The organism is Streptomyces sp. NPDC003034 (assembly GCF_053591375.1).
Window position 1 is genome coordinate 1 of the sequence record NZ_JBSFTS010000035.1, and the last position, 50,235, is coordinate 50,235.

The 50,235-nt window shown below is 69.8% G+C and carries 39 protein-coding genes and 1 pseudogene; 20 read left to right on the forward strand and 20 right to left on the reverse strand.

Features of this window, described 5'->3' with window-relative positions:
* Positions 1-839: 839 nt before the first annotated feature.
* On the forward strand, positions 840-1,145 hold the full coding sequence (locus ACWDX7_RS25900) for a hypothetical protein (RefSeq protein WP_451492791.1): 306 nt from the start codon (positions 840-842) through the stop codon (positions 1,143-1,145).
* A gap of 161 nt (positions 1,146-1,306) precedes the next feature.
* On the opposite strand, the gene ACWDX7_RS25905 is transcribed toward ACWDX7_RS25900, so the two are convergent.
* Positions 1,307-1,549, reverse strand: a complete 243-nt coding sequence (locus tag ACWDX7_RS25905) for an integrase core domain-containing protein (protein WP_451492792.1) — start codon at positions 1,547-1,549, stop codon at positions 1,307-1,309.
* A gap of 1,020 nt (positions 1,550-2,569) precedes the next feature.
* Between ACWDX7_RS25905 and ACWDX7_RS25910 the strand changes: the two genes are divergently transcribed.
* On the forward strand, positions 2,570-2,797 hold the full coding sequence (locus ACWDX7_RS25910; protein WP_451492793.1) for a hypothetical protein: 228 nt from the start codon (positions 2,570-2,572) through the stop codon (positions 2,795-2,797).
* Positions 2,798-3,056: 259 nt separating this feature from the next.
* Here the strand turns inward: ACWDX7_RS25910 and ACWDX7_RS25915 are convergent, their stop codons facing one another.
* The 8 genes from ACWDX7_RS25915 to ACWDX7_RS25950 all read right to left on the reverse strand — a co-directional run bounded on the left by ACWDX7_RS25915 (position 3,057) and on the right by ACWDX7_RS25950 (position 10,762).
* Positions 3,057-3,506 (reverse strand): hypothetical protein, encoded by a 450-nt coding sequence (locus ACWDX7_RS25915; protein WP_451492794.1) that lies wholly within the window; start codon positions 3,504-3,506, stop codon positions 3,057-3,059.
* A 274-nt stretch (positions 3,507-3,780) separates the two neighbouring features.
* Complete coding sequence (locus ACWDX7_RS25920) at positions 3,781-4,404, reverse strand: hypothetical protein (protein ID WP_451492795.1); 624 nt, start codon at positions 4,402-4,404, stop codon at positions 3,781-3,783.
* Positions 4,405-4,425: 21 nt separating this feature from the next.
* The gene (locus ACWDX7_RS25925) at positions 4,426-4,632 is read right to left on the reverse strand and encodes a hypothetical protein (RefSeq protein WP_451492827.1); all 207 of its coding nucleotides are present in this window, start codon (positions 4,630-4,632) and stop codon (positions 4,426-4,428) included.
* A gap of 315 nt (positions 4,633-4,947) precedes the next feature.
* Positions 4,948-5,754, reverse strand: coding sequence for a hypothetical protein (locus tag ACWDX7_RS25930; RefSeq protein ID WP_451492796.1), 807 nt, complete (start codon positions 5,752-5,754; stop codon positions 4,948-4,950).
* 1,999 nt (positions 5,755-7,753) lie between these two features.
* Positions 7,754-8,641 (reverse strand): IS3 family transposase, encoded by an 888-nt coding sequence (locus tag ACWDX7_RS25935; RefSeq protein ID WP_451492797.1) that lies wholly within the window; start codon positions 8,639-8,641, stop codon positions 7,754-7,756.
* Positions 8,638-8,937: a transposase gene (locus ACWDX7_RS25940; RefSeq protein ID WP_451492798.1), complete on the reverse strand. Its 300-nt coding sequence runs from the start codon at positions 8,935-8,937 to the stop codon at positions 8,638-8,640. Before ACWDX7_RS25940 ends, ACWDX7_RS25935 begins: the two co-directional genes overlap by 4 nt.
* A gap of 394 nt (positions 8,938-9,331) precedes the next feature.
* Positions 9,332-10,585, reverse strand: a complete 1,254-nt coding sequence (locus tag ACWDX7_RS25945) for a PucR family transcriptional regulator (RefSeq protein WP_451492799.1) — start codon at positions 10,583-10,585, stop codon at positions 9,332-9,334.
* Positions 10,586-10,615: 30 nt separating this feature from the next.
* Positions 10,616-10,762, reverse strand: a complete 147-nt coding sequence (locus ACWDX7_RS25950) for a hypothetical protein (RefSeq protein WP_361767590.1) — start codon at positions 10,760-10,762, stop codon at positions 10,616-10,618.
* Between the two features lie 260 nt (positions 10,763-11,022).
* Between ACWDX7_RS25950 and ACWDX7_RS25955 the strand changes: the two genes are divergently transcribed.
* From ACWDX7_RS25955 to ACWDX7_RS26000, 10 genes are all read left to right on the forward strand, one after another.
* A complete protein-coding gene (locus ACWDX7_RS25955) occupies positions 11,023-12,018 on the forward strand; it encodes a DUF3068 domain-containing protein (RefSeq protein WP_451492800.1) in 996 nt (331 codons plus the stop codon).
* Between the two features lie 255 nt (positions 12,019-12,273).
* On the forward strand, positions 12,274-13,476 hold the full coding sequence (locus ACWDX7_RS25960; RefSeq protein ID WP_451492801.1) for a glycosyltransferase family 4 protein: 1,203 nt from the start codon (positions 12,274-12,276) through the stop codon (positions 13,474-13,476).
* The gene (locus ACWDX7_RS25965) at positions 13,473-14,204 is read left to right on the forward strand and encodes a class I SAM-dependent methyltransferase (protein ID WP_361767581.1); all 732 of its coding nucleotides are present in this window, start codon (positions 13,473-13,475) and stop codon (positions 14,202-14,204) included. Before ACWDX7_RS25960 ends, ACWDX7_RS25965 begins: the two co-directional genes overlap by 4 nt.
* Positions 14,201-18,328: an alpha-(1->3)-arabinofuranosyltransferase domain-containing protein gene (locus tag ACWDX7_RS25970; RefSeq protein ID WP_451492802.1), complete on the forward strand. Its 4,128-nt coding sequence runs from the start codon at positions 14,201-14,203 to the stop codon at positions 18,326-18,328. Before ACWDX7_RS25965 ends, ACWDX7_RS25970 begins: the two co-directional genes overlap by 4 nt.
* 71 nt (positions 18,329-18,399) lie before the next feature.
* Positions 18,400-19,638: a condensation protein gene (locus ACWDX7_RS25975; protein WP_451492803.1), complete on the forward strand. Its 1,239-nt coding sequence runs from the start codon at positions 18,400-18,402 to the stop codon at positions 19,636-19,638.
* Complete coding sequence (locus ACWDX7_RS25980; protein ID WP_451492804.1) at positions 19,635-20,570, forward strand: hypothetical protein; 936 nt, start codon at positions 19,635-19,637, stop codon at positions 20,568-20,570. The genes ACWDX7_RS25975 and ACWDX7_RS25980 overlap by 4 nt, the downstream gene beginning before the upstream one ends.
* Positions 20,554-20,793 (forward strand): Trm112 family protein, encoded by a 240-nt coding sequence (locus tag ACWDX7_RS25985; protein WP_451492805.1) that lies wholly within the window; start codon positions 20,554-20,556, stop codon positions 20,791-20,793. The genes ACWDX7_RS25980 and ACWDX7_RS25985 overlap by 17 nt, the downstream gene beginning before the upstream one ends.
* Before the next feature lie 183 nt (positions 20,794-20,976).
* Positions 20,977-21,204: a helix-turn-helix domain-containing protein gene (locus ACWDX7_RS25990; protein ID WP_451492825.1), complete on the forward strand. Its 228-nt coding sequence runs from the start codon at positions 20,977-20,979 to the stop codon at positions 21,202-21,204.
* Between the two features lie 256 nt (positions 21,205-21,460).
* Positions 21,461-22,318 carry a MazG nucleotide pyrophosphohydrolase domain-containing protein gene (locus tag ACWDX7_RS25995; protein WP_451492806.1) on the forward strand — a complete coding sequence of 286 codons (858 nt, stop codon included), beginning with the start codon at positions 21,461-21,463 and terminating at the stop codon, positions 22,316-22,318.
* Between the two features lie 204 nt (positions 22,319-22,522).
* Positions 22,523-22,720, forward strand: coding sequence for a hypothetical protein (locus tag ACWDX7_RS26000; RefSeq protein WP_451492807.1), 198 nt, complete (start codon positions 22,523-22,525; stop codon positions 22,718-22,720).
* 262 nt (positions 22,721-22,982) lie between these two features.
* Here ACWDX7_RS26000 and ACWDX7_RS26005 read toward each other — a convergent pair whose 3' ends face one another.
* On the reverse strand, positions 22,983-23,165 hold the full coding sequence (locus tag ACWDX7_RS26005) for a hypothetical protein (protein ID WP_451492808.1): 183 nt from the start codon (positions 23,163-23,165) through the stop codon (positions 22,983-22,985).
* Positions 23,162-23,632: a hypothetical protein gene (locus ACWDX7_RS26010; RefSeq protein WP_451492809.1), complete on the reverse strand. Its 471-nt coding sequence runs from the start codon at positions 23,630-23,632 to the stop codon at positions 23,162-23,164. Before ACWDX7_RS26010 ends, ACWDX7_RS26005 begins: the two co-directional genes overlap by 4 nt.
* A 66-nt stretch (positions 23,633-23,698) precedes the next feature.
* Here ACWDX7_RS26010 and ACWDX7_RS26015 point away from each other — a divergent pair, with 66 nt between their 5' ends.
* The gene (locus tag ACWDX7_RS26015) at positions 23,699-24,310 is read left to right on the forward strand and encodes a hypothetical protein (protein ID WP_451492810.1); all 612 of its coding nucleotides are present in this window, start codon (positions 23,699-23,701) and stop codon (positions 24,308-24,310) included.
* 245 nt (positions 24,311-24,555) lie between these two features.
* Entirely contained in the window at positions 24,556-24,714 is a 159-nt protein-coding gene (locus ACWDX7_RS26020) for a hypothetical protein (RefSeq protein WP_451492811.1), read from the forward strand.
* 242 nt (positions 24,715-24,956) lie between these two features.
* Here the strand turns inward: ACWDX7_RS26020 and ACWDX7_RS26025 are convergent, their stop codons facing one another.
* A complete protein-coding gene (locus tag ACWDX7_RS26025) occupies positions 24,957-25,538 on the reverse strand; it encodes a hypothetical protein (RefSeq protein WP_451492812.1) in 582 nt (193 codons plus the stop codon).
* Here ACWDX7_RS26025 and ACWDX7_RS26030 point away from each other — a divergent pair.
* On the forward strand, positions 25,538-26,068 hold the full coding sequence (locus ACWDX7_RS26030) for a hypothetical protein (RefSeq protein WP_451492813.1): 531 nt from the start codon (positions 25,538-25,540) through the stop codon (positions 26,066-26,068). The genes ACWDX7_RS26025 and ACWDX7_RS26030 overlap by 1 nt on opposite strands.
* A gap of 88 nt (positions 26,069-26,156) precedes the next feature.
* Here ACWDX7_RS26030 and ACWDX7_RS26035 read toward each other — a convergent pair whose 3' ends face one another.
* From ACWDX7_RS26035 to ACWDX7_RS26050, 4 genes are all read right to left on the reverse strand, one after another.
* Positions 26,157-26,312 (reverse strand): hypothetical protein, encoded by a 156-nt coding sequence (locus tag ACWDX7_RS26035; protein ID WP_451492814.1) that lies wholly within the window; start codon positions 26,310-26,312, stop codon positions 26,157-26,159.
* Between the two features lie 130 nt (positions 26,313-26,442).
* Positions 26,443-27,342, reverse strand: a complete 900-nt coding sequence (locus ACWDX7_RS26040; protein WP_451492815.1) for an SDR family NAD(P)-dependent oxidoreductase — start codon at positions 27,340-27,342, stop codon at positions 26,443-26,445.
* A gap of 60 nt (positions 27,343-27,402) precedes the next feature.
* The gene (locus tag ACWDX7_RS26045; RefSeq protein ID WP_451492816.1) at positions 27,403-29,694 is read right to left on the reverse strand and encodes an MMPL family transporter; all 2,292 of its coding nucleotides are present in this window, start codon (positions 29,692-29,694) and stop codon (positions 27,403-27,405) included.
* A 113-nt stretch (positions 29,695-29,807) separates the two neighbouring features.
* A complete protein-coding gene (locus ACWDX7_RS26050; RefSeq protein WP_451492817.1) occupies positions 29,808-37,364 on the reverse strand; it encodes an SDR family NAD(P)-dependent oxidoreductase in 7,557 nt (2,518 codons plus the stop codon).
* A gap of 479 nt (positions 37,365-37,843) precedes the next feature.
* On the opposite strand from ACWDX7_RS26050, the gene ACWDX7_RS26055 reads away from it, so the two are divergent.
* From ACWDX7_RS26055 to ACWDX7_RS26065, 3 genes are all read left to right on the forward strand, one after another.
* On the forward strand, positions 37,844-39,244 hold the full coding sequence (locus ACWDX7_RS26055; protein WP_451492818.1) for a hypothetical protein: 1,401 nt from the start codon (positions 37,844-37,846) through the stop codon (positions 39,242-39,244).
* 222 nt (positions 39,245-39,466) lie between these two features.
* On the forward strand, positions 39,467-41,395 hold the full coding sequence (locus ACWDX7_RS26060) for an ABC transporter ATP-binding protein (protein WP_451492819.1): 1,929 nt from the start codon (positions 39,467-39,469) through the stop codon (positions 41,393-41,395).
* Positions 41,374-42,285 (forward strand): short-chain dehydrogenase/reductase, encoded by a 912-nt coding sequence (locus tag ACWDX7_RS26065; protein ID WP_451492820.1) that lies wholly within the window; start codon positions 41,374-41,376, stop codon positions 42,283-42,285. Before ACWDX7_RS26060 ends, ACWDX7_RS26065 begins: the two co-directional genes overlap by 22 nt.
* Positions 42,286-42,616: 331 nt before the next feature.
* Here ACWDX7_RS26065 and ACWDX7_RS26070 read toward each other — a convergent pair whose 3' ends face one another.
* Positions 42,617-43,030 carry a hypothetical protein gene (locus ACWDX7_RS26070; protein WP_451492821.1) on the reverse strand — a complete coding sequence of 138 codons (414 nt, stop codon included), beginning with the start codon at positions 43,028-43,030 and terminating at the stop codon, positions 42,617-42,619.
* Positions 43,031-43,064: 34 nt separating this feature from the next.
* Between ACWDX7_RS26070 and ACWDX7_RS26075 the strand changes: the two genes are divergently transcribed.
* The gene (locus ACWDX7_RS26075) at positions 43,065-43,196 is read left to right on the forward strand and encodes a hypothetical protein (protein WP_451492822.1); all 132 of its coding nucleotides are present in this window, start codon (positions 43,065-43,067) and stop codon (positions 43,194-43,196) included.
* Positions 43,197-43,423: 227 nt separating this feature from the next.
* On the opposite strand, the gene ACWDX7_RS26080 is transcribed toward ACWDX7_RS26075, so the two are convergent.
* The 3 genes and pseudogenes from ACWDX7_RS26080 to ACWDX7_RS26090 form a co-directional block, all read right to left on the reverse strand.
* Complete coding sequence (locus ACWDX7_RS26080) at positions 43,424-44,230, reverse strand: AbiTii domain-containing protein (RefSeq protein ID WP_451492823.1); 807 nt, start codon at positions 44,228-44,230, stop codon at positions 43,424-43,426.
* Positions 44,231-44,383: 153 nt separating this feature from the next.
* Positions 44,384-45,055: pseudogene (locus ACWDX7_RS26085) on the reverse strand (helicase associated domain-containing protein); the annotation flags it as partial.
* Between the two features lie 227 nt (positions 45,056-45,282).
* Positions 45,283-48,042 carry a Helicase associated domain protein gene (locus tag ACWDX7_RS26090; protein ID WP_451492824.1) on the reverse strand — a complete coding sequence of 920 codons (2,760 nt, stop codon included), beginning with the start codon at positions 48,040-48,042 and terminating at the stop codon, positions 45,283-45,285.
* A 531-nt stretch (positions 48,043-48,573) separates the two neighbouring features.
* On the opposite strand from ACWDX7_RS26090, the gene ACWDX7_RS26095 reads away from it, so the two are divergent.
* A complete protein-coding gene (locus ACWDX7_RS26095; RefSeq protein ID WP_451492826.1) occupies positions 48,574-48,984 on the forward strand; it encodes a hypothetical protein in 411 nt (136 codons plus the stop codon).
* Positions 48,985-50,235: the final 1,251 nt, after the last annotated feature.

Here is a 50,235-nt window from a genome sequence, read left to right on the forward strand (position 1 = left end):
CGGCAGCCTCACCAGGACGCAATAGCCGACCGAGCACCGTGACAGCCTGCCCCAGCCTCACCCGGAAATGGACATCAACTCACGAACCGCCCTCTGAATGTCCTACGGGCCGGGCTGGCCCGTCGCGAAGCCCAACCGGCATAGCGAGAAGCCCCCTCCTTCATGAGGGGGAGGAGTCACTGGGGTGCAACGGGCCGTCCGGGGCGGCGTCCCCACCGTGCGGTGCCCGGCTGCGGGTGCCTGACAGCCGAGTACCGCCGCTGGTGCGCTGGGGTTGGCTCGGTCGGTTTCCCCTACGGCGTGTCCCCGGTCGGTGCGCCGCACGGGTGCGGCGACGGGCACACGCTCGGGCCTGGGCCAGCATCCCGTCCCACCAGTCGTACCCGTCCTGAGCGGCCCCGGAGCCGGGTGCATCGCCATCTGTCTAGGACGGGGCGGATGGCCGCATCGTCTATCAGGTGGTGGACTTGGACGGCTCGACGTCGGGGGGTGCCCGCCTGTAAGCGTGGCCGCAGCCCGGGCTCCGTGTCGCGTGCCTGTCCGCCGGTCCTGGCGGGTGGTCGGGGCGGGGCGATCGAACAGAAGTAAGCCCTGGTCGGATCCAGGGTCAGAGGCCCGCGGCTGCTGTACGAGGCACACAGCGCTGCAAAAGTGCCTACCCCAGGGCCATGGGTTCTTCGTGCAGTACGGCGACGCGGTTGATGCGGCATGGCATCCCGTTCTCCCGACGTGGTGCCGTTCGCAGCCCGGCGTGTTGCCGCACAAAAGGTGTGTTTCATCCGATAGCGTGCAGCTACGCGTTTCGGTCAACGTGCAAATAAGACGAAAACGGAGATGCAATGCGCAAGCTTCGCAAGGCTGCTTTTGTGGTTGCCATGATCGGGAGCCTTAGCATGGCAGGGGCGGGAGTTGCCTCCGCCGACGACTCCAACAAGGGCAAGGAGGGCGACACCACGGTCTGCGTTATCGAGGCCAACGACAACTCCTTTAGCCTCATCACTATCCCGGATCTCACCCTTCCGATCCTCAGCAGCTCGTCGCGAACGCAACAGCTTCAGAACGTCTGCGGCGAGGGCAACACTGGGGTGCAGGTCAACGAGACGACGCAGGACACCGACATCGCGATCGACCTGGGCCTGCTCTGAGCGCTGCGACCGGGGCAGCTCCGGGGTCCGAAGCTTGGGACCCCGGAGCTGCCCTTTCGTCATGACCAGCACCAACTGGCAAGAGAACATCCGGCAGTGAACCGCGCCGGGTTTCGTAGAGACTTCAGCTCTTGGCTGGGTCCCCGGCCGTGGGGTGTGGTTCAGCGTAGTGGTTGGCTGCGTGTTCGCGGGTAGGACGTCTCCCATCCGAGTGTGGAGGCGGCGGTTGTTTTGTTGTACCAGTCGACCCACTCGGCGGTGGCGAACTTGACGTCCGTGAGGGTGCGCCACGGGCCGTCCCGCTCGGTGAGCTCGGTCTTGTACCTGCCGATCATGGATACCATGAGGGCGTTGTCATACACGTCACCGATAGCGCCGATGGAGGCGTCCAGGCCGGCCGCCATTCAGGTGGGCGGCGAAGGTGAAAGCCGTGTATTGCGAACCGCGTCCGAGTGATGGATCAAGCCCGGCTCGATCGGATGGCCCGCGCGGTCACGGCGCCACAGGGCCATTTCCGATGATCAACAGGCGGCCTTTTGTCTCCTGCGGGAATTCCGAACCCCGGCACAGCCCTTGGAGCAGGTGGAACGCATGCCGCTGCCCACGGCACAGCTTGTGGATTTTGGAAAACAGATTCTACACAAGTGCCACCTTTAGTGTACGCATATTGTCTTGCCGACTCTGCAGTTCGAATCCAGGCGGCGACAGAATGAGTATCAAGGGAGGTGAATGTACCGTTCACCTGCCAGTCTGCCCCATGTCGAGAAAAACATCTTTTGAGTCTCAGAGTGCGGCTCGCGCGTGGCTGGTGGCGCAGCCACTGGACAGGCCGGGCCCCGCTGTCGACCGCATCCACAGGTGCCCGCACTGCAGGTACTGGCATTTCACCAGCTCGCACCACTGGACCAGTACCGCCATTCGCATGCGGCGCAACTACGGGCGGCGCCTACCAGCCAGGAGCCGGAAACAAGGACGCCGCGGGGATTGACACCTGCCACCGGTGGGCGGGCTGCTGCTCCCCGCACAGCCACTGCCCACACCCAAGGCTTCGGCGTAGTCGCGGGAACCCCTTGCGTAGGGCATGCAGAGACCGCCTGCGGGAGACGCACAGAGCCAGTCCCACTCCTGACCCCGGGCGGAGTCCGAGTCTTCTCGAAGGCGCCTGCCGGGCTTGGGCGTGCGCCTGGCTGCGCCTGTGCGGTCACGTTGGCCATGCCGGAAGCGAGCTCGTGAAGGAGGTGCCGGGGCGACGCTGCGACCGCTGGTCGAGCCGATGCCCGCGCAGGCCGCGGAGTCGGTTCCCAGCCCTGGTGGCCTGGTGGCGGTCTCGCCTTTGGGCGGCGTCGAGGTGGTGGCGCCATGCACGGTCTGATCGCGGGTGTCCTGACGTGCAAAATAATTCGAACAAATGCTCTAATCGAAGGGTGAAGCGAGATTCCGACCCCGACGCCCTGGTGCAACTGCAGATCGCGTGGGACCAGACGTACGAAGCCTTGGCCCAGCTGCGACCTGACGCCGGCGCAACGGCGCACCGCCGCAGGCTGATCAGGCTCTCGTGCGTGCTCGCCCGCGCCGGTGTGACTGGCGCCGACCTGGCCGCGCTGCGCCGTGAGGCCAAGGCCCACCGCTGGCGGAGGCGACGTGAGAAGTGACGGGCAAGGGCGGCGGCCGGGGAGTCCCGGCGGCGGGACAGCGTGAAGAGGTGACCGGTCCAGGCGTGGCCGCGTCGGTGCCCTACGTCCCGATCGGACTCGTCACTCCCGAGGGTCAACATCTGCAGGTACAGCTTTCGAGCTGCAACAGATCGAACTCGACGGTGGCCGCCAGCTCTGGAAGTTCCACATCGCGGCCCCCATGTGCGGGTGTGAGTAGTTGCGGTCAGAAAATGCCGTTGAAATTGATCACGGTCGGCTAGTGCCTCCCGGCCTTGGCCACGTCGCGTTCCTGCGGCGTGACGCACAGGGTGTCGCCCTCATGACTTTCGCGCCAGACGTAGCCCTGGCTGCACGTGTATGGACCGTAGACGCCACCGCCGGGCTGACGGTGGGGGTTCAGGTCGTGGACGTACTGGCGGTATTCCGGTGTCACACACACCGTGTCGCCTTCGAAACTGTCCCGCCAGACGTAGCCCTGCAGGCACGTGTCCGGCCCGTAGGCGCCACCGTTGGGGTCACGATAGGGATTGTTACCGCCGCTGCCGCCCTCACCGCCGACGAGCGGGTCACTGTTGCCGTCCTCGGAGAGGTGGCCCACGACCGAGGGCTGGTGTGGGGCCGCGGTCGCCGCGGACGCCGGCAGCGCGATGGCTCCGGAGATGAAGACGACCGAGGCGAAGGCCATCGTGTAACGGGAGATCGACATGGGCGCTCCTTGAGAGTTGGCCGGCACAGCATGCCTGGATCACCGGGCGCAACGTGAACTTCGGCAGCAGAAACGGACAGCCCTTAGCGATCTCCGGGGCGTCTTTGTGGAGGCGGCGCGCACAGAGCTGGACGCGCTCGGCAGGTAGCGGCTGAGCCTGGGTTGCCGAGCGGTCAGGACTGCGTCGCTCCGGGGCACCGAGCGGGAGAACATCCGGGAGCCGACCCCCGAAGGACTCGACACGGCGGCCCGCAAGGGTAAGCACGGCGGTCGGTCACCCGTCATCACCGAGGACATGCTGCACACCGTGCTCCGCCGCCGCGCGAAGGGCGAGTCGGCCGAGCAGGTCCAGCCCGACCTGATCATCCCCACCGGCAAGCGCAAGCGGCAGGCCCCCAGCGTCGCGAGCATCTACCGGGCGCTCGCCCAGCACGCGAAGAAGGAGGCGTACCCCGAAGCCGTCGCCCAGGCGCACGCCGACTTCGGCCACCTCCAGGACGCCGACGACATCCCACGCCCCCGCCGAGTCCGTATCGGGCGGCCGGACGACCCACTCACCCCGACGCCTACCGGACCAGGAGCCGTCCGGCGCGCGGACCTCCAGTTCGGCGTGGGCGCCCGCGTCCCGCGCGGCACTGGCCAGCTCCAGCTTCAGCAGGTGGTGGGCCTCGGACTCGCCCTGGCGGGCGATCTCACAGTCCGGGGCGTGCGGAGCATGGGCGAAGAACCGCAGCCCCCGCTCGGAGGTCTTCGCGTGCATCGGGTGCCGGCACTCCGCGCAGACGATCGGCGCGGGCGGCCGAACCTTCCACACCGCCTCCCACGCCTGCCCGCACCCGAGATCGGGCAGGTGAGTGAAGACGGCTCCCCACTCGGCGTGCACGGCGCGGAACGCCATCGGCCCCCCTCTGAACGACCATCAGCTCACATTGCGTTCGGCCTTCGACGGCTTGCCACGGAGTGCGACGGCGCGAGACAAGGCTGCCGGCGGCCAGGGCTGGTCAAAGACGCCCTCGATGGCCGCCATCCCATTCGGGTCGCTGACCAGCTTGAGGTCCGGGTGAAGGGGTGCGACGCATTCACGCAAACCCCCGAACACGACCGTGGTCATGGCGATGTGTGTCATGCCCATCTCATTGCACGCGTTGAACATGTCCTTCAGCCGCGCGGCACCCGGAGGACGTGGACCTGACCGACCCCGGCTTCGTGGAGTGCCGGGGCGCCGGCCCCGAGGAGTGGGAACCGGCGCCGTAGGCCATGGAAGCGAGATCGGGTTTGTGCCGGCGCTACGGCACGGTGTGGTCGGCTGCGTTGCCGCGCCTGCGGGCCGTGAGGGCCGCGCGGCCACGCCGGAACGCCCCGAGTCCTACGGCGAAAACCGCGGCGGCCGCGAGGCCGCCGAGGAACTCGGGAACCGCGGCTTGGATAAGGGCGGTGACAGTCATTCGGCCACCGCCGCAGTGCTGCAGTCCGGGAGGCTGACAGTGGCGCGGCGCTGCTCGCCCAGGCGTCGGAGTTTGCGCATCACCCGTGTACCGATCTCCTTAGGCAGGTACGCGTAGTCGGCAGCCTCCGCCCATGAGCCGCCGGCGAGCGCGTAGGCGCGGGCGACGAGCTGCTCGTCCGCTTTGAGTCGCTGGAACACGGCGCGGGCATCCTTGCGTTCCGGTTCCCAGAGCAGTGCTTCGTCCTCGATCCGGTATGAGACCGCGACGACCTCGTGAAGGTCCCCGCCCGAGGGCAGGAGGAAGTCGAGCATCCACACCCGCCCGGGGCCACTCTTCCGCTCCCACAGTGGCATCAATTGCCGGTGCACGGTGAGCGCCTCCTGCCGGAGACGGTCGAGCGCGTCGACGCCATCGGGAGCCGGAACGCTGACAGTTTCGGTCCACTCCCCGAGCAGCGCCATCGACGCCGCCTCCAGCCACGCCGCATCGAGCTTGCTGACCCCGAGGTGGCGCTGTGCGAAGCGGGCGACTTCCGGCTGCCAGTCCTCCAGCCCCGAGCTGCGCAGGATCGCCTCCCGCGCACTGAGCGCCTCGGCCACCACCAGGCGTGCCTGCGCGCGGACCTGGGGGTCCGGGTGTTCCTTAGCCACCTGTCGGAGGAGTATGAAGAGCTTGACCAAGAGCGCGCTCGCCCCCACAACCAGGATGGTACGGCCGAGCTTTTCCGCGACGACGCGAGCGCGGCGCCGTTCTCGCGGCTCGCTGCAGGACGGTTCAGGGCTCATCGAGCGGCGCAGCATGTGGGCTACTCCTTGGTTCGGTTCGAGCTTCCATTCCTCGGGCCCGGCGTGATGGCTATGTGTCAAAGAATTTCAGAAAGCTTCCTGTGACGTGCATCACTCCAGATAGTGCTCGGATACCCGATACGAGATGGGCGGCTGACGCTACGGGGCGGCGGGGTCTGGGGCGATCCGCCTTCCGCCGGCGGCACGGAGGCGACACCTTCTGGTGCGGGCTGCTGCTCGGCGGCTGCGGGGGCCAGCTGACGACGAAGCTGTAAGCGGTGCAGCAGCTGCCCCACCGGCCCGCCATCCAGGGGCGACCCTGGTCCACGTCATCGGATGCCAGCCCGGCGGAACACCTCTCGACCTCGACCAGACCCTCGACGCTCTCAAACAGCCGCGCGCCGTCACCTGCCGCGAATGCAACGCCGCATCATCCCTTCCCTGACGCCCGATCCGACAGACGCCACCGGCGGATAGGGAGTGCGGGCCTCGGCATCCCAACGGATGCCGAGGCCCGGAGGCGGTCCGGCTGTACCCAGAGCGCGGGAAACCGGTCCTGGCCCACGTACCCATACCGGCGCGGACTGATCATGAACCTAGCCGGGCCGGCACCACGCTGTACTCCGGAAGGGAAAAGGCGGGACCCCGCGGCTATCGGGGGCCGGCCTCGGGGGACGGTGCGGGCAGGGGGCAGGTGAGGGGGAGGCGGCGGCCCGGGTCGCCGCCCGCGCCGACCAGCTCCAGGCGCTGCGCGAGCGGGGCACCCTGGAGCTGTGACGGGCCAGTGATCTTCAGGGAGCTGGGGTGTTCTGGTCTGGTGTCCCGTCTTTTTGGCTGGGATTCGGAGCAGCTGGGAGCGGTCGCGTCTGGTGTATTCGTGCGGCCTGTTGGGCTGTTCGGTTCGTTGTTCGAGTGATTGGCCTGGGGTCTTGTAGTTGTGTGGGAATGATTTTGGCTTTCCCGCGGGTGTGGTGGTACGTCTATAGGCGGCCGCACGTATTCGCTGGGCTGGGTGGGGACTTGTGCTGGTCAGCGGCGTGTGTGGGTGAGTAAGGCGCGGAGCGGGTCGTGGTTGGCGAGGGCGAGGCGGGCCAAGCCGAGGCGCCGGGTGCTGAAGGCGATGGCGTCGTCGGTGTCGTGGTGTCGGCGGCTCGGCAGGGTGGCGAGGGTGCGGGCGAGGTCAACGGTTTCGGGGTAGGTGATCAGGTCGCGTGCCAGGAGTGCGGGGGAGGCGCTGCCCGTGGTGGTGAGGTGGGGGTTGGTCGCGTAGAGCTGGTTGAGGCGGGTGTGCCAGCGGTGGGTGAGGTGTTGCTGGTGGTCGTACCAGCGTGTGGTGATGGCGCGCGCGGTGGTCCAGGCGGTGGCGGCGCGGGGGTGTCGCAGCCGACAAACTCGCTCTGTCCGTCGTCTGCCTGCGCATCGGCAGCTTCGAGCAACTGCCCGCCGAATCCCGGCACCTGGCGACCTGGCTGAGCCCCCGCGACGCCGTCGGCTACATTCGGGCCGCCCTGACCGCGCCGCTCCCCGCCCGCTTCGTCACCGCGTACGCCGTCTCCGCCAACACCCGCCGCTTCTGGGAACTCCCCGACCCCGCGGAACTGATCTACACCCCGACCGACAATGCCGAACTTCACGCCACTGACATCCCCGCAGCAGACCTCCCGATCGACCCGGCCGCGCCCCAGGCCGGCCCCTACGCCCTGCCCGAGTTCACCCTCAAGCACCTGCGGCCTTGACGCTCACAGCCATGCCGACGTACATGCTGGCAGCACGTTCGACTCAGGAATGACGAGCAAGGCTCTGGTGCCTACTGCCCCAGGCTTCGGCATCAGCGGAAGCTACCGGGCCAGCGGTCCAACTTCGGTGGCAAACGGTCCAACTTCAGTGTCAGAGGACACCCAGTCCTGGTTGGCCAGCCAGCGCGGCTACGTATCAGCTTGCGGCAGAGTCGGGCTGGACCCAGAGCTTGGGACAGCGGCCTGCTGAAGTTCCCGTGATCCTGGACACTTGATGTTTACGCCGCGAGGGTGTGCTGATGCCGCTGCCTGGTCTCGGCCGGGGTGAGGTAGCCGAAGATCTTGTGCTTGCGCAGACGGCGGCGGTTGTAGAAGGTCTCGATGAAGTCGAAGACCTCCGCGCGGGCGGTCGCCCGGTCGGGCCAGAGGCGGGTGGCGATCTCTTCCTTGAGGAGGGCCCAGAAGCTCTCCGCGGCGGCGTTGTCGAAGCAGGACCCGGTACGTCCACAGCTCTGCCGCAGGTCCAACTTCACTATTGCACTGCGGAGTTCGGCTGAGGTGTACTCGCTTCCGCGGTCGCTGTGTATGACGCATCCGGCGCGGAGTTCGGCCCGGCCGTGGGCCATCTTCAGGGCGTCCACGACGAGGGAGGCACGGTGGTGGTCGGCCATGGCGTAGCCGACGACCTCGCGGGTGGCCAGGTCCAACCAGCAGGCGAGGTAGAGCCAGCCCTCGGCGGTGGGCAGGTAGGTGATGTCGCCGACCAACTTGGTGCCGGGGATCTCGGCGTGGAAGTCACGGCCAATCAGGTCCGGGGCCGGGCAGGCCTTCTTGTACGCCCGGGTCAGTGAACGCCGCTTGCGGCGGGTGACGCCTTGGATGCCGGCCTCCCTCATGATCCGGGCGACACGCTTGTGGTTCACAGGCCGGCCCAGACGCCGCAGCTCGGCGTGGATCCGCGGGACACCGTAGGTCTCGCGGGAGGCGATATGCAGCACGGTGATCTCGTGGGCGAGCGCGTCGTCGGCTGCCCGGCGGGCCTGACGGGCGGCTTCGCCGTCGCACCAGGCGTAGTAGGAGGAGCGGGCGACCTTCATCGCCCGGCACAGCAGGGTGACCGGATAGCATGCCTTCTCCGCATGGATGAACCGGTACAACTCGCTCACCGGTCGCTCTCCTTCAAGAAGAAGGCCGTCGCTTTTTTCAGGATCTCGATGGTCTGCTGCTGCTCACGGTTCTGCCTCCGCAGGTGCTTCAGTTCCTCGCGTTCGGCACTGGTCAGCTCGCCCGGGGCGCCCTCACCACGGTCGGCCTGATCGCGCCGGACCCAGTTGCGCAGACTCTCCAGGCTGACCCCGAGCTCCCGGGCGACCTCGGTCACCGTCCTGCCCGAAGACCGGACGAGCGCGACCGCGTCCCGCCTGTACTCCGCCGAGTACCGCTTCGTGTACTTACTTCCCACCTGGCACTACTTCCTCTGGAACCTCAGGTCCCAGTCTCCAGGTGTCCACGATCAAGGGGAAGCTTCACTCAGATTCAGGGCTGCCCACCGGACACGGCGATGTACGGCAGCCCAGCCCAATCTGTGTCTTGGTGGCCGAGGCCAACTCGATCTTGGCCTGTTCGGCCGCCTCACGCAGCGGCGTCGGGCCACCGGGGACGGCCGCGACCCGCATCACCGTCGCCGGCCGCCAGCACGCGAAGCGGACCGTACCGGACATCGCCGCCTCGATTGGAAAGGGCTTCCAGAGCTTCTGCAGGGAGATCGACGGCGACAGCAAGCCCGACCACAGCTACCAGCCTGTGGGCTCTGCTCAACTCCCGCCTGATGCTCCGCCACAATCGTGCGACGCCCGTCAGGCGAGGGCGGCCGAGCGCAGCTTGCGGGCCCGGAGCACCAGCTCCAGGGCGAAGCGCTGATCGTGGTCGTCCAGTGCGTCGCCCCACAGCTCCTTCAGCTGGCGCATCCGGTATCGGACCGTCTGAGGGTGGACGCCGATCCGTGCCGCCACCTCCGCCGCGCCGCCCCGGGTCTGGAGCCAGGCCAGCAGCGTGTCCGCGAGCCGTTCCGCGTGGCCCGGACGGCAGGCGGCCAGCGGTGCGAGGCAGCCGGTGGCCAGGTCGTCGATCAGTTCGGCGGGGGGCAGCAGGATCAGCGCCGTGGTGTGCTCGGTGCAGTCCAGCAGACCACGGGAGGGCAGGGTCCCGGCCGTGATGAGCCCGACCGCCGTTTGCGCCCAGTGCAGCGACCGTGCCGCATGGGCCAGCGGTACGGTCGGCCCCAGCGCGCCGGTCCAGCCCGGGAGGGCCTGGCGCAGCGCGTCGGCCCGGCCGGCCGGGGCGGGGGAAGGGACGACCAGCCGGGGCTGCTCGCTCTCCCAGTCGAGCAGGATGCCGGTGCCGAACTCCGGTGGCAGGAGCGCCTTCTCGTTGCGTTTGAGGACGGCGACGGCGACCGTGTCAGGGAGCCGCCAGCCGATGTTGGCGGCGTACTGGGCCGTCGCCTGGGGGTCGGCGGGCTGGTCCGCCAGCAGCAGCTCGACCAGACGGCGCTGACGGCGGAGCCGTTCGCCGGCGGCCAGGGACTCGTTGCCGAGATGGTCCCGGGCCGCGTCGATCACCAGTGCTTCGATGTAGTCGAAGCCGGCCTCGGCCAGCTCGTACATCGCGGCGGGCGGGATCCCCACGCCGTCCGCGATCTCGGTGAGCCGGCGCCAGGACACCCGGGCCCCGAAGCGGTAGACCGCCCGCATGAAGTCGAGCGCCCGCCCGGGCAGGGTCTCGCGCCGGTCGAGGGAGGCGGCGGCCTCGCGGAAACGTACGCCGCCGTCTCCCGAGATCTGCGGGCCGCCGGCTGCCCGGACGCTCTCGACGAAGGGGCCGAGGGCCTGCCTGATCCGGGTGAGGACCCCCGAGACGCCGTCGTCGTCGTAGATCTCCACGATCTGCGGGAACTGGGCGTGGATCTGCTGCATCACCTCGACCGAGAGCGTGGGGATCTCGGCGGAGGCGAGGCGGATGAACCGCTCGGTGTCGGCGGCGCTGACGGCGTTCCATGCAGAGGCCTGCCGCGGTGCGGTGGCCGGAGCAGGATCGGTTCGTACGCTCATGCGGGCAGCCTCCCTGGGGGTGCGCCGGGATCAGCCGGTGAAGGACACCAGCGGCACGTCGGGTTGGGCGGGAGGGGCGGTCGCGAGGGCGACCAGACCGAGCGCGGCGGCGACGGCGAGGACCGCCCCCGCGGCGGCCGTGAGGGCGACGGCGAGAACGGGGTGTCGGGTACGCATGGCTGCGGATCGTCCCTTCGTGGGCCCCGAGCGAACGGGGCGGAGCAGCAGGCGACACCATTCGCACCGGCCCGGTCCCGTGCCCGCACAGTTTTGCCCTGGCGTTGACAATCCGTCAAGGGGGGACCTACGGTTCCGCGCTCAGGGGATGTATCACGGGACCTGCCGCACTCTCGGCAGCCGTTGGGGACCTTTCGTCGCACCACCGCCTTCACCGCCGCACGGTCTGTGCCGACCCCAATCCCTTACGGAGCGTAATCATGTCCGTGTCCACAGGTCAGATCCTTGACCAGCCCGCCGGTGAATTCCCCGAACCCGCCCCGGCGCCCCGCCACCTGTCCCGCGCCGGTCTGGTGCTGACCGCCTTCGCGGCTTTCCTCCTGGTGCTGGCGCCGCTTCTGCACTGGTACGCGCTGCCGAACCTGCGCAAGACGCCGATCGACACCAACACCACCACCGTGTTCACCGGCAGTGGCACTGTCTTCGACACCAAGGCCGTCGCCGTGAGCCCGGTCCAGGACCTCACGCTCACGCGGCGGGTGGTGGGCAACGTCGCGCAGAGCAGCGAGACCCGCGCGGTGATGGATATTTCCACCCAGATCGACACCGCTGCCACGCTCGAGCTCCGTGACCCGCGGAAGTCCGTCCAGTGGACGGTGGAACGCTGGGTGACCGACCGCCGCACCAACCTGCCGCTGCACTCGCACGGCGAGACCCCGGCCTTCTCCGGCGAGGCGTACCTGAAGTTCCCGTTCGGCCTGGCCAAGCGCCCGTACGCCTACTGGGACTCAACGCTGGGCGACACCGTCACCCTCGACTACCAGGGCACCGCGACCGTGAACGGCCGGACCGGCTACCGCTACGGCGCCGTGCTCGGCGCGACCAAGGTCGGGACCCAGCAGGTCCCCGGCAAGCTGCTCGGACTGGCTGACCGCAGCCAGGTCGTCGCCGACCGGTACTACGCGAACGCCGGGTTCAGCGTGGTCGTGGACCCGGTCACCGGCACCGTGATGGACGCCCGTACGCAGCCGCTGGTGACCCTGCGGACCTCTGAGGACGGCCCTGACCTGCTGGTCTTGCTGCGAGCCGATCTCACCATGACGGCGGGGACCCAGGATGGACAGGTGCGGACCGCGCAGGCCGCCGCCCGCAAGCTCGAGCTGGTGGGCACCACCGCACCCATCGCCTCCGGCGCCGCGGGCCTCGTCTGCCTGCTGGCGGCGGGCGTGCTGCTGCGCCGCCGCGCCTCGCGGTGACAGCCATCACTCGCCCCGGTGACAGAGGAACCCTGCATTCCGCGCAAACTCGACCGGAATTTAGCAATTCGGTGAGTAGTACCGGGCGGTAGCAAGAGCCCAGACTGGCGGCGCGCGCCACCAGCGCGCCGCCAGCCGCATCCCCCGGTCCCTCCCGTGCGACTGCCCCACCGGTCACCCCCGGTCCCCTGAGTCCTGCCCTTACCGCCCTCACTGCCCTCACTGCCTTGAGCACCGCCCCTCTCAGGAGCTCCCATGGCACATCAGACGTCCCCACACCGCCCCTCTGCCCTGACGGCCGTCAGGCCGCCGCCGGAGGTCCCCCACCGGATCACCGTCCTGGCTTGGCGCGACCTGGCCAACCCCGCCGCCGGCGGATCGGAACTGCTCGTCGACCGGCTGGCCTCCGGACTGGCCGACCGCGGGCACGAGGTCACCCTGCTCTGCGCAGGCCCCGAACCGTCCGTGGACCGCGCCTACCGCGTGGTCTCCTCCGGCGGCACCTACGACCACTTCTTGCGCACCCCGCGCGCGTTCGGTCGCAGCGTCGGCGAGACCGACCTGCTGGTCGAAGTCTGCAACGGCGTCCCCTACCTGGCGCCGCTGTGGCACAGGGGACCGGTGATGTGCCTGGTCAACCACGTGCACACCGACCTCTGGGACCAGCGCCTGCCGGGCCCGGTCGCCCGGGTCGGCAGGATGCTGGAGCACCGTGCACTGACCCGTACCCACTCCCGCAGCCTGATGGTCGCGGTGTCCCCTTCCACGGCCGAGGCGATGGCGCACATGGGTGTACCGCCCGACCGCATCCACCTCGTTCCCAACGGGGTCGAGGCGCCCGCGCCGCTGCTCCCCGAATCCGGCGAACCGCTGTTCACCGCCGTCGGCAGGCTGGTGGAGTACAAGCGCATCGACCTGCTGCTGCGCTTGTGGGAGCGGGTCCGCCCGATCACCGGCGGCAAGCTGGTCATCGTCGGCGACGGCCCGGAGCGGGCCCGCTTGGAGGCGCAGGCCGGGCCCGACGTGGTCTTCGCCGGGCGGGTCGACGAAGCCGAGAAGCACCGGCTGCTCTGCCGGAGCTGGCTGCTGCTACACCCCTCCTCGCTGGAGGGCTGGGGTCTGGTGGTCACCGAGGCCGCCGTCCGTGGCACGCCCGCGGTGGGATTCGAGATCCCGGGCCTGCGGGACTCCGTCGTCCACGGCCGCACGGGCCTGCTCGCCCAAGGGGAGAGCGGGTTCGCCGCGGCCTGGTGCGCGCTGGCGCTGTCCGCCGAACGCCGCGTCGCGATGGGGGCGGCGGCCCGCCGCCACGCGGAGCAGTTCTCCTGGGAGCACAGCGTCGACCGCTTCCAGGCCGCCGCCGCCGAGGCGGTGGCCCTGCACCGCTCCAGGCGGCGGGCCGGGTTCCGACACACCACGGCCGAGCCCCCGGCCCCGACCCTGGCGGAGCGCTCGTGAAAGACCCCTCCCTGCGCCGCTCCCTCGCGCTGTTCCGCGCCTTTCGCAGCGAGCAGAGCGACCCGGAGAGGTTCTACGCACTGCTGGCCGAGGATGCCGCCGACCAGGTCGAGCGGTACACACCCCTGGCCGGGGCGGTGGTGGCCGACGTCGGCGGCGCTGCCGGCCACTTCACCGAGGCGTTCCGGGCCCGCGGCGCGCACGCCTTCCTCTTCGAACCGGACCTCGCCGAGCTCCACTCGCGCGGCGGACGCACCCCCGACCACGCGGTCGTCGCAGACGGGTACTGGCTGCCGCTCACCGACGGCACAGCCGACGTCTGCTTCTCCTCCAACGTGCTGGAACACGTGCCCGACCCGGAGACCTTCATCAGCGAAATGGTGCGGGTCACCCGCCCCGGCGGCCTGGTGTACGTCTCCTACACGAACTGGCTCTCCCCCTGGGGCGGCCACGAGACCTCGCCCTGGCACCTGCTCGGCGCCGATCGGGCCCGGCGCCGCTACCAGCGGCGCACCGGGCGCAGCGCCAAGCACACCCTCGGCGAGAACCTCTACCGGGTGCACATCGGCCCGGTGCTGCGTCACGTGCGCGGCCGCGGCGATGTCGAGGTCCTCTCCGCACGATCGCGTTACTGGCCGTTCCTGGCCGAGACCCTCGTCCGTATTCCAGGTCTGCGCGAGATCGCGTCCTGGAATCTTCTCCTGGTGATGCGGAGAACCTCCGAATGAGCGCCCCCACGCTGCAGCTCCCCGACGCGCCGCCCTCGAGGCCGCGCCCCGAGCCGCGTGCCGGCCGCCGCTGGCTCGCCTCCTTCTGGCTGCTGGTCCTGTCCGCCTTCCTGGCCGCTGCGCCCGGGCGGATCGCCTTCGACACCAAACTGGCCGTCGCGCTCGACCCGGTGGGCTTCCTCGGCACACTCGGAACGCTCTGGCAGAGCGAGGGCAACTTCGGCGCCCTGTCCAACCAGTACGTCGGCTACGCCTTCCCGATGCTGCCGTACTACCTGATCTCCGACCTGCTCCAGCTGCCGGTCTGGCTGGCGGAGCGGCTGTGGCTGTCGCTCGTGGTGACCGCCGCCTTCTGGGGCGCGCTGCGGCTCGCCGAACGCCTCGGGTACGGCACCCGGGCGAGCCGGCTGCTCGCCGCGGCCTGCTACGCACTGTGGCCGGTGTTCACCATCGTGGTCGGATCCACCTCCGCCGCCGCGCTCCCCGGCGCGGTCCTGCCCTGGGTCCTGCTGCCGCTCACCCGCTTCGTCTCGGCGCGCGCCGCCGCACTCCGCTCGGCACTGGTGATCCCGCTGATGGGCGGCGTCAACGCGACCTCGGTCGCGGCCTCACTACTCCCGGTCGGGCTCTACCTGCTCAGCCGGCCCGGCGGCAGCCGCAAATGGCGCCTGATCGCCTGGTGGGTGCCGGGCGTGCTCCTCGCCACGGCTTGGTGGGCCGTGCCGCTGCTCCTCCTCAACTCCTACGGCGCCGACTTCCTGCGCTACATCGAGCAGGCGTCCACCACCACCGCCACCATGTCCGCCACCGAGCTGCTCCGCGGGGCCGGGAACTGGGTGGCCTACCTGCACTTCGGCTCGGCCTGGCTGCCCGCCGGCTGGGACGTGGCGGCGAACGTCCTGGTGATCGCCTGCTCCGCGCTCGCCGCAGCCCTCGGCCTGGCCGGGCTCGCCCGCCGTGACCTGCCCGAGCGGCGCTGGCTGCTGCTCGTCGTCGGCACCGTGGCGCTGATCACCCTCGCCGGGTACGGCGGCTCCCTCGGGGCGCCCTTCCACGGCTCGGTGCAGCAGCTGCTCGACGGCGCGCTGGCGCCGCTGCGCAACATCTACAAGTTCCAGACCGGCCTCGCACTGGCGCTGGCCCTGGGCCTGGCGCACCTGTGCGGGCGGCCACTGCGCCGCACGGCCGCACGGCCCCGGCTGGTCCCGGCACTGGTCGCACTCGCGGTACTGCCCGGCCTCGCGCTGCCCTACCTGAACGGAAACATCCTCCAGCCGGGCTCCTTCAAAGCGCTGCCCTCCCAGTGGAAGCAGACCGCGGCCTACCTGTCCGCCGAAGCCCCCGACAGCCGGGCCCTGGTGGTTCCCGCCGACGCGCACGGCCTCTACACCTGGGGCTCGACCATCGACGAGCCACTCGACGTGCTGGCGGACTCCCCCTGGGCCCAGTACAACTTCGTGCCCTTCGGCCAGGCCGGCGAGCGCCGCTACCTGGAGGCGATCCAGGAGGCGCTGGCGACCGGCACCAAGGTACCGGGGCTCGGCGCCTTCCTCGAGCGGTCCGGCGTGCACCACCTGGTGGTCCGCAACGACCTCGACCCCGCGCAGGCCGGCTACATCCCGCCCCAGACGGTACGCGCCACCCTGCTGGCCTCGGGCTACGAGCGGGTGACCGGCTTCGGCTCCCCGACGACCTCCGGGCAGCTCACGCCCGACACCCCGGTCCAGGTCCAGGGCCTGAGCCGCCAGTACGCCGCAGTGGAGATCTTCGCCCCCACCGGTGGTGAAGCCGCACCAGGCCGGGTCACCACCCGCCCGGTCGCCGACACCACGGTGGTCAGCGGCGGCCCCGAGTCGCTGCTCCCGCTCTCCGCCAGCGGTACGGTGACGGACCGGCCCGTGATCCTCTCCGGCGACCCCCTGCCGGAGGGCGCCGGCACAGCGCTGCGGGCCACCGCCGACGGGCAGCGCCGGAGCGACACGCTCTTCGGCCTGGTCGACGGCAACAACTCGTACACCTACACGGCCACCGAGACCAACCCGAAGGACGCCGGCCAGGACCCGGGCGGCGCACCGCGGCAGATCCTGCCCTCGGGCCGGGCCGGCTCCGCCGCAGAGCAGACCACCTCGGTGATCGAGGGCGCCAAGTCAATCACCGCCTCCTCGTACGGTTCCTGGCTGTTCGCCCTGCCGCAGTACGACCCGGTCGGGGCCTTCGACGGGAACACCGGCACGGCGTGGACCGAGGGCAGCAGCGCGGACCCGATGGGCCAGTGGCTGCGGATCGACCTCAACGAGTCGGTGGACCTGCCCGCCACCCTCAAGGTCACCCCGCTCGCCGGGGGGGCGCTGCGGCCCACCATCACCAAGGTGCGGATCACCACGGACCGGGGCTCGCAGGTGAGCGTGCTGCAGCCGCAGGCCGTGGCGCAGAACGTCAACGCCCCGGCGGGGCCCGCCGCCTGGGTGAAGATCACCATCGAGGGCGCCGTCGCCTCCTCCACCGGCGTGGGCGGGGCCGGATTCTCGGAGATATCGATCCCCGGGGTCAAGGCCACCCGTGTGCTGTCGCTCCCGGCCGCCACGGCCGACTCCTACTCGCTGCACCGCACCCTCGACCTCGGCGGCTCCCAGTCGGGCACCGTCGAGACAGGGCTCAACCGTCAACTCACCACTGATGCAGGCGACTTCAAGGTGACTGGCAGCGCCGTCGCCCTGCCCGGTCCCGCCCTGGACGCCCTGTTGGACCAGGTCGCCCCCGGCCGGACCACCGGAAAGATCGGCATCGAGGCCGACTCCACCAGCTCAGGCAGCCCCCGCAACCTGCTCGACGGGGACTTCACCACCGCCTGGATCGCGGGCGGCAAGTCCTCCGTCCGGCTCGCCTGGCAGGGCAGCCGCGGCATCGACCACCTGGTGCTCGGTGCCGCCGGCGGACTCTCCTCCCGGCCGACCCAGGTGCAGCTCAGCACCCCGACCGACGCCGTCAGCGCGGCGGTGGACGCCAACGGCCTGGTCCGGTTCGCCCCGCTGACGACCGACCAGCTGAGGATCACGGTAACCGCGACCGCCCCCGTCGTCGTCCACAACCCGCTCGCCGGCCAGAATCTCCAGCTGCCGGCGGGCCTGAGCGAGGTGCACATCCCGGCTCTGGCCGATCTGGTGGCCCGTCAAGATCCCCAGGAGACCCAGGACGCACAGGACGCGAAGGACACCGCCTTCACCCTGCCGTGCGGCAAGGGCCCGGTTCTCACCGTGGACGGAACCGCCCACCAGACCTCCGTGTCCGGCACGGTCACGGCCCTGCAGAAGCGCTATCCCATCACCGTGACCCTGTGCCCGGCCACCGGTTCCACCCTGACCCTCGGCCAGGGCAAGCACCGGGTGTCCGCCTCCGACGACGGGGCACTGGCCGTCACCGACCTCACCCTCTCTGCCCGCGACGCCAGCCCGGCTGCCGATCCCGGCTCGCGCCGGACGGTGGAGGTCGTGTCCTGGTCCGGCGACGAGCGCAGGGTGAAGATCGGTGGGGGCGAGGCCTCCTACCTGCAGGTGCACGAGAACGCCAACCCCGGCTGGCGCGCAACCCTGAACGGCAAGCCGCTGCAGTCCGTCCGCCTCGACGGCTGGCAGCAGGGCTACGTGGTCCCGGCGGGCACGGGCGGAACCGTACTCCTCTCCTACACCCCCGCCACCACGTACGACCTCGGCCTCGTCCTCGGCGGCCTCGCCCTCCTGGTGCTCGCCGGGCTGGTCGTGGTTCCGGCGCTGCGGCGCCGGGGCGGCCGGCCGCACGACCAGCCCGGCCCGCAGGACTGGGACGCGTCCGACGCGCCCCGGTGGCTGCTGGGCGTGGTCTTCCCGCTGCTGGTCCTCGGCGTCGTCGGCGGTCCGCTCGCATTGCCGGCGGTGCCGCTGGTCCTGGTCGCGTTCCGGTGGCCGAGCCTGCTGCCGTACGTCGCCGGGGCAGCGATGATCGGCGCCGGCCTGCTGGCGGTCCTCACGCCCCCGAGCGGGGCGTTCAGCCCGGCCGCCGAGGCGCTCGCGCTGCTGGCACTCGCCGCCACGCTGGTCACGGCGGACCGCCGGGCCACGGGATCCCGGCACCGGGCCGAGGCCCCGTGACCCGCCCGACCCTGGCAGCCCCTGCCGCCCGGACCCCGTCCGGGCGGCAGGGGCGCGTTCCCTTCCCGGCAATGGACGAGTACTCACGCCACCTGCTCCAGGAGCACCTGGACGCGGACACCGTCCACCTGGAGGCCCACCTCCCCGGCACCGTCGACGTCGAGCGGCTCCGGGCCGCTTTCACCCAGACCCTGGCCGCCCACCCGACGCTGCAGGTACGGCAGGCCGACTCCCACTGGTGGCACCGCCGTTACCGCTGGGAGCCGGCGCCGATCGGCCCCACCGCCGTGGCGGCCACCGCAGACCTCGGCCCCACCCGCCACCGTGCCCTCACCGAAGCTCCCCCGCTGGCGGACGGCCCCCCACTCCGGCTGGAGACCGCACCCGCACCCGGCGGTGGCACCGCCCTGCTGCTGACGGCAGCGCACACCCTCGCGGACGCCGGCACCTGCCTGAGACTGCTCTGCGACGTCGCCGACCACTATTCCGGCGCCCCGGCCGGGCAGCGCTCCGGCGGTCGGGCCCGGCAGCGCTCCGGCGGTGCGGCCGATGTCCCGGCCACGGTCGCCGCCCGGGGCGGCCGCCCGGCCCGCATCGCGCCCGCCGCAAGTCCTACTCCCGGCACCGGTGTCCACCTCAGCGTGCTCCCACTCGCCCGGTCCGCCGCCAAGCCGCCCCAGCCGACCGTCAACGACCTGCTCTTGGCGGCGGTCCAGCTGACCCTGGCCGAATGGAACCACCAGCACGGCCACCCCACCGGCCCGATCCACCTGTCGATGCCCATCGACGACCGCCCGCACGGCCCACTCGCCCCCGGCGCCCCCATGGGCAACCACAACCACCTGGCCACCATCCACGCCGACGCACCCGCCCCCGACGCCGGTGCCGGCACACTGCTGGGGCGCATCAGCGCTCAGACCCGCGCAGCCAAGGCCGCCCCCGTCACCGGTGGCGGCCCCGTCGCCGGCCTGGTCAGCACCCCCTGGCTGCCTGTCGGCGCCAAGGCCCCGCTGACCAGGGCACTGCGTCGCATCGCCGCCCCCTGGACGTCCACCGCCCTGGTCAGCAACCTCGGCAGGGTGACCCACCCGCTCGACTTCGGCCCCGCGGGCCCGGCCGACGCCCTGTGGTTCTCGGCACCCGTCCGGATGCCCCGCGGCCTGTCCGTCAGCGCCCTCACCCTCGGCGGCCGCCTGCACCTCGCCGTCCGCCACTGCCACCAGCTGCTCGCCGAACCCGCCGCCGCCGAGCTCGCCGGGCGCTGCGCCGAGATCCTGGACGCACTGGTGAAGGACGGAGGACGCCGTTGATCCTCGGAGTCGCGGTCGCCCTGCTCGCCAACGCCCTTTACAGCGCGGGCTTCGTCCTCGAGAAGCGCGCACTGGCCGCCCTCCCCGCGCTGGACCCCCGCCGCCCGCTGCACCTGCTCCGGACGCTGGCCTCCAGCCCCGGCTGGCTGCTGGGCTTCACCGTGCTGGGCCTGGGCTTCGCCGCCCAGCTGAAGGTCTACCAACTGCTGCCGATCGCCGCCGCCCAGGGGGTGTTCCTCTCCGGAACGGTGCTCCTGATCGCCCTCTCCGCAGCCGCACTGGGCGAACGCCCAGGCCGCCGTGAACTCCTCGCCAGCGGCGTCATCCTGCTCGCCTTGCTCGCTGTCATCGGCTCACTCGGCGACGGCGATGCCGACGGCAACCGGGTGGGAGCGGCGGCACCCGTCCTGCCCCTGCTCGCCGTCTGCCTCCCCTGCCTCGCCTTCGGACTCCTGCTGTTCCTCGCCTCACTGCGCCGAGCCGGCCGCCGGCACCGCCGCCGCAGCTCCGGCGTGCCGTACGGGGTCGCCCTCGGGCTGCTGTACGGGGTGAGCTCACTCGCCATCAAGGGCACCTCGGCCGCACTCGCCGACCAATCGCTGACGACAGCCCTGCCCGAGCTCCTGCGCGGACCTCACCCCTGGCTGCTCGTCGCCACCGGAGTAGCCGGTCTCGCCCTGTCCCAGACCGCGCTCCAACGCTGCCGCGCCTCCGTGATCGTCCCGGTCACCACCACGGTGTCCAGCATCTTCACCGTTGTCGCGGGCACCGTGGTCTTCGGCGAAGACCTCCCCACCGAACCGCTGCGGCTGGCGCTCCGCCTCGGCGGCACCGCGCTCGCCATCGTGGTCCTGCTCACCCTGCCGCGTCACGACCAACAGCCACCCGCACCGACCCGCCTAGGAGAACCCCACCATGCCGCAACCCACTGAGCCCGGCCCTCAGCTCCTCTCCCTCCTCGCCTGCCCCGTGGACAAGGGCCCGCTCATCCACGTCCCCGAAGAGGACCTCCTCTACAACCCGCGCCTCAGGCGTGGCTACCCGATCCGCGACAACCTCCCCTACCTGCGCCCGCTCGACGCCCTCACCCTCGACGACACCCGGCACCAGGAGCTGCTCTTGAGAATCGGGGGGCGCGTGTCGCCCGCCTCGTGAGGGGCAATCAACGTCGCCGTCGAGCTTCGCGAACGGGCCTACACCCCGCGCAGGTCGGGAAGTTCCTCACTTGGCGGGGGATGCGGGAGTTGTTTCGATCCGTGGCCCAGCCGCTCGGCGCGGACGGCGAGCGGGGTGGTCGCCAGGCTGGCGGGTGCTCGGAAGGCGCCAGCCGATCCGGTGATGCGAGCGCGGATCATTGTGTTGAGCTGGGGCGGTCTGCGGGTGGCAGTGATCGCGGCGGAGCTCGGCTGTCACGCCAAGACGGTGCGGTGGGGGCTCCGCCGCTTCAACGTGCTGGGGCTCGAGGGGCTGGAGGACCGGCCAGTCAGTGGCCGTCCCCGGCGGATCACTGAGGCGGAACGATCGAGGATCGTAGCAATGGCCGACAGACGCCTCCAGGCCGCCTGACCAGGGGTGAGGACGGTGACCTGGTCGCAGACGATGCGGCGGGCCCGCTTGGAATGGACACTCGACGCCCCTGCGGAGACTGCCCGCCGTCACGGCATTGAGGTGGGCAGGTCCGGTCCGCCGAATTCTGCTGACCGAAGGTGTCCGCTGGCGCCGCACCCGTTCCCGGGTGAGATCGAAGGACCGTGACTTCGAGGGAAGAGGACGCGGATCATCGGCCTCTACACCGACCCGCCCGACGGCGCCACCGTGGTCTGTGCCCGACGGCCTGCCGGGCCGCCCTTGCTGCCGCGGTGCGGCGCCAGTAGTAGAAGCTCGCCCGGGCCTCGCCGGCGAAGTCGGATCCCTCGCCACCGTCTACAAAAAGCACCTTCGTGATGGACCCGCCTTCGAACAGGGCAAACACCAACTCCGCGAAGAACTCGGCGACGCCCTCTGGTACATCGCCGCCCTCGCCCACCGATTCGGCCTAGACCTCGACGACATCGCCTCAGCCAGCCTCGAAAAAACCAAGGACCGCTGGCGCACCACCCCCGACGCCGAACACACCCGTCTCGACGACGACTTCCTCGCCCACGAACGCCTGCCCCGCCAAACCACCCTGACCTTCACCCCCACCCCCGCCCCCGACGGCCGCACGGTCATCGTCCTCACCCGAGAAGACGGAACACCCGCCGGCGACCCCCTCACCAGCGCCTCCCACATCGAAGACGACTACCGCTTCCACGACGCATTCCACCTCGCCCACGCCGCCGTCCTCGGCTGGTCACCCGTCACCCGCTTCCTCCTCAGCCGCAAACGCAAAAGCCACCCCGCCACCGACGAAGCAGAAGACGGCGGCCGGGCCATCGCCATCGAAGAAGGCATCTCTGCACTTGTCTTCTCCTACGCAGCCCGCCACCGCTACTTCGCCGACATCAAGCACATCGACCACGAGCTCCTCACCACGATCGGTCACATGACCGCACACCTCGAAGTCGGTGCCTGCCGCTCAGCCGACTGGGAACAGGCGATCCTCACCGGCTACGCCACATGGCGCCAACTACGCGCGGCCAACGGCGGAACCGTCCAACTCGATCTCGACCGCCGCACTCTCACCGTCGAGGCCCTCTGACAGACGAGAACCGGCAACCAGGCTCCTTCAACCGATCCGGCGAACGGCGGCGGTGGTGGCGGCCACAGCCGACGAGCACCTGCGCCAGCTCGCGGCCGCCGAGGGCAAAGGCCGGCTCGCGCTACGTCTGGTGGGCACCTCCCGCAAAAGAGCACCGACAGCTCACCCAGCAGACCACCGAACACCGGGCGGCAGGATGGCGGTGTGGACGCCGATGCACGGATCGCGTTTTCCCGGGCCGCCGAGGCCGCATGGGACACCGTGCGGAAGAGCCCGTACGCCGAAGCCCTGGGCGCCACACAGCACCAAGCGCCGGACGTCGATACCCTCGAAGCCCGACTCACCGAGATGCGCGAGCACCGGGTGCCCGACCGCGTCTGGCAGCTCGACAGCGCCGACTAGAAGAGGACCCCCCACGTACACGGTCAGGCGATCCGGGCCAGGAACGCGGCGACCATGTACCGGACCATGGCCGCCGGCGCCCGCACCGAGAAGAACCTGCGTGCCGCGCGGATCACCATCCAGCGCAGGAAGCCCAGAGCGCCCGCCGCATCGCCGCTCAGAGCAGTTCGTACCAGCCGCCGGCGCAAGGCCGCTCAGGGCCGTCGCGAGAGCGCGGCAAGTTCGCCTCAGTGGCACGCCCACGCGTGCCACCGAGGCGAGTTCAGTTGCGGGTGACGGCGACGAGTATGCCGATGACAGCGGCCATGAGCGTCATCGCGGCAAGGGAACCGGCGAGTGGGGCGGCCCAGGCGGGGCGGTGCAGCAGCAGTGCCAGGGCCCCGGCTCCGACGAGCAGGGTGACCACGGCAAGGAGCAGGATCAGGAGCAGGGCAGTTAGGGTCACGCCTGCTTCTCCCGCCACGCAGAGGCCGCAGCGGCACGCTCGGTGTACCGGGTGCCGAGGCGCTGGAGCTTGCGGCGCACCCTCGCGCCCAGGGCGGCCGGGTCGAAGCCTGTGACCACGGGCGCGTCCAAGTCGATGACCATGGCTGCGGCTTCCGCCCAGGTGGTGATGCGCGTATTGGCCCAGGCCATGGCGACCGCGCGCTCAACCGGGGTGAGCTGGGCGAGAACCGCGGCGATGCGGGGGTCGTCGGGCAGGGTACTGGTGAGCACCTCGTACGGGTCGGGGCCGCTGGCGGCGAGGTCGTACATGGTCATGCCGTGCCCGAAGGAGAAGTCCAGGCTCCAGATGCGATTGGCATTGAGCCTGCGCCGCCAGAGCGGGGCCAGCTGCTTGTTGATGACGCGCGCCTCATCCCTGAGGGACTCCAGCGCGCTCAGGGACAGCAGACCTTGACTGAACGGCAAGTCAGCCCATGTGCCGATAAGGGCAGTTGAAACCGGCTCCTGCCATCCGCTCCAGAATCCGAGCCCTTGCCGGGTGAAGGCGTCGACGCTGGCGCTGTCTCCCGTCAGGGCGGCCTGTCGGGCATTCAGTGCCCGAACGACGTCCGGCACGGGCGGCCCCATCTCGAGGAAGCTGGCGGCGATCGATTCACCGGTCGGCTCCAGGGTGGGGACCGCGGCGTAGTCGTCGCCGAAGCTGAGCAGGTTGCGGAAGCCGAGCTGGAGGACCTCCTCCGGAGGGTGCTCGCCCTGGCCGCGGGCTCACTCATACTCACGGCCTGCAGCGGAAGCAGCGGCAGCGGCAGCAAGCTCGACGGTACCTACTACATCAAGGACGTCAACGGCACGTCCAAACTCGGCCAGCTGGTCGTCAAGGGCAACAGTGTCTCGCATCATGAGTACAACTGCGATGGTGTCTACGAGAAGCCGGGTGTGACCAGCACCGGCGAGTTCAACAAGGATCAGTCCCAGATCATCTGGACGGTCGCCGGAGACGACAGCCGCAACAAGCGGACCGGCAGCGAGTTCATCTCAACCAGCGAAACCTCGATCAGCATCAGCGGTAGCGCGTACGTGCGTGACAACTCCGATGCTGGCAAGGCTCTGCTGGACGGCTACAAGGCCAAGTGCGGTAAGTAGCGTCGACGTCTCGCTCGGCCGGACAAGCGACGCCGGAGGGCAAGAAGAACGCCGCCTTTTACCGCAGCCTTGGCTTTCTTTCTTACGAAGAGAAGCAGATGGCGGCGTTCGGGCTGCCAAGGGTCCGTACCCAGGGCGACACGAACGCCTGATGGTTACTCAGCCGCTGGCCGGATACTCGCTCCACACCCTCCCCGCGGTCTGAATCAGCGACTGCCCCACTGACCAAGAGCTACAAGTACGTGGTGCACATATCCCTGTACTTGGTGGAGCACTCACAGGAGTACGCCGACACCCAGGCCCTCACCGCCCTCGATGCCGAGTACACCCTCGACGCGGACCCCGCCGTCACCGACTACCTCCGCCGCACCACCCGCCGTACCGCAGACGCCCTGAACGATTGACGGCCGACCCTCTCAACGCTCCAGGGCAAGTGCGCGGCAGCCTCGATCGCGCGAGCTGGACTGACCAGTAGATCATCGGGGCGCGCGGCATGAACGTGCCGAACACCCGTCCACCGGGTACGACGTGCGCGAGGTCGGAGCCCTCCGCCGTTTCCGCTGGAGGGCCCCTGTGGTGAGACTGAGGCGAGCGAGTCATCCCCGGTGAGTTCGGCTCAGTCCTCGCGGCCATCGTCATCGTTCATTTACTTCGTCCCGTCGGTGGATGCACTCGAGTGCCGATCGTGAAGCTCTTCATCTGGAAAAGTCAGTCCGCTGTTTACGCGCCGTGCACGTCCAGTTGAGTGTGGGCGGACTGATATGCCTGCATCGACGACGTCGGCGAGGGCCCGGCCGCCGACCGTTACCGCGCCGCGGCCGTCGAGTTCTCCGACCGGTACGCCGGGACCTACCTGGGACGACGCGAACTGCGAGCGCTGGTCGCCAACCCCCGCCTCCAGGTCTATGAGGACCCCAAGGCGTTCCTGACCTGCAACCACGACGCGTTCACCGCGCTGTGCAACCCCGACCGCGACCGGGCGCGCGACGGCGGCCGCAGCACCCCCGACCACTCTCGCTGCCACCCGGCGTGCGCGAACATCAGCCGCACCGACGGCCAGATCACCGCCCTGCGCACCGAGGTTGCGCGGATCGAGGCGGACGCCGATGCCGGCCTCGACCCCTACCCCATCGCCGCCCGCGAACAGCAGCGCAAGGACCACCTCACCGCCATCATCCGCCGCCACGACGCCCAGCAGCCGGCCGACACCGAACCCACGGAGCGCCAATGAACACCCCCGCCGCGACCGCGCCCGGCACGCGCGACGGCGCAGCGCTGGCCCAACTCGTCGGCGAGGCCCTCACCCGCGCCCAGGGCCACGCGGACACCGAGGACGCCGCGGAGATCAGAGCCATCACCGACGCCATGGTGCGATTGCTGATCGGCGCCCCGCTGCACTCCGACGGCAAGCTGACCGTCGTCTCCCTGGCCACCGAAGCCGGCCTGCGCCGCAACAAACTCACCCACAAGCACACCGGCCTCAAGGACCTGTTCTACGCCCTGGTCAAGGCCCGCGCACCCGTCCCCGAAGGACTGCCCGACTCAGCGCGGGCCCGCGCGGCCAAGCAGCAGCAGGACCTGGCCCGCGTCCGCGCCGAACGCGACGATCTGCGCGGACAGGCGCAGCTCCTGGCCCGGATCGTCCACGTCCTGGAGATCGAGAACAACAAACTCAAGGAGACCAACGCGGCCCTGGAGCAGCAGGTGGCGGCTCAGTCCTCCGTCCCCGACCTCACCCGCCGGCGGCGCCGGCCCTGACTGACGCGTCAACGCCGAGCGGCGGCACCGCCCGGGTGTCGCCGCTCTTGTTACGGAGAATCCCCCGAGCCGACGGCCCCGGCCCCGATCAGGAGACGGGACCAGGCGTCGATGTCCACGTCTTGCGGATCTCGATGACCTCCAGCTGCTTGTCACCGGGAAGCTCATCGAAGAACCGGGCATCCCCATACGCGTGCTGCTTGGCCTCCGTGGCCTGTTCTTCGGAGGCCGCGCGGAAGGGCACCCAGGCCGCCGTACACCATGGCTCGTCCGGCGCGTGAAAGCGGTGGAGTGTCCCATGGTCGAAGCACCAGGCTCTACGGGGCCCCTGCGCGCGGGTTCGCCTTCAGACAGCCGGACGGTCTTGCCTTCGCCTACCTCAAATCCAGCGCTTTGTCCTCAAATTCACAACTCACGGTTGAGGATGTGGGCGCAAGGCCGCCGCTGGGTGAGGAGGCGGCGCTGGCCTCGGTGATGGTCCTGGTCGTGAACCCGACGCGGTCGACGAACGGCCGGAAGAAGCCGGGGGCTGCCGCGACGATTGCATGGGCGCGGCCCGCGGTGATCGTCTGCGCCCGACGTTCGATGCCTGACACGATGCTGCGCACGGCCTTGTCGACGGTGCACATCCGCCACAGTCCCCGTTCGTTGCCTCCCCACAGGCGTCGGCCTGCCGGATCCGCGTGGATCGCGTCCATCATCGGCGTTTTGAGGAACGTGTGGTGCAGGGTGCCGACGTCGACGCCGAGGTGCCGCACTTCCAGGCGGATGCTGTTGCACATCGCCCAGACTCCGGCCTTGCTGGCCGTGTAGGGGGCCTGGAGCGGGGAGTGCACGAAGGCCGCCATGGAAGAGGTGGCCAGCAGATAGCCGCGTTGATGCTCGACGTGCGGCAAGGCGGACTTGAAGGTCCGCCAGACTCCGCTCAGGTTGACGTCGACAATGCGTTCGAAAACCTCGGGGGTGAGGGTGGCCATCGGGGCAACGGCGCTCACGCCGGCGTTGGCGATGACGACGTCGATGCGACCGAAGTGAGCGGCGGCGCGGTCGATTGCCGACCGGACGCTGTCGAGATCGGTCACGTCCGCCTGCGCTGCCCAGGCGACGCGGGAACCGCCGAGCGCGTCGGCCTGGGCGGCGCTAGCGGTCCCGTCGAGGTCGAGGAGGGCGAGGTGCGCACCTCGGCGCCGCAGCGCCTGGGCGACGGCGGAGCCGAGCCCGCCGGTGGAGCCGGTGATGACGACGGTGCGTCCGGCGAGGTCGTAGCGGCTCATAGAGCTCTTTCGGGACGGCTGGATTTGTCGGAATGTCCGGGACGGTTAGTCCAAGTCTTGTCAGGTGGAGAGGGGAACATCGTCTGCAGGCTGAGGATTGGCGGTTGCGGCGGTGTGGTGTCGGCGGAGTTCGGGGCCTTGCCGCAGGGGAAGACGGCGGCGCCAGGGGGCTGGTAGCCACCAGTTGGCGTTACCCGCCAGCTTCATGACGGCCGGCACGAGCAGGGGGCGGATCACCGCAGCGTCCAGGAGGACGGACAGCGCGACGGTGACAGCGATGCTTTTCAAGAGGGCGACGTCGGTCACTGCGAGCGCCAGGAGAACAATCAGGACCACGGCGGCCGAGGCGGTGAACAACGGAGCGGCGGCTTGCAGGCCTTCGGCGGTCGCACGGACGGTGTCGCGGGTACGGTCGTGCGCCTCGGTGATGCGGGCCAGCAGCAGGATCTCGTAGTCCATCGACAGGCCGAAGGCGAGGAAGAACGCGATGAACGGCAGTGAGAGGTCGGTGTTGCCGGTCATGGTGAAGTCGCCGACCCATTGGCGCAGATGGCCTTGTTGGAAGACGTAGACCATCGCACCGAAGGTCGCCGTGAGGCTGAGCATGTTGATCAGCAGTGCCTTGAGCGGCAGGAACAGGCTACGGGTGAAGGCGAGCAGCAGGGCCAGGGTCGCGACAGCCACGACCACAAGGGCACCGGGTAGGTGGTCAAACGCCGAGGTGCGGGTGTCCAGGAAGTCAGCGGTGGCCCCACCGGTGAGGGCTGGCACGGGGGCCGGTTGAGTGCGGACGGTGTGCAGTAGGTCGACAGCGGCAGTGCTGTAGGGCCAAGGTGTGGAGTTGATCGCCAGCCAGGTGCCGCTGGGCAGGGTGAATCGCCGTAGTCCTGAGCAGGGGTGATGCGCAGGTGGTTCTTCGGTGGGTTTGCACAGGGGGCCGGCGGGCTTGCCGTTGAGGTAGGTGCCGGTCGCGGTGCGTAGTCCTTGGACGCCGGGGAGGCGGGACAGATTGCGGGCATAGGCATCGAGGCGCTTGGCGTCGTAGGGGCTGACGGGATGCCAGTCGGGCAGGACGACGTCGATCTCGGTCCCGAGGTGGGGGAAGTCGGTATGCAGACTCCTCATGGTCCGGGCGACCGTTGAATCGGCGGGCAGGGCACGTTCGGCACTGAAACCGAAAGTCACATCGCGGAAAGGCAGAGCGAGCAGGAGCAGCAGGGCGCTGGTCAGGGTGAGGACTACAAGGGGGCGGCGCATGACGGCGGTCGCGAGGATCCCCCAGCGGGCGGCGGCCCGGGCGGCCTGGCGTCGACGGGCGAGGATGTCCCGCCCGGCCAGGCGTTCGCCGAAGCAGGCAAGGGCGGCTGGGACGATCAGGAGGGAGGCCACCGCGGCCAGAACGATGACGCTGATGCCCGCCATGGCCAGCGAGCGCATCAAAGGCACCCGGAACAGCAGGAGTCCCAGCAGTGAGACGGCGACGACGCCGGCGGAGGTGATCACGGTGCGTCCGGCGGTGCGGGTGGCGAGGACCACCGCTTGGGCGTGCGGGCGTCCGAGGGCCAATTCTTCGCGGTAGCGGGCGATGATGAACAGGCTGTAGTCCACGGCCAGGGCAAGCCCAACGGCCGTGGTGAGACTGAGGGCGAACGCGGAGATTGGGGCGATGGCGGCGACGGCGCGCAGGATGGCGGCGGTGCCCATAATGGCGACAACGCCGACGGCCAGAGGCACAAGAGCCGCTGGAACGCTGCCGAACATCAGGAACAAAAGTACGAACGTGAGGGGCAGGGCCAGCAGTTCCATGCGCACCAGGTCCCGCTCGCTGTACATGCGAATGGCGCGGGTGACGGCCGCCTCGCCCGCCGCCCGGGTCTGCAGGGGGCCGTACCGGCCGTCGGCATGGGCGAGGACGTCGGCGGTGGCGGCGTGCCGAATGGGCTCGGTGGTGTCCAGCCATACGGCGATGAGGGCCGTGTGGCCATCGGTGGCGCGTAGCAGTGGGTCCGGCGGGGACGGTGGCGTATGAGCGGCGGTGGTTGGGCTGAGAGGGCCCGTCCAGTACGAGTCGACGCCGGTAACGCCGGGTACCTGGCGCAGATCCTCGGCAAGCCGGGTGCCGGCAGTGCGCGCAGCCGGATCGTCGACGGACCCGGTGGTGCGGGCGAGGAGCAACAGAGGCGGCATACCCCCGTGAGGGGACTGCGCCAACCGGGTGCGTACCTCCGCCGCCGGGGTGTTCTCGGCAAGCCAGCCGCCGCTGCTCAGGTGTGCGGAGACTCCGGAGGACAGCAGACCCGTGAGGACGACGAAGAGTGCGGCAGCGGCCAGGACGAGCCGGTTGCGGCGCACTGCCCACCGGGCGAGCGCGGCGAGGGAGCCCGGGATGTGCGAGCCGTCGGGGTGCAGGGGTGGCTCGCACATCACGGTCGGCCTCTCTACTACAGGTGTACGGGTCGGTGGGGTCAGGGGGTGTGTGCGCTCAGTGCGGGCCCGGCCGGGCCCGCCACGGGCAGAGCCGGCGCTGTTGAACTGGGCGCGGCCGGCGCCGGCACGGTGGGGGTCTGGTGGCCGAGGCGGATCAGGGCGCGGCGGGCCAGGTCGGTGATGCCCTGGGCGTTGAGGAATTCCAGGGTCGGCAGTTCGCAACCCAGGCGGCGGCGTGCGGCGACGACGGCTTCGACGGCCATCAGGGAGTCCAGGCCGAGCTGGTCCAGGCGGCGGTCGCGGTCGAGGCGGGCGGGGTCGGTCTGCAGGATCTCGGCCAGCACCTGGGTGATGGCGTCGGCCGCCAGGGTGAGTGCTTCGTCGGGGGTGGCGGTGGCGAGACGGTGACGTAGCTGATCGGGTCCGTCGTCCTGGGGGGTGTGGAGGGGGATGAGACCGGCGAGGCGGGGGGTCTGCACGGCCGGCATCATGCTGCGGATGCGGGCCCAGTCGATCCTGGCGGCGGCGGTGACGTCGGTGTCCTGGGCGACGGCGTCCGTGAGGGCGGTGCAGGCTTCGGCGGGGGTGAGGTTGTCCAGGCCGAGGCGGGCGAGCATGTCGGTGATGCCGTGGCGTGCGGCGTAGCCGGTGTCGCCGACAGCGCCCCAGGCCATGGTCGTGCCGGGCAGGCCGGTGGCGCGCCGGGTGCGGGTGAGTGCTTCGAGGTAGGCGTTGGCGGCGGTGTAGTTGGCCTGGTAGGCGTTGCCGAACCAGGCGGTGACGGACGAGCAGGTCGCGAACAGGTGGAGGTCGCGGTCGCGGGTGAGTGCGTCCAGGGTGGCCGCGCCGAGCATCTTGGGCTCCAGCGCGGTGCGCAGACGTTCGTCGGTGAGTTCGGCCAGCGGCGCGTCGTCCAGGGCCATCGCGGCGTGGATCACCCCGCCCAGGGGGAGGCCGTCGGCGTCGATGGTGGCGAGTGTCCGGCGCAGGTCCTCTTCGCGGGTGACGTCAGCCGCGTGGGCAGTGGCGGTGGCGCCGCGCTGGGCGAGCGTCTGAATCAGTTGGGGGGCGCCGGGGGTGTCGGTGCCTCGGCGGCCGAGGAGGGCGAGGTGGCGTGCGCCGTGGTCGACGAGATGGTGGGCAAGGGCTGCGCCGAGTCCGCTGAGTCCGCCGGTGACCAGGTAAGTGGCGTGCGGGGAGAGCTGCAGGGGCGGGTCGATGCGCTCCAGGGGAGGTGGCTCCTCGAAGGTGATGACGACCTTGCCGAGGTGGCGGGAGCGTTGCAGGACGCGCAGTGCCTCGCTGATCCGGGTGGCCGGGTAGGCCAGGTGCAGCAAGGGGCGGTAGGTTCCGTCCGCGATGAGCTGGGCTGTTTCGTCGAAGCAGGTCCCGGCCTGGGGCAGGCGGCCGGAGATGAGCTGGTACGCGTCCACGCCGAAGAAGGCGATGTTGTTGCTGAAGGGCCTCAGCGCCAAGGGGGTGGAGGTGTAGATGTCGCGCTTGCCGAGTTCCAGGAAGCGCCCGCCCGGCCGCAGGAGCTCCAGGGTGCGACTGATGGCCTCTCCCGCCAGAGAGTTGAGGACGACGTCGACGCCCTGCCCGCCGGTGAGGTCGCGGACGTGCTCGGCGAAGTCCAGGGTGCGGGAGTCCAGGACATGGCGGACACCGAGCATGCGCAGCAGGTCGCGCTTGGCAGGGGTGCCGGCCGTGGCGATGACGTGGGCGCCGCGGGCTTGGGCGAGCTGGAGGGCGGCAAGGCCGATGCCGCCGGCGGCACCGTGGACAAGGACGGTCTCGCCCGCCTGGAGACGCGCGAGGCGCTCGAGGGCGTGGTGGACGGTGAAGTAGACCACCGGCAGGGTGGCGGCTTCGGTGAACGTCATGCCGTCGGGGATGGTCTCCACGAGGCGGGCGTTGACGGTCACGTGGGAGCTGAGGCTGCGGGGCGCGAGAGCGTAGACGCGGTCGCCCGTTGTGAGATGGGTGACGTTGGCGCCGACTGCGGTGACCGTGCCGGCGCATTCCAGGCCCAGGGCCAGCCCGTCCGGCAGCGGTGTCTCCGCGCCTGGGGGCAGGAGGCCAACGGCGAGCATGACGTCGCGGTAATTGAGTGCGGCCGCTGCGACGGCGATGGTGACCTCGTCATCGGCGGGCTGCTGCGGCCGGTCCGGGGTCCAGGTGAGCCGGGGGCGCAGGCCGGCGTCGTGCAGGCGCAGCGTGAAGGGCGTTGAGCTGGGGGCCTCGGGTGCGATGGTGGAGGCGGCCCGGGGGACGGTGCGCGGGACGAAGCGCCCGCTGCGGGTCAGGACGACCTCGTCCTCGTCGGTGGGCTGGAGCAGTTCGGCCGCCAAGCGCCGCGCGTCGCCGGCGGGCCGGGCACCGGCCTCCAGGGAGATGCGCCGGATGGTCAGATGAGGGATCTCGTTCGCCAGGGAGCGGGTAGCGCCCCACAGTGCCGCGTCCTGAGGAGCGCCCGGTCGTTCGGGGGCGGGGTGGATGCCGCTGGGCCGGGTGACGATCCACAGGTTGGCTGCGGCCCCGGCCGGCAGGTGTGAGCCGGTTTCGGCGAGGTCCCGCAGCACACCGAGTCGGGCGACGGCTTGGTCGCACATGTCGGCGGGGCTGTCGCCCGAATCGGCGTCGAAGACCAGGACCGTGTGCGGGGGCTGTTGCTCCCCCGCGTCCTGCGCCCAGTGCCGAGGTGTCTGGTCCAGGCCGGCGACGCGGACATCGGCGCCCGCCTCGACGAGAACGTCGACGAGGTCACGCAGCAGGTCGCCGTCGGGGTTCTCCCCGGCCAGCAGCCAGCGCGTGTCCGGGGAGGCGGGCGGCGCGAGGGGGGCGAGGAGGGCGGTGGTGCGGGTCGCGCGGCGGGCGCAGAGGACTGAGTACTCGAGTTCCGGCAAGGCTTGGTCATGCCCGAGCTGGGCGACCTCGTCGAAGCCGCACTCGCGCAACAGTGGTGCCCATGCCTCCCCTGGCAGCAGAGGGGAGTCCTGGCGCAACGGGGCGTCGGTGAAGTCCCAGAATCCCTCGAGGGTGCCGAAGCAGGGGGCCAGCAGACCGGGTTCGTGGGTCTCGTGGGCGAGGAGTTGTCCGCCGTCGGCAAGAAGGTAGGTGATGCGGGCGAGCGTCGCACGCAGGTCTCGGGTGGCGTGCAGGACATTGGTGGCGATCACCACGTCGAAGGAGCCCGCGGTGAAGCCCTGCTCGGCCGGGTCCTGGTTCAGATCCAGACAGCGGTAGTCGACGAAGTCGAAGTCGGCGAAGCGCGCCTTGGCAGGGGGGAAGAAACCGGCGGACAGGTCGGTGAAGGTGTATGCGGTGCGCTCGGCCGGCAGGTGGGGCAGGAGCAGGGCGGTGCTGCTGCCGGTACCGGCACCGACCTCCAGGATGCGCAGCGGCCGGTCCTCCGGCCAGGTGCGGACCTGTTCGCGTACCAAGGCGAGCAGCAGCTGATTGTGGAAACGGGGCTGGACGGCGTCGCTGTAGAAGTACTCGATCAGGTGGCGGTCGGGTTCGTCGAAGAGCAGCGTCAGCGGATCACGCTTGCCGCGCAGGACGTCGGCCAGGTGCAGACAACACCGGCCGAACAGGGACGTCTCGACCGCATGCCGGGGGAAGTCGCGTACGAGTTGCTGGAACAGCTCCAGCGCCGGAGGGCCGTCGGTGTCGGGAAGGCGCCAACGTGCAGGGCGGCCTTCTCCGGCCTGCTGGGTCTGGCGCAGCAGACCGCGGGTGGCATGGGCGAGAAGCTCGGCCAGACGGGTGTGGCGGGGCTGCATGCCGCCTGCCACCAGATCACCGGTGTCGAACTCGCTCTGCCCTTCCGGCAACAGCTGGGCGAACGCGTCGGCGGTCATGCGTGAGCAGCACTCGCGTAGACGCTGCAGCCCGGCTTCGTGCCCTTCCTCGCGCCAGGTCTTCTCCAGACGGTCGCGGTAGGGAAGACACGTCTGCGCCAGGGTGGTGGGCGAGGGCAGGGGGCCGGGCAGTGCCGGGTCGGCAGTCCCTGGAGCGGCGCGCAGCACGTTGACGAGGTGCTGCACGGGTTCGGTGGGGGTGTGGCCCATGCGACGCAGCCGGCAGCCGGTGAGCTGGAGGCAGATGTTGCCGTCGGTGTCGGACAGGGTGATGTCCCAGCATGTTTCCTGGGGGTTGCTCTCTCGCAGGCGTACGTGGATCAGGCCGCTCAGCGGCGGGGTGTGCCACAGGCGCAAGGCTTCGACGGCGACCGGAAGGAACGGCAGGTACTCGCCGTCGACGCTGGTCAGGCAGCCGCCTGCCTGGAGTGCGCCGTCCAGGAGCGCCGGGTGGACGTGGTATCCGTCTGCGGGTTCACCCAGGGTGTAGGAGGCGAGGGCTTCGCCCTCGTGCAGCTGCAGCTCCGTCAGGACCTGGAAGGCGGGTCCGTACACGAGGCCGGCGCGCCGGGCCCGGGCGTAGTGCTCGGTGACGTCCATGGGGGTGTGCAGGCGCGAGCGCAGGGCGGCGAGGTCGACGGAGGGCGGCGCGGCGGCCAGCAGCCGTCGCACGCGGGCCCGGGCGTAGGGCTGCCAGGGCAGGTCGTCGCCGGTACGGGCGGCGATCGTCAGCGCCTGGTCGCCGTCGCTGAGCGAGACCTGTACGCGTACATCGGCGGCCTCGTCATCCCAGGGCAGATCGAGGGCACGGGTGATGAGGAGATGGTTGACCTCGACGGGGGAGTCGTGAACGAGCCCGCCTGCGGCGAGGGCCATCTCCAGATAGGCGGCGGCGGGCATGACGGCTGAGCCTGCGACTTGGTGGTCGGCCAGCCACGGCAACCGGGTGGGTTCTACCAGGTTGGACCAGCAGGGCTGCTGCACGGGGACGCGTGCCCCCAGCAAGGGGTGCTGCACGGGAGTGGTCTCACCGGCGACGCGCAGCCACCATTGAGGGTCACCGTGCCATTGCCGCTCGCGCTGCCAGGGATATGCCGGCAAGTCGGTCGTGCGTCCGGGCTGCGGGAAGAAGACGTCCCACTGGATGCGGGCGCCGGCGGCCAGCACCTGGGCCGCCGCGGTGTCGACAGCGGCGGGCCCCGGCACGGCCCGGGCACAGGTAGCCGTGACCAGCATAGGCTGTTCCGATCCCTTGACCGCCTTGCGCAAGTAGGGCCGCAGGACGGGGTGAGGACCGATATCGACGAAAATGTCGAAACCGTCATCGAGCAACGTATGCAGGGCCGGTCCGAACAGCACGGGCTCGCGGACGTTGCGCCACCAGTAGTGGGCTCCGAGCTCCTCGCCTGGGCAAACGGTGCCGGTGACCGTGGAGACGAACGGAACAGCGGTGGTGGCAGGGCGCAGCCCCTCCAGGGACGCGAGCAGGCCGTCCCGTACGGGGTCCATGGCTTGGCTGTGGAAGGCGTAGTCCAGCTCTAGCATGCGGAAGAAGACCGCGCGCAGCTCCAGGTCGGCGCCCAGGGCTTGGAGGTGTTCCTCGGGACCGCAGATGGTGACGTCCTGGTCGCCGTTGACAGCGGCGATCTCCAGAGCGCCGGCGTATGGGGCGAGTTCCTTGGCCGCCTCCTCCGCGGACAGGCCGACTGCGGCCATGCGGCCTCGGCCGCGCGTGGCTGCCTGAGCACGGCTGCGTTCGGCGACCACCCGGGCGGCGGCAGGCAGGTCGAGAGCACCGGCGATGTGGGCGGCGGCGATCTCGCCGACACTGTGGCCCAGGACCGCGGCCGGGCGGATGCCGCGGGCCTTGAACAGTTCCACCAGAGCGATCTGGAAAGCGAACAGCAGCGGCTGGGCGATCTCGGTGGCCTCGATGCGTGCGGGGTCGGCGGCGGCCATCTCCTCACGCACCGACCAGCCCAGGTGGGGCCGGAGCGCGTCATCGACCCGGTCGAGCGCTGCCCTGAACACGGGTTCCTCGCGCAGCAGGTCCGCCCCCATCCCGGCCCACTGGGAGCCGTTACCGCTGAAGGCGAACACCACACGGCCCTCCGCCACAGCCTGTCCTGTGGCGGTGGCGGCGGGCAGGGGCAATGCCCCCTGGCCAACGGCCTCCAGCGCTTCGGCTGCCTGCCGGGCGCCGGGGGCGAGGACCACGGCCCGGTGGGGGTGCAGGGTACGACGACAAGCGGCCGTCCACGCGACGTCGTAGAACCCCTCGGAGGTCTCCTCCTGCAGCCGCTGAGCCATGCGGGCCGCCGCGGCCTCCAGCGCCTCCGGGGTGCGGGCCGAGACCACCACCGGCAGCACACCCTGAGGCGGCTCGCTCGGTTCGTTGTCGGGCACTTCGGGCGCGGCGGCCAGGACGACGTGCGCGTTGGAGCCCCCGAAACCAAAGGAGTTGACGCCGACCACGGGCCGCTGCCCGGCAAGAGACCTGGCTTCGGTGCACGGATCGAGCTGCCAGCCCTCGAAGTCGATATGAGGGCTGAGCGGCTGCGCGTGCAGGGTCGGCGGGATACGGCGGTGACGCAGGACAAGCAGGGCTTTCACCAGTCCGGCCATGCCGGAAGCGGCCTCCAGGTGACCGGTGTTGCTCTTGACCGATCCAATCGGCAGCGGCGCAACCGTGCGACGGGCGCCCAGGGCCCGGCCGATGGCGTCGCACTCGATCGGGTCCCCCACCGGTGTTCCCGTACCGTGGGCCTCCAGATAGGACAGGTCATCGGCGCTCACGCCGGCCTGGGCGTAGACCTGCTCCAGCAACGCAGCCTGCGCCTGAGCGCTGGGGAGCGCCAGCCCCGTGGTGCTGCCGTCACTGTTGACGCCACTCGCCAGGATCACCCCATGAATGCGGTCACCGTCGGCGAGCGCATCGGACAGCAGTTTGAGGGCCACGACGCCGCCGCCCTCCGCACGCACGTAACCGTCGGCTTCAGCCGAGAAGACACGGCAGCGGCCGGTCGGCGACAGCATGGAGGCGGCAGAGAAACCGGTGAAACCGAACGGACTGAGCAAGACGCTCACCCCACCGGCCAGAGCCATACGCGCGCGGCCCGCACGCAGCGTCTCGCACGCCTGGTGCAGGGCGGTCAGGGCCGAGGAGCAGGCGGTATCCACCGCCATGCTCGGCCCGTGCCAGTCAAGCAGGTGGGAGATACGATTGGCGGCGTTGGTCGCCGCCAGCCCAACCATTGAGTACGCGTTGGGCGCATCACCGCCGGTGGACTGCAAGTCGGCGTAGTCGTGGCTCGACATGCCGACGAACACCGCCGTGTCAGAGCCGGCGGTGGCGGCCTGGTCGATGCCAGCGTCGTCCAAGGCCTCGACTGCCATCTCCAGCAGCAGCCGGTGCTGCGGATCCATGCGCGCCGCCTCGCGCGGTGAGACCCGCTGGAAGTAGCCGTTGTCAAAACCGGTCACGTCCTGGAGGAATCCGCCCGCCGCCGTGTAGCTCTTGTTGCTCCTGCGACGCTCAGTGTCGACGAACCGCTCGGGGTCGAACCGGTCCGGCGGGACCTCACCCACCAGGTCGCGTCCCCCCTGCAGTGCCTCCCACAGGTCCTGCGGTCCATTGACGCCCCCCGGCAACCGGCACGAGAGGCCCACGATCGCCACGGCGGGCCTGTCAGGGTTCGTGGGGGCCAGAGTCACAGAGATCTCCCAGTGCACAAGAAAAAAGGGGGGGGCAGCCAAGGCGCCTTGCAGGTGATGGCACGCGAAAAGTGCTTCCGCCGCCGGTGACGACGTGATCTTAGGGAGAGCGACGAACAGTCCATGCATGCGTTGCGGCGCGGGGGTGAACGCGAGAGGCAAATCTGCAGCACGTATGGGGTGAATTCGGCAGATCCCGCGACTTAGGGCAGGTTCTTTCATTCACCCATGTGCGTGAAGTACGTGGCGCTCCCGCGGTGCTGACGTGCAGGAACTTCGCGCGGGCGTCAACGGATCGCCCGTCGATCCCCGAAAGGGTGGCGGTAGCTGAGTGTTCCTTCAGGCCGCCGGTATGGTCGCCGATGTCGTGAGCCGTCCCCACACGCGGCTTCTTGCGTCCACGGCAACAAACGTGTCACCGCCGCGCTTTCGCGCGCCGCGACCCAGCCGACGAAGGCCCCTTTCAAGGCGGCCGCAACGTTCCCGGAAGGTAGGCCATGAGCAGTTCACCGGTCGCCGTGCCCGACGTCCAAACCGATGTCACCGCTTGCGGCTGGTGGCGTACGTGCACAGTCCAGGTCATCGGCGAGGTGCCGGCAGGACAGCAGGCGCTTCGGTCCTTCCTGAACCATCTGGTCGCCTCCTTCGAGGTACAGGGCCACACCGTCCTGGACCGCTCCCACGGCGACGTCGACCTGATGCTCATGTGCGGGCACATCCCCGAGGGACCGCAACCCCTGCGGGAGAGGATCCCGGACACCTACCCACCGCTGAGTGCCATGCTGCGCCACCAGCATGGCCTGCGCCGCAACCCCCGCCATGTCGTCGCCGTGGTCGAGGTGCCCGAACGCCTCAGTATGCTGCCCCACGCAGAAGTCGTCGCCACCGCCCGCACAGCCATGGGTCGGCTCGGCGCGGCCAAGGTCCTGTTCGTGTCCCGCGGCGACGCTCCCGGTCAGGTGGCAGAGGTGACGTTCTGCAACATGGAGGGCGGTCATCCCACCGAGATCATGAACATCGCCGACCGCATGCGTGATCGGCTGGTCACTGCGGCGTGCGCCCGGCAGGTCGCTGAGGACTACGACACCGTCCGGGACGCGATCACCCCCGAGGCGTGGCAGGCCAGCACCGCGCCTGAGCAACTGGCGTATGCCGGCCGTCGGATGGGCGAGCTGGGACTGCTGCCGGCGCCGGTCAAGGTGTCCGACTTCGTCTCCGACCAGCTGGCCGACATGTACGAGGTCTACATGGGAATGCGGGGCTTCAGCGAAGGCATGCTGTTCGCCTTCGACCCCGATCTCAACTGCCTGGTGGTCAGCGCCTCAGGTTCCTGGGACGTCGACAAGCGCAACCTGACACGAGAGCAGACCGTGGCCGTCGAGCCGCGCCTTGCCGACGGTCAGCGCCTGCGCGTCCTGGCCCCCAGCGGCATGCTGCCGATGCAACCATCAGTAGAGACATGGGAGATCTGCGCCCTGATGGAGGCATGCCCCACCGTCCGCGTCACGAAGGACCCGTCAGGTACGTGGGTTCTGGACCCGGACGGAGAACGCGAGGTACCCCTCATCCGGGCTGGCATCCACGCCCACGTCGGGGTCGTTTCCAGCGACGAAACGGTGATCGAAACCGTCGAGGCGGACCGCGAGCAGTTCCCCTACGGCTTTGGCTGCGGCACCGACCTGACTGTCGAGATCGCCCGTGACACCGTTCGCCGGTCGCATGCCGTCAACGATCCGGCCGATCCGCGGACCTATGTGCGCTGGCCCTTGCTGTACCACGGGGAGATGGCCGTCGAACTGTGGAAGCCCGGCCTGGCCGCCCAGCCCTTCCAAGGCTTGCTCGACCTGTACGGCACGGCAGTGCACTTCACACCCGACGACGTCCCCCAGCCGGTATGAGTGGGCAGTCCGCCTCCGGCCCGTGGACAGAACCCAGTAGAGAGCGGCCTGCCAGCGTCGGCTGTAGCCGTGCCGCCGGCCCCCCGATCAGTAATCGCCGCCGCCCGTGACGGGCCCGGAACCCGGCAGTACGCCACTCTTTCGCGACGCGATGAGCAGGGCTGCGGGCTGCGGCCGATCGGCTCCTCCCTCGCTCGGTCTTCGTAAACGAGGCACCGCGACATGACCTTTTCGTCCGTCCGCCCCCAACCGTCGACACGGCCGCTGACCCCCGACTGCGGAGTGGTGCCGGGACTGCGCATCGGCCAGGACCTCCTGCGCGGCGACCGGCTGCTGCTCGCCCTGGCAGCCGTCCTGTCCCTCGCTTCGGCCGCAGCCAGTCTGGTGGTGCCGTGGCTGGTGATGGGCGTGATGCATGCTCTCTCCCGGCACCAGTCGGTCACCCAGGCCGCCGTGGGCATAAGCGTCGCTGTCCTGAGCGCGGCCGGACTGCAGGCCCTGAGCGGGTGGTTACTGGCGGGAGTCGGCGAGCGCGCTGTGCTGCGTCTGCGTCGCCTGGCCATGGGGCATCTGCTGCGGCTGCCGCTGCGCGCGGTACGCGACGAGGGCACCGGCAGCCTCACGGCCAGGGTCACCTCGGACGCTGCCCTCCTGCGTCTGCTCATCGAAACCGGTCTCGTCCACCTCCCGGTGGCGCTCATCGCCACGGCGGCCACGCTCACTGCCATGGTTGTGATCGACTTAAGCCTCACCATGGTCGCCGTCGGAGCCTTCGGGCTCACCGGAGCCTGCATCGCCCTCATGACGACCCGGATGAAACGCCTCGCAGTCGCCCAGCAGCGCGCGCTCGGACAGCTTGCCCAGAGCCTCACCGCCCACCTCGCCGCGCTCGTCACCGTCAAGGCCTGCCGCTACGAGAGTGAGGCCGTACACAAACTCGGACACGCCGCAGATGCCGTTCGTTCGGCGTGTCTGCCCGCCTCCCGTCTGCAGTGCCTCATCGGCCCGGTCGTGAGTTTGGGCCAGCAGATTGCCGTCCTCGCCGTCGCATTGGCAGCAGGGCAGCAGATCATGCACGGAGAGCTGTCCCTGGCCGCCTTCAGTGGCTTCTTTTTCTACCTGCTGCACCTCACCTCACCCCTGACTGTCGCCGCCGTCGGTATCGGCCATCTACAGGTGGGACGAACCGCGCGAGGCCGCTTCCACCACCTCCTCACTCGCCCAACAGAAGCGGAACAGGACACAATCGCAGCTCCCGTCCTGCCCCTACCCCATCCCGACGCACAGGCAGTGACCTTCCGCCGTGTCACCTTCCGCCTTCCGCACGGCAACCCCGTCTTGGACCATGCGAGTTTCCACGTCCCCGCGACCGGGCTCACTGCCCTCGTCGGTTCCTCAGGCGCGGGAAAGTCCACGGTGCTCACTCTGATCAACCGCCTCGCACAAGCCGAGCACGGAGAGATCCGCGTCCTGGGAAGGTCCGTCAGCAACTGGCCCCTCGGCGACCTGCGCCGACGCGTCACCTACGTCGACCAACGGTCCACCCTCATCGAAGGCACCATTCGCGAGAACCTCCAGCTTGGCCTCGCCGAACCGCCCAGCGATGCGGAGCTGCTGGAAGCGTTGGAGAGGGTCGGGCTGCGCCACGCAGTGGTGTGCCTCCCTCAAGGCCTCGACACGCCCCTGGGTCGCGTCCAGGACCTGTCCGGCGGCCAGCGCCAGCGCCTCGCCGTGGCCCGTGCCCTCCTTACCGACAGCGACATCCTCCTCTTCGACGAGCCGAACTCCCACCTGGACGGCATCAGCGACCGCCTCGTCACCCGAGCCCTCGACGACTTGGCGACCACACGCTGCGTCATCGTCGCCAGCCACCGGCTGTCCACCATTCGCAGAGCACGGCACATCATCCTGCTCACAGAGCACGGGACAGCAGTCTCCGGCAGCCACGAAAGCCTCCTCACCCGCAGCCCCCACTACAGAGAACTCACCTCGGTGATCTCCGAAGGTGGCACATCCCTCCCCGTTCCGGCATCGACTCTCCAGTGCTCCCCGAGAGCCGCACAAGCCGGGACATGCCCACCCCGGCGGGAGACTCCGACATCCCCGCCCCCCTCACGAGGACACGGTCCATGGCCAAGTACTCCCTGTTGAAGAAAACCGTCTTCATCACCGGAGCCGCAGGCGGCATCGGTGCAGCCACCGCGCGAGTCCTGCACGCCCGAGGCGCCAACCTGGTTCTCACCGGTCGCAACGCCTCCTCTCTCACCGATCTCGCCCGCGAGCTGGGCGAGGAACGAGCGCTTCCGTTGTCGGTGGATGTGACCGACCGGGCATCCCTGCACAGCGCGATGGCCCACACCATCGACCGGTTCGGTGCGCTTGACGTCGTCTTCGCCAACGCAGCGATCGGTCCGGACGTGCCCGCCACCATCGCCACGGTCGACCCGGAGCTGTTCGAGCGCATCATCGAGGTGAATCTCGTGGGGGTGTGGCGCACGGTGCGCGAGGCCCTCCCGCAAATCATCGCCAGCCACGGCCACGTCTTGGTGACCTCGTCCACATACGCGTACATCAACGGAGTCGTAAACGCCCCCTACGCAGCGTCCAAAGCAGGGATTGAGCAGTTCGCCCGAGCCCTTCGCGTCGAGTTGGCCATGCACGGAGCCACGGCCGGCGTTCTCTATCCAGGGTGGGTGCGAACACCGATGACTCGATCGGCGCTCGGAGGACACGAACTCACGACCCGGATGCGCGAGGTCGCCTTCCCTCGCCTACTGGCAGCCGCTATCTCCCCGGAGGTAGTCGCGTGCCAGGCGGTTAAAGGGATCGAGCGACGCGCGACACGCATCACTGTGCCGCGCCGCTGGCAACCTGTCGGGATCTTGCGCGGCATCGTCAATCCGCTCTCCGACCACTTCTTGTCCCGCCACACCAAGCTCCAACCGCTTTTGAGGACTCTCGAAGACACAGCCCGCAGCGGAGCTATGCCCCCCGCTTACTCCTCTGTACAGGCGATTGCCTCAGCGACCCTGTCCCCCTAGCGCTACCGCAGTACGGCGCCAGTTCGGGTACCAGCCGATCCGGACCCATCGTGATGGGTAAGCCGAATAGGGCCACCCCGCACAGCCTGTCCTCGCCAGCGCTGACGTCGTATAGGCCGAGACGGAACCGGGCGAACGGAAACGACCTGGTGTAGTGCCACCACGAAGCCCTTCACCGCCCTCGGACAGCAGCTCAACGACGTCGCCGGGCATCGAACCCGCCCTCGCTGAGGTGCTGCCAAGAATGCCGTCGGGTCGTCAGAGCTGGCACCACGCCGAGGCCGTGGGACCTCGGCAAATCCAGCGCAAGACAGGGCGCCTTGGGTGGCAGTCATCGGCCGCAGCCCTCTCGTCCTGGTACCGTCATCGACCAAGCGGCAACACACGGGAACCGTCTGCAGAACCAGTGCGCGCCGCGGTGCCGGACGTTGCGGGCGCCGACCGTGGCCAGGGCCTCGCGCAGCCAGACGGACGGGTCGCAGCCGGGGCGCGGCCGCGAAGCACCGAGCGCGGTGAGCTGGGCTGCGGCGTACTCACACCCCTGCTCCTGGCGCCGGATCTTCTGCGCCGCCCGGTCGTGGAACACGGTGCCGTCCGGCAGCAGCTTGACTGTGCGGGCGGTGGCCCGGCCGGCGTACACCGCGTTCGTCGCCGCGTAGATCGTCCCGACGTGCCCGGGCGTGAATGGGTGCGCCCGTGACATCGGATGGGCGTCAGCAAGGATGTGAGGGCTGTCCCTGGTCATGGTGCGCTGTAGTAGTGATCACGGCTGTCACGAGATGACCAAGCTGCTGTCGCGGGACGCCCATCGCGAGGATGGCTGGCTGCCCTGGGCGTGCCTGTTCACGTGGCGCATCACCGGCGATGCCGGTACGCCCGTGATGGCTTGCGCGCAGGGTGGGGTGGAGTGATTGTCGGCCTGACGGTCTGCCCGGTCCGTCGGCATGAGGTGAGGCGCCCGTCTTCTCGTCCGCCGAATATCCGACCTCCCGTGCCAGCGTCGGCACTTCGGCACGCGAAGGCGATGACCGGGCAGCATAGGATGCCCGCAGGCGAGCACCCGGCCGCCAACCGTCGTTTGCGCTGATCCGCCAGGTGTGTCCGGGCCAACCCGGAACGCTTCCGCCTCCCTGCGCAGCTACTTACCCAGCAACGGCCAAAGGGCCGCTCCGGTGCCTACCAGCGTGGCGAGTCCCACGACGGCTGCACCGATACGCCTGCCATGGCTCCAAAACGGGCCCTCGTCCGCAGCCTGCTGACCGACACTACTGCTGCCGCTGCCGGAGGCCTGCGCGGCGGTGACGTTCACTCGGGCCCGGTCTCCGTGCACCACGACATGCAGGGCGTGCTCCATCTGATCGGGCGTGGGTATCTGCTGGTCGTCGGGCATGGCTGCGCGTAGTTCCGCAACCAGTTCGACCACTGTCGTGCGCACTTGGTCCGCCAGGCCTCGCAAGGATGCGGGAGACACGGACCAGTAGATGTCCGTGATGTGCTGGAACGAGTTCCCGGACGCCGCGTCCATGAGCCGGGTCAGGTCCAGGCCGCCGGGGATGCTCAGATGGGCGTGCTCCCCACTGACCTCGTATCTTTGCGCCAGGGCCTCCACCTCACTGATGCCATTGCGCAGGGCAACTTCCTCCTTCACTTCGTCCCGGGCGAATTCGGGCAACTGCGAGGGGCTGATCCGTTGGCCGCGCACCGAGTTGGGGCCAAGCAGCGCATTCACCTGGATCGGCGCTGGGATCCTTCTGTACCCAGGCAGAGCGTCGGTGGGAATGCCGTCGTAGCCACGCAGTTCACGTGTCGCCCACTCCCGCAGCTCTGCGGAGCTGCTGTGACCGCCGAGGACCACGCATTTGCGCAGGACTGAGGAGAGCGGCTTCGACTCGTCGAGAGCCTCCTGCTCAATCTCGGCCAAAAGTCCGCGCTGTCGTCTGTTCATGACCCTATTGTCCCGTCGCCACTGACAACGGCCCGCACTAGCAAGTGTCAGCAGCCGGGCACGCTGAGGCGGACAGACCAGCGGTCGACCCTGTGAGCCCAGATTCCTGCGGGCAAGGAGTTCTGAAGGCATGTGGTCTAGAGACCGGTGGTGTCACGCCCACTCCACAGCCAGCTCCTTCAGTGTGACCCGCTGTTCGGGGGTGAGCTTGTCCCGCCTCGCGCGGGTGTTCGATACCCATACGCCTAGCTTGACGACGACCGGCTCCGTCTCGCCGTCAACCGCGATCTCCTCAGTGTGGCTACGGGGCACCGGCCGGCCCGCGCCTTCCCGCTCTACCCACTGGGTGAGGGCCGCCAGGCCGCGCTGGAACGCCTGCTGCGCTTTGCCTGGCCCCTTCGCCGTAGGCGTTGCCGTCGGGGCAGGAGACGGGGCCTCAACGGGCTTGATGCCCAGCGTTGTCAGCCGTTCCTGCTGTTCGGCGGAGAGTTGTGTCCAGTTGGTCGCTTCTCTTTGCCGTGTGAGCCATCGTCCGAGGTCGTCGCCCTCGAAGAGCACGCCGGGCTGGATGTCGGGCAGCACACCGTCAGCGTCGACCAGGTCCGCGAGCACTTTGTAGTGCCGCTGCCAGTCGAGCGGCCAGGGGCAGTCCCAGTCCGGGTCGATCGCCGCCAACTGCTCGGCACGCACCGCCGCTCGCTCCGGGTCCTTGCCCAGGCCGTTCTTCGCGCCCTTCCGGCGGAGGTTGGCCATGTACTGCCCGATAGGCACCATCGCCTCGCCCTCGCCCCAGACGGCGTCCTGCCGGGGTGCGAGGTGCCCGGTGTGATGATCTGCGAGTTTTTGTCGTTGGTTGTTCGGCATCGTGATGTCAGTTCGGCGGCGCGCTGCCTGTGCTGTTCAGCTGGTTGTGGTGAGTGGGTTCGAGTGATGACAGAGATGCCGATCTGGCGCTGACGTTTTTGGTGATGGTGTTGGTCAGTTGGTTGCCGGTCGGTACTCCATGGCCTGGCGCTCTTTCTCCGCATGATGTCGCCTCGGCCCTGGCATTCCTACCCTGACGCGTCCGACGCTACGGGCTGGACGACGACGTCACCCGCCGGATCCGGGCCCCCGGGCCGACTCGGCACCGGCGCAGTCACTGCCCAGGGGACGCCCAGCGCAGCGAGGGCGGCCTGCTGCTCCTGGGCGAGCTTGTGCCGCCTGGTCTTGGTGTTGGAGACCCATACGCCCAGCTTCACGACCACCGGCTCTGCCTCGCCGTCGACGGCGACCTCCTCGCTGTGGGCGCGGGGTACCGGCCGGTCCGCACCCTCCCGTTCCACCCACTGCGTGAGGGCCTCCAGGCCGCGCTGGAACGCTTGCTGTGCCTTGCTCGGGCTCTTCGTCGTACGACCGGCCGTGGGGGCGGGGGCCGGTGGCTGGTCGGGCTGTACGCCCAGCTTCGACAGCCGCTCCTGCTGCTCGCTCGACAGCTGCACCCAGGTGGTCGGCTGGGTCTGCCGCTGGAGCCATCGTCCGATGTCGTCGCCGTCCATCAGTACGCCGGGCTGGATTTCGGGCAGGATGCCGCCGGGTTCGTCCTCGGCAAGGTCCGCGAGGACGCGGTAGTGCCGCTGCCAGTCCAGGGGCCAAAGACAGTTCCAGTCCTCGTCGATCGCGGTCAGCTGCTGCGCGCGTGCGTCAGCCCGCTTCGGGTCCTTCCCGAGACCGCCCTTGCGCCGGAGGTTGGCCATGTACTGCCCGACCGGCACGGGGCCGCCGCCGGCCGGGTCGTCCCACACGGCGTCCTGCCGCGGGGCGAGATGCCCGGTCGCCCGCTGGTAGGACCGGAGCGTGGCGAGCTTGGCCTCCCACGCTTCCTCGCCCGGTTCCCAGAGCATTCCGGCCTCCGGCGCGTCCAGCAGCGTCTTGCGCCGTTCCTCGAGCTCCCCGGCCCGCAGCGCCTTTCGCTGCTGGTGGACCCATCGGCCAAGCGGAAACGCCTTGGTCGCCCCGACTTCGACCTCGACGTCGTAGGGCACGGCGTAGAGGCCGGTGATCTTGTTCTCCTTGCGCCAGCGGAGGAGGGCCTGGTAGCCCTCCAGCCAGACCAGGGACTCGGGCCGGTAGACGCGGGTGCGCAGGAACGCGGCGATCGTGGCGGCGTCCCGGGGTGAGGAGAAGTGGAGCAGGGCCGCTTCGGCGGCGACCTGCGTGTCGTCGTCCTGCTGGTCCTCGCCGTCGCCCTCGCCGCCGGCCCCGACGATCCGCCCGTCCTCATCGCGCCGGACGTGCAGCTTGCGCTTCCCGCTTGTGAGGGCGCGGGAGGCGAGCTGCTCGACCAGACGTTCGTCATGCGAACGCAGGCCCTGGAGGACGGCTACAAGAGGGCGGAACGAGGCACTGGCGACCATGTCGGTGGGGTCCTCGCCCGGCTCTAGGAAGACGGGCACGATGATGCGGGCGACCTTTGTGGTGCCGTCGCGGTTGAGGCGGAGCGCGCGGCCGATGTTCTGGACGATTTCGACCTGCGAGCCGCGGGTGTCGGCGAAGCACACGGCCTCGACTCCCCGCTCGCCGGTGATGTCCACGCCTTCCCCGAGCACGCGAACGCTGGCGAGGAAGGCGCGGTGCACGCGGTGTCCGGTCGCGTCGATGCCGTTGGCGAACTGGCGCAGGACCTCGCGCCGTTCGCTGACGAGGTGGTCGCCGCACAGCCACGCCGCCCACACCCGGTCAGGGGGTACGTGTCGGCCGGCCTCCAGCTCGTAGAACTCCGCGTCGATCGACGACTTCGGCAGCGCCTCCGCCCGCGCCAGGGCCTCGTCGGACGCCTCGGTGACGTACAGCTCGGCGGCCGTCTCCGGCAGCTTATCCGCGAACGCGGCGGCCTCCTCCACCTTCTGGTGGAACGTCATGACCGTACGCAGGTTGTACGCCGCGGCGTGTTCCAGGAGCGCGGTCTGCAGGAGCGCCAGGCGCCGGCCCCGCTGCGCCTCCTCCGACTCCCCGAGGACGGGGGAGGGGTCGCGGATCTCCAGCACGTCGATCTCGAACCCGGCGAGGATCCCGCGCTCGATCGCCTCCGAGAGCCCGAGCTCTGCGAGCCACGCGCCGTACGTGCCCTCCGGATCGTCGGCCATGCTCGCGAGCTCCAGCTCCTGCCCGTTCGCGCCTTTCTGCGGCCGGGCCGCAGCCAGGATGCGCGGCGTCGCGGTGAGATAGAGCCGGAAGTCCGCCGGGATGCGGGCGTTGTCGTGGATCGCCGCCCACGGCCGCCCGAGATCACCGGCGGTGCCGTGTGCCTCATCCACGATCGCGAGGTCGAAGCCCGCCATCTGCTGCCCGTACAGGCGCTCTCCGCCCGCCAGGGCGGCCTCCAGCGGCCCGCGAACCGTCCGCTGGCCCACCGGAGCGTCGGGGTCCTCGCGGTCCACCAGGGAGGCGTAAGTGGCGAGCACGACGACCGGCCCCTTCCCGGCCCACAGGGCGAGCTGGATCGGGTTGGTGGTGGTACGTACGCCCAGCTCGTTGAGCACCGGGTCGTTCTCCAGCGAGCACACGGCGACCATCGGGGCCCGGTGGCCCACCAGGCGCCACACCTGGGCGGTCTGCGCGAGCAGGTCCAGGGTCGGGACGGTGACGAGGATCCGCCCGTTCGCGAATGATTCCAGTGCGCAGGCGGCGGCCGTGATCGTCTTGCCCGACCCGGTCGCGGACACGATCGTGCCCCGGGCTCCCTGCGGGGGCACAGAGGCCCGTGCAGGAAATCCCACCCATCTGCGAAATGCCGACCGCTGGTCCACCTGGTGTTCCCTGAGAGAAATCATGACCTCTACTTCCTGTCCTATGATCAGCGCCATGATTCATCCCGTTGCAGGGCCCTCTACGTGGAAGCACCTGGCGTCCGCCCTCGCCCTCACCGCTCTGATCTGGACAGTCTGGTACGGCGTGCAACCCGTCTACTCGCCGTGTACTTACTTCGGCAACCATTCCTACGAAAAAGCCATCGAGTACGGTCAATGTGATCCGCCGGAAACGAGATTCAGCACCTGGACGCACTAGACGAACCCCAGGGCATCCCATTTTTCCGCCAACGTTACATGCTGGTCCAAACTGATGCACTCATCACGTCCGTCTCCCTGAGGTGGTGGAAGCGCGGCCGGAAGGACCGTCGAGGCCGGAGGAAGCCGGGGGTCCGCCCCGGAGTCGCAGTCCCCTCCCCGGACTTCAGTCCCCGCGAGCCGCACCCGACGTGGCGGTGGAGGGCCCAGGGGGAGCCGCAATTTTTGAGCATGTTCAAATAGGAGGGTGCGGTCGCAGGGGCGGCTGTCCATCCTTTTGGGGAGAGGTCTGTGAGCATGCGTACGGGGGCTGTGATGGGCAGGGGGACGGGTGGACGGTGGCTCGTTGCCGTACTGGCGGCTTCTGCGGTGCTCGTTTCAGGGTGTACGGACTCGGTCGATCCCGACGAGCTGCCCGGCGTGTACCGCAACGATGCGACCGGCGCCGAGATCCTACTCGGGGCCGACGGATTGTTCTCTGCTACCGATGTGTTGACAGAAAAGTTCTCCGACCCCGCCGACTTCAGCGGCCGATGGGAATTCGTCGACAGCGACTCGTCCAGTGACTTCGTCTACCTGACCGTCGATGACGGCGGACTGGGCAAGATCGGCGGCATCCAGCTCTACACGCCCAGGCAAGGAATGGTGGAGTTCCGCTCTCCGGACGAGCCGCCGACCCTGGTGCTCAAGAAGGCAGCCGCACCGTAGGCCCCAAGGACCCGTAGTTAGCCATCCGTGAACCGGGTCGGCCCTGCAGGCGCAGCTCCCCGAGCACCAGGCCGTGCCCGCACCCCTGTCCCGCGGCCCCGCAGTCAGGGACCCGCCCAAGCCCCCCCCCTGCACTGTTGCCAGCCGCCCGCGCAGCGTGCCCCGGGCCGGGGTCGTGTGACCTTGATCAAGGTGTGTCGTTGTGGGGTGTATGCCCTCACGTGTTGTAGTTCGTGCCGTCACTGTCTCGTTTGCCGTGTTGGCGAGCGGTCAGGTGGCTTCCCCGGCTTGGGCCGGTGGTATCGGTGACTTCCTGTCACCCGCGTTCAGTACCACTTGTGTTAACCATCACGGTAGTCAGGCGGTTGGTGAGACCCGCAGTGGGACGGGTAGTGGTGGTGGCAATCTCCTGGGGTTGCCTATCGGTAGCCCTTTGAACCACTGCGGCGGAGCGGATGCGGATCCCACGACCGCCCTCAGCTCCTCTTTGGGTGGGTCGTTGAGTGGGCAAGCAGAAGGAGACGAGGAATCGACGTAGACCGGGAACGGGCCGGCCCGGGGGTCCGGTAACCGCACCGCCATCCTTTGCTCACCGTCGGGCCGCGTCAGCGGCCCGGGGCCTGGAGGCAGAGCCGGAAGGGCCCTGGGGTGGGGGAGCGGACCCGCCCAACGGGCCGAAGGCCAGGACCCCGTGGAACGGGGTCACCTCCCCTGCGGAGCAGGCCCCGCTCTGGTGGAGCGCAGCGGAACCAGAGCCAGCATCACGCCCTGCCCCTCCCGTGATCCTGCTCTCCGAGCATCAGGCGGTGCCCGGACCCCTGTCCCGCGGCCCCGCAGTCAGGGACCCGCCCAAGCCCCCCCCCCCCCTGCACTGTTGCCAGCCGCCCGCGCAGCGGGCCCCGGGCCGGGGAGCGGAGCGACCGGGCCCGCCCTGGACTGCGCTCCAGGCCAGAAGCCTGGAGCGCAGCGGAAGGCTTCACCGCCCGCGCGCAGCGCGGGCGGTGACCCCCGGTCAACCCTGGAGCCCAGCGGAAGGGTTGACCGGGGGTCGGTGAAGCGCAGCGAAACCGGGCCCCGGTCCGGAGTGAAGCGGAGGACTCCGGACCGAAGGGCCGGCCCTGCCCGGAGCGCAGCGACGGGCTCCCGCTCCAGAGCGCGCAGCGCTCTGGGACCGGACTCGACGGCGCTGTCGTCCTGGTCATGGAGCGGGCCGAGCGCAGCCTGCTCGACCTCATGCACGACGCCGCAGAA

Coding starts and splice junctions, on each gene's coding strand:
- ACWDX7_RS25900 (WP_451492791.1), top strand. CDS start 840: ATGCGCAAGCTTCGCAAGGCTGCTTTTGTGGTTGCCATGATCGGGAGC.
- ACWDX7_RS25905 (WP_451492792.1), bottom strand. CDS start 1,549: ATGGCGGCCGGCCTGGACGCCTCCATCGGCGCTATCGGTGACGTGTAT.
- ACWDX7_RS25915 (WP_451492794.1), bottom strand. CDS start 3,506: ATGTCGATCTCCCGTTACACGATGGCCTTCGCCTCGGTCGTCTTCATC.
- ACWDX7_RS25920 (WP_451492795.1), bottom strand. CDS start 4,404: ATGGCGTTCCGCGCCGTGCACGCCGAGTGGGGAGCCGTCTTCACTCAC.
- ACWDX7_RS25925 (WP_451492827.1), bottom strand. CDS start 4,632: ATGACACACATCGCCATGACCACGGTCGTGTTCGGGGGTTTGCGTGAA.
- ACWDX7_RS25930 (WP_451492796.1), bottom strand. CDS start 5,754: ATGCTGCGCCGCTCGATGAGCCCTGAACCGTCCTGCAGCGAGCCGCGA.
- ACWDX7_RS25945 (WP_451492799.1), bottom strand. CDS start 10,585: ATGAGCGTACGAACCGATCCTGCTCCGGCCACCGCACCGCGGCAGGCC.
- ACWDX7_RS25950 (WP_361767590.1), bottom strand. CDS start 10,762: ATGCGTACCCGACACCCCGTTCTCGCCGTCGCCCTCACGGCCGCCGCG.
- ACWDX7_RS25955 (WP_451492800.1), top strand. CDS start 11,023: ATGTCCGTGTCCACAGGTCAGATCCTTGACCAGCCCGCCGGTGAATTC.
- ACWDX7_RS25960 (WP_451492801.1), top strand. CDS start 12,274: ATGGCACATCAGACGTCCCCACACCGCCCCTCTGCCCTGACGGCCGTC.
- ACWDX7_RS25970 (WP_451492802.1), top strand. CDS start 14,201: ATGAGCGCCCCCACGCTGCAGCTCCCCGACGCGCCGCCCTCGAGGCCG.
- ACWDX7_RS25975 (WP_451492803.1), top strand. CDS start 18,400: ATGGACGAGTACTCACGCCACCTGCTCCAGGAGCACCTGGACGCGGAC.
- ACWDX7_RS25985 (WP_451492805.1), top strand. CDS start 20,554: ATGCCGCAACCCACTGAGCCCGGCCCTCAGCTCCTCTCCCTCCTCGCC.
- ACWDX7_RS25990 (WP_451492825.1), top strand. CDS start 20,977: ATGCGAGCGCGGATCATTGTGTTGAGCTGGGGCGGTCTGCGGGTGGCA.
- ACWDX7_RS26030 (WP_451492813.1), top strand. CDS start 25,538: ATGAACACCCCCGCCGCGACCGCGCCCGGCACGCGCGACGGCGCAGCG.
- ACWDX7_RS26040 (WP_451492815.1), bottom strand. CDS start 27,342: ATGAGCCGCTACGACCTCGCCGGACGCACCGTCGTCATCACCGGCTCC.
- ACWDX7_RS26055 (WP_451492818.1), top strand. CDS start 37,844: ATGAGCAGTTCACCGGTCGCCGTGCCCGACGTCCAAACCGATGTCACC.
- ACWDX7_RS26060 (WP_451492819.1), top strand. CDS start 39,467: ATGACCTTTTCGTCCGTCCGCCCCCAACCGTCGACACGGCCGCTGACC.
- ACWDX7_RS26065 (WP_451492820.1), top strand. CDS start 41,374: ATGGCCAAGTACTCCCTGTTGAAGAAAACCGTCTTCATCACCGGAGCC.
- ACWDX7_RS26070 (WP_451492821.1), bottom strand. CDS start 43,030: ATGACCAGGGACAGCCCTCACATCCTTGCTGACGCCCATCCGATGTCA.
- ACWDX7_RS26075 (WP_451492822.1), top strand. CDS start 43,065: ATGACCAAGCTGCTGTCGCGGGACGCCCATCGCGAGGATGGCTGGCTG.
- ACWDX7_RS26080 (WP_451492823.1), bottom strand. CDS start 44,230: ATGAACAGACGACAGCGCGGACTTTTGGCCGAGATTGAGCAGGAGGCT.
- ACWDX7_RS26090 (WP_451492824.1), bottom strand. CDS start 48,042: ATGATTTCTCTCAGGGAACACCAGGTGGACCAGCGGTCGGCATTTCGC.
- ACWDX7_RS26095 (WP_451492826.1), top strand. CDS start 48,574: ATGCGTACGGGGGCTGTGATGGGCAGGGGGACGGGTGGACGGTGGCTC.